The sequence below is a fragment of the Dactylosporangium sp. CA-233914 genome, from assembly GCF_050942935.1.
Lineage (GTDB): Bacteria > Actinomycetota > Actinomycetes > Mycobacteriales > Micromonosporaceae > Dactylosporangium.
The window spans coordinates 7053227-7110165 of sequence record NZ_CP192030.1 but is presented as its reverse complement, the minus strand read 5'-3'; the positions used below and the strand labels follow the sequence as shown (position 1 = coordinate 7110165).

Genomic DNA, 56939 nt, shown 5'->3' with positions numbered 1-56939 from the left:
CAGTCGCGCGCCGCCACCGCCGGCTACAACACCGGGTACCTCAGTGCGTTCCCGGAGAGCTTCATCGACCGGGTCGAGGCGCGGCAGTCCGTCTGGGCGCCGTACTACACCCTGCACAAGATCATGGCCGGCCTGCTCGACATGCACCTGCTGGCCGGCAACGCGCAGGCGCTGACCGTGCTCACCGGCATGGCCGCGTGGGTCAAGTTCCGCAACGACCGCCTGAGCCAGACCCAGCGCCAGAACATGCTCGACACCGAGTTCGGTGGCATGAACGAGGTGCTCACGAACCTGTACCAGGTCACCGGCGACGCCAACCACCTCGCCGCCGCGCAGCAGTTCGACCACGCCGAGATCTTCGACCCCCTGGCCGGCAACACCGACGCGCTGAACAACTACCACGCCAACACCCAGATCCCGAAGGTCATCGGGGCGATCCGCGAGTACCACGCCACCGGCACCACCCGCTACCGCGACATCGCCGTGAACTTCTGGGACATCGTCACCAAGCACCACACGTACGCGATCGGCGGCAACTCCAACGGCGAGTACTTCAAGGCCCCCGACCGCATCGCCAGCGAACTGTCCGACACGACCGCCGAGTGCTGCAACACGTACAACATGCTCAAGCTCACCCGGCAGCTGTTCCTGACCAACCCGGCCCGCGCCGACTACATGGACTACTACGAGAAGGCGCTGTACAACCACACGCTCGCCTCCCAGGACCCCAGCAGCTCGCACGGGTTCCAGTGCTACTACGTGCCGCTGCGGGCGGGCGGGATCAAGACGTACAGCAACGACTACAACAGCTTCGTGTGCTGCCACGGCACCGGGATGGAGAGCAACACCAAGTACGGCGACTCCATCTACTTCCACGACGGCGCCAGCACCCTCTACGTCAACCTCTTCATCCCGTCGGTGCTGACCTGGTCGGCCCGCGGCGTCACCGTCCGCCAGGACACCACGTTCCCGGATGCCGGCGCCACGAAGCTCACCGTCACCGGCTCCGGCGCCTTCACCATGAAGATCCGCATCCCGGCCTGGGCCACCGGCGCCCAGCTGGCGCTCAACGGCACCGCGCAGGCCGCCCCGGCGCCGGGCGCCTACGCGACCATCAGCCGCACCTGGGCCTCCGGCGACGTCGTCGACGTGACACTGCCGATGGCCCTGACCCGGGAACCCACCAACGACAACAGCACCGTGCAGGCGGTCAAGGTCGGCCCGATCGTCCTCGGTGGACTCTTCGGCACCAGCAACCTCACCGCCCTGCCGACCCTCAACCCGTCCTCGCTCACGGCGACGAGCACGCCGCTGCAGTACACCGCGAACGGCGTCACCCTCGCGCCGTTCTACAAGGTGCACGGCCAGCGGTACTCCGTCTACTGGTCCGTCACCGGCGGCCAGACGCTGCCGGCGTTCGTCGCCCACTACCCGTTCGACAACAGCGCCGCCGACGCGACCGGCAACGGCAAGACGGCGACGCTGTCCAACGCCGGATACACCACCGGCCGCACCGGCTCCGCCGTGAGCCTCAACGGCAGCAACGGATACGTGTCGCTGCCGGCCGGGATCCTGGGCGGCGCGACGAACTTCTCCATCGCGCTGTGGGTCCGCATCGACAGTGCCACCGCCTGGACCCGGGTCTTCGACTTCGGCACGGGCACCGGCGTCAACATGTTCCTGACGCCGCGCTCCGGCACCGGTACCGCGCGCTTCGCCATCACCACCGGCGGAGCCGGCGGCGAGCAGCGCATCGACGCCCCGTCCGCCCTGCCGACCGGCGCGTGGACGCACGTCGCGGTGACCCGCAGCGGCAACCTCGGCATCCTGTACGTCAACGGCGCCGAGGCCGCCCGCAACAGCTCCATGACGCTGAGCCCGTCGAGCCTGGGCAACACCACGCAGAACTGGCTCGGCCGCTCCCAGTACGCCGACCCGTACCTCACCGGCGCCCTGGACAGCGTCCGGCTCTACAGCCGCGCCCTCACCGCCACCGAGGTCGCGGGCTTCTACTCGGCCGGTAATTAGCCGGTAGGTTGGGCGGCCTCGCGGCCGCCCAACCGCTCAGTGCGCCACGTCCAGGACCACCCGGGTCGGGTTGTCCAGCAGCATCAGGCGGAACCCGTCGCGCGACGCGGTGGTGACGTCGGCGTACATGATGCCGGCCCCGACCACCGTGAAGTGGACCTCTTGCAGCTGGGGCAGGCCGAAGTCCACTGTGGCCGGTCCGGAGTGCGACGCGTGCGGCGACTGCGTCGGCGAGCCCGAGCCCGTGAACGTGACCCGGATCGTCGCGGTCTGGTTCTGGTAGCGCACGTCGAGCGTCGGCTGCCGGTCGCCGATCATGTCGAAGACCAAGCGGTCGTACCCCGGATGCCGGCCCGAACGGACCCGCTCCACCAGGGCGTCCGGCGCGTCTCCGGCGTGCACCACAGGCGCGGCCGTGAACGGCTGGGCCGGCTGGTGCGCCACGTCGACGGCGATACGGTCCGGGCCGTGCAGCACCAGCACCCGGAACCCGGCCCGGTCCTCGACGCCGAGGCCGAAGCCGGCCACGCCCTCGAAGTAGCCGCCGGATCTGATCTGCCTGAGCGTCGGGAATCCGGGGTTGTAGACGGTGCCGAGGTCGACCGCCGGGGCGGCGGTGTCGGTGAACACGACGACCAGGGTCGCCGCGCCCGCGACCGGCACGGTGTCGCCGCGGCCCTGCTCGACGAGGGTGCCGTACTGCACCCGGTAGCCGGGCGTGCCGCCGCTGAAGTCGAAGACGGTCCGGTCGTACGCGTCGTGGCGCCCGACCCGCACGCCCGTCAGCACCGGCCGACCGGTGCTCTGCGCGGCGCCGGCGACCGGCGCGGTGCCCGTCGGGGCGGGCAGGTCGTCCGCGGCCCGGGCGGTGGCCGGCAGCGCCAGCACCAGCCCGGCACACACCGCCGCGGCGAGCAATTTACGGCGCATGGCTGTGCTCCCTCCTGTGTCTGGAGTGCCTCGGGGATGAGGCGCACAGGAGACGCGGGATCACGCGGCCCGGTTTACATCCTTCGCAGAACCGCCACGACCTTGCCGAGGATGGTGGCGTCATCGCCGGGAATCACCTGATACGCCGGGTTGCGCGGGACGAGCTCGACGTGCCCGTCGCGGGCGTAGTAGGCCTTCACGGTCGCCTCGCCGTCGAGCATCGCCGCGACGATGTCACCGTTCTCGGCCACCGACTGCTGGCGCACCACCACGATGTCGCCGTCGCAGATCGCGGCCTCGACCATCGAGTCACCCTTGACATTGAGCGCGAAGAGCGTGCCGTGCCCGACCAGCGTCGTGGGCAGCGTCAGCTCGTCGTCGGGGATCTGCTCGGCCAGGATCGGCCCACCGGCGGCGATGGTGCCCACGAGCGGCACCGCCACGCCGGGATCGGCACCGCGCGCGGCCACGCCGTCATAGGGCCCGCGGATGTCGACGGCGCGCGGCCCGTGCGCGTCGCGGCGCAGCAGCCCCTGCTTCTCCATCGCCTTGAGATGATGGGCGACCGAGGACGGCGACCCGAGCCCGATCGCGGCCCCGATCTCCCGCACCGTCGGCGGGTAACCCCGCTTGTCGATGGACTCGCGGATGACCGCCAGGATGCTCTGCTGTCGCGGGCTCGTCATGGCCATACGATACCGGATATCTTCGATCAGGCGTACGAATCTTCCCTTCCGTCATTCTTGTGGAGGGAATGCGGCGGCCCGGCGGTTTGTCGTACCGGGCATGAGTTCGCGGATCGTCTCCTGCGTCCAGTGCGGCCAGCGCAACCGGGTCCCGGCGGCGGCCACCGGCCGCCCGGTGTGCGGCAAGTGCCACGCGGCGGTCCCGTGGATCGCCGACGCCGACGACGCCTCCTTCGCCGAGGTGGCCGAGCGCTCGCCGACCCCGGTCCTGGTCGACCTGTGGGCCCCGTGGTGCGGCCCGTGCCGGATGGTGAGCCCGGCCCTGGAGCAGGTCGCCGGCGAGCTGGCCGGGACCGTCAAACTCGTCAAGGTCAACGTCGACGAGGCCCCGGCGACCCAACGCCGCTTCGACGTCCGCGCCGTGCCAACCCTGATGATCGTCCGCGACGGCCACGTGGTGGCCCGCCAGGCGGGCGCCGCCTCGGCCGCGGCCCTGCGCAGCTGGGTCGAACAGAGCCTGTCGTGACACAGGGTCAGGGAGTATTGCGGAGCGTCGTGATCAACAAGGAGATTTTTGGGCGGATGTTAAGCTGAGCAGGCAGGAAAGATCGACGCGGGGCGCGCGACCGATTCCTTCTTGTGTGTTCGGCTCGTCAGTCCTTGTTGCTTGTTTGTTGGGCTCGTCAGTCCTTGTCGCTGGACGCGGTGCCGGCATCCGCGTCGAGCTGTGCGATGCGGGCCATCGCGGCGCGGTATGCCGCCGGGGCGAGGTCCCCGCGCAGCAGCCGCGCGGCCGCCCGCACCTCGGCCCGCCCGAGCCGGTCACCCCACGCGGGCCGCTCCGCCCGCATGGACCGCCTCACGCGCCGGCGCTGGTCGCGTGCCGACCAGGGACCCGGACCGTCGGCCGGTGCGCGCCGGCCGCTGGTGGGCGTGCGCGGGCCGGCGGGTTGTGTGTGCGGGCCGGCGGGTTGTACGTGCGGTTCGCCGGGTTGTACGTGCGGGTCGCTGGTTGGTTGCGCGCCCGGGCTGCCGACCGCCCACGGCTCGCGATTCGGCTGCGGGTCCGGCCCGGCGGCCGGCCGTGAGCCCGGGCGTGGGTGCGGGCGTGGGCTTGGGCTTCGACCGTTCGTCGCCGCTCGGCCGCGCATCGATCCTGAGCCCGAGCCTTGGCCGTCCGCCTGCCATCGGTCGTCGGCCGGCCATGGGCTGCCGGCCGGCCATCGGCTCTGCGCGGGCGACGGGTTGTGCGTTGGGTGGCGGCGGCGTGTCGGTCGCGGGGCCGGGGCGCCGGGCGCGGGGTGGCCGGGCTCGCGGTGTGGGGGATCGGGGTCGCCGGGCTCGGGCAGGGGGCCGAACTGGCGGGCCAGCCACAGCCCGGCCCGTGGCTCGTACGCGCCGCGGATTCGGCGTCGACGGATGGTGGTTGCGTGGGCGGCGATCAGCCCGCAGTAGGCGAGCGCGATGAGGAGGGCCACGACCAGCGGAGCGGGCACGCCCAAGTTTCCCATGCGTAGCCTGGCGGTCGTGGAAGACCTCCAGGTGTACCGCGCTCGGCCGTCCGACCTCGCCGCGATCCTGCCCCTCGTGCGCGAGTTCTGCGCGGTCGACGGTCACGAGTACGACGAAGCCCGCGTCGCCCGCGCGCTCGCGCCGCTGCTGGCCGGCGACGTACACGGGCAGGTCTGGCTGGTCGGCGTGCCCGGGGTGGCGGACGTCGGCGCGGCGGCCGGACCCGCCGTGTCCGGGGCCGAGGCCGGGGTGGGGGTCGCGGCGCGGGGGGCGGTGGGTGTGGCCGTGTGCGGGTACGCGGTCCTGACCTGGGGTTGGAGTCTCGAGTCCGGCGGTCGGGAGGCGCTCCTCGACGAGATCTACGTCCGTGAGCGCGGTCGCGGGGCCGGCTCACTGCTGCTCCAGCAGGTCATCGCCGCGGCCGGCCGGGCGGGGGCGTTCATGATCTTCCTTGAGACCGAGGCGCACAACGAGCGGGTCCGGGGCTTCTACGCGCGGCACGGATTCGCGGTCGAGAATTCCGTGTGGATGAGGCGGGCGGTGAACTGACGGCCAAAGTAACCGTACAGTGGCACGTGCGGGAGCGTCCGTGGCCGGCACCGTCGCGGGCGCTCCCACCCGTTCACGATAGGGCCCGGCCCAGTCGCTCCAGGATCGTGGCGAGGACCTCGGGGCTGGTCGCGAAGCCGGACCAAGGCCGCGAATCCGAACTGCACGCAGCGCGGCGACCAGGCCGACACGTTCACGCTGCGGGTCACCTCGACGGCTCAGCAGCCCTTGAGGGTGGCGGCGCAGCGCTTGGCCGCGGCCGGGGCCAGGGTCTGGGCGATGCCGGCCGAGTCGGTGCCGATGTTCGTGTCGTTGAGCCAGATCACGTAGTCGCCGCGGCGGATCGCGACGATGTCGGCGGTCACCGCGATGCCGATGTCGGTGCCGCCGGTCATGCGCAGGCCCACGGTCTCCTCGCCGAGGCCGGCCGGGGGCTGGGTCGCGGTCAGCGTGAACGTCACCGACACGCCGGCCAGCTGCTGGGCGAAGGACTTGCAGCCCTCGACGGTACCGCGCAGCTGCTGGACGGCCTCGGTGGCCTGGCCGGCCGGGAAGCGCACGACGGCGTGGGTGAGGTACGGGCCCATGGCGCCGCGCGCGTACGTGACCGCGGCCGACACCGTCTCGTCGGTCGTCATCGGCTCCAGCGCCGGGCAGCCGGGGAAGCTGCCGCCGCCGATGCTCACCTTGCCGTTGTGGCTGCTGGCGACGTTGATGGTGGTGAAGCCGCCCGGCACGTCCCCGGCGCCGAGCAGCGCCTGGCGCAGGTCGTCGGAGACGCCCGCGGACGTCGGCGCGACGATGACGGGCGCCGCCGACTGTGAGGCGGCGGCCAGGCGGGCCACCCCGGTCAGGCGCAGCCCGGTCTCGGCGTCGGCGCGCGTGGAGCAGCCGGCCAGTGAGGACACTGCCAGGGTTCCGGCGAGCAGCAGAGCCGCCCCGTTCCTGCGATTCACCGTACGTTCCCCTCTCGAAAGGCTCCCGGCCGACGCTATGGGAATCGCGAACCGAATGTGTCCGAAATTTCGGATTTGTGCCACGATTGAGCGATCTTCGACGCAGTACGCTCACAGCGTGAGCGTGCGGACCTTCATCGAGGCGGCCCAGCGGCGGATCGACGCGCTGCACAGCATGGTGCTGCTGCGCGGCGGCGAAACCGTCGCGGCGGGCGCCTGGCACCCGTATTCGCTGGACCGCCCGCACCGCCTCTTCTCGCTGAGCAAGAGCTTCACGTCCACGGCCGTCGGGTTCGCGGTCGCCGAGGGGCTGCTCGACGTCGACGACCCGGTGGCCAAGCACTGCGACGGCCGGGGCGACCCGCGCATGCTCGTGCGGCACCTGCTCACCATGACGACCGGGCACGTCGAGGACACCATCCCGATCATCTCCCAGCCCCAGCACACCGACTGGCTCGAGGCGTTCCTGGCGCTGCCGGTGCGCAAGGAGCCGGGGACGCACTTCCTGTACAACACCGGCGCCACCTACGCGATCGGCGCCATCGTGCAGAAGCTCACGGGGCAGCGCCTGGTCGACTACCTGCGGCCGCGCCTGTTCGACCCGCTGGACTTCGGGCCGGTCACGTGGGAGCAGTGCCCGCTGGGCCGGGACGTGGCAGGCTGGGGCATGACCGCGCGGACGCCCGAGATCGCCCGGTTCGGCCACCTGTACCTGCACGACGAGCGCGGCATCCTGCCCGCCGGCTGGGCGCAGCAGGCGACGGGCAAGCAGGTCGAGAACGCCTACGCCGGCGAGAACCCCGACTGGCGGGAGGGGTACGGCTTCCAGTTCTGGCGCGGCCGGCACGGCTCGTTCCGCGGCGACGGCGCGTTCGGCCAGTACTGCCTGGTGATGCCCGACCGTGGCGAGGTCCTCGCCATCACCGCCGGCTTCACCGAGATGCACCTGATCCTCGACCTCGTCTGGGAGCACCTGCGCGACGACGAGACCGAGCCCGGCCCATTGCCGCGGCTGGAGCTGCCCGCGCTCCACGGTGGACCGTCCACGGTGGAGGGCACCTTCACCGTCGCCGCCCCACGCCGGACGCGGCCGGAGGACTGGCGCCCCAGCCATGAGCGGCCGCCGACGATCCGCAGCATCACGTTCGCTGCGGGCCGGGTCGTGCTCGAGGACGAGACCGGCACCCACGAGCATCCCTACGCCGACGGCACGTGGACCGTCACCGGCGACACCGCCGCGACCGGGGCCTGGGACGGGGACACCTTCACGCTGCGGATGGCCTATGTGGACGGACCGTTCATCCGGACGTACCGCTGCCGCTTCGACGGCGACGAACTCGTCATCGCCACGAACGACAACGTGTCCTTCGGCCCGACCGGCTACCCGCCGACCCGGGCGGTCCGTCAGCGGCTGTAGCGGTGCTTGACCCCGAGCGGGAACCACAGTGGGGCGGCCGGTGCCGCGGAGAACTCCCGAGCCGCTCGAGGGGTCGCGCCGCACGTTCACGCATGCGCTGGACCGTATCGAACCCCGGCTACGATGTCGCAATATGGCGAGGATTCTGGTCACCGGTTCGACGGACGGCATCGGGCTGGAGACCGCCCGCTACTTCAAGCGCCGCCAGGACCTCAAGCCCAACCCGTCGGCGCGGGACGTGCGCTACCAGGACGGGCTGCTGCGCGCCGGCGCGGCGCTGTCCGGCGTGACGCTGTGAGGCACGCGATCGGCCTGCCGACGGTCGGGCAGTTCGGCTCCGCGCGGACGCTGGTCGATCTCGCCGTGGCGGCGGAGCGGCACGGCTGGGACGGCGTGCACCTGTGGGACCATCTGCTGTACGACGAGCCGGACTGGCCGGTCACCAGCCCGACGGTGGCCGCCGCGGCGATCGCGGCCGCGACGAGCCGGGTCCGGATCATCCTGACCGTGACGGTGCCCCGCCGCCAGGTGCAGGAGGTCGCCCAGGACACCGCGGCGCTCGCCGAGCTCTCGGGCGGGCGGCTCACGCTGGTCGCCACGCTCGGCTCGATCGACGAGGAGTACACCGCCTTCGGTCTCGACCCGGACCTGCGCGCCCGCGGCCGAGCCCTGGACGAGCGCCTGGCCCGCCTGCAGTCCCTGTGGCGCGAGTGGGGCAAGGATCCGGTGCCGATCTGGTGCGCGGCCCGCTGGCCCCGGACGGTGGGCCTGCGCCGGGCGTCCCGGTTCGCCGGTGCCATGCCGATCTTCGACGACCAGCGTTCGGTGCCGGTCCCGGTCGCGGACGTCTCCGGCGCGGCGGCCCTCGTGCCGGGCAAGGACCTGGCGCTGGAGGGCTTCACGGACGGCCCCGCGGACGCGGAACGCCTGCGCGCCTACGCGGACGCGGGCGTGACGTGGTGGATCGAGGCCCTGGGCTGGTGGCGCGGCGACCTGGCTGCCGCCCGCGCCCGCATCGCCGCCGGACCGCCGGGACCAGCGGGGCACTGATCGGGCACCGCCGTCGCGGCTGTGCGTGCGGCGACCTGGCTGCCGCCCGCGCCCGCATTGCCGCCGGACCGCCGGGACCAGCGGGGCGCTGATCGGGCACCGCCGTCGCGGCCGTGCGTGCGGCGGCCTGGCCGGCTGCGAGCGATCCACAAGGCGCAGGTGGACGGCTGAGGGGTGAGGCCGGCGGGGGAGCGGCGCGGCCACCGGCGGTCGCCGTCCCGGCCGTTACCCGCCGGGCCGGGCGGGTAAGTGGGCTGTGCGATCGTCACCGTCCGATTCGGTACCCGAAGGAAGCGCCATGACCACGATCACCTCTGACGAGACCGGCCTGGACACTGTGGCGCAGCTCGCCGCCCAGCTGCGGGTCGACTCGATCCGCTCGTCCACCGGCGCCGGCTCCGGGCACCCCACGTCCAGCATGTCCGCCGCCGACCTGCTCGCCGTGCTCGTGGCCCGGCACCTGCGCTACGACTGGGACAACCCGGGCGCGGAGGGCAACGACCACCTGGTCTTCTCCAAGGGGCACGCCTCGCCGCTGCTGTACGCGGTGTTCAAGGCCGCCGGCGTCGTCTCCGACGGGGAGCTCATGACCGGCTACCGCCGCTTCGGGCAGCGCCTGCAGGGCCACCCCACCCCGGTGCTGCCGTGGGTCGACGTGGCCACCGGCTCCCTCGGCCAGGGCCTGCCCGACGGTGTCGGCGTCGCCCTGGCCGGCAAGTACCTCGACCGGCAGCCGTACCGGGTCTGGGTGCTCTGCGGCGACAGCGAGATGTCGGAGGGCTCGATCTGGGAGGCCCTGGACAAGGCGTCGTACTACCGGCTGGGCAACCTGATCGTCATCGTGGACGTCAACCGGCTCGGCCAGCGCGGCGAAACCGAGCTGGGCTGGAACCTCGACGCCTACGCCACCCGCGTCGAGGCCTTCGGTGCTCGCGTCATGACCGTCGACGGCCACGACCTCAACGCTATCGACGCGGCGTTCACCGCCGCCGCGGACGGCGACGACCGGCCGACCGTGATCCTCGCCCGGACGGTCAAGGGCAAGGGCTTCTCCGAGGTCGAGGACCGCCCCGGCTGGCACGGCAAGCCCCTGCCCGCCGACCTGGCCGAGCGCGCCGTCGCCGAGCTCGGCGGCGAGCGCCACCTCACCGTCCGCGGGCTGCGGCCCGAGGCCGCCCGGGCCGGCGACGGCCGCGTCCCGTCGGCCGGCGCCACCCGGCCGGGCACCACGCAGCCCCGCGAAGCGCCGGCTCCGGTCCGGTACGAGCTCGGCGCGAAGGTCGCCACCCGCAAGGCCTACGGCGACGCCCTGGTCGCGCTCGGCGCCCGCGACCCGCGCGTCGTCGCCCTCGACGGCGAGGTCAGCAACTCCACCTACGCGTTCGAGTTCGCCGACGCCTACCCCGACCGGTACTTCGAGATGTTCATCGCCGAACAGCAGATGATCGCCGCCGCCACCGGCCTGGCCGCGCGCGGCTACCGGCCCTTCGCCTCGACCTTCGCCGCCTTCCTGACCCGCGCCTACGACTTCATCCGCATGGGCTCCATCAGCGGCGTCGACCTGCGCCTGGTCGGCTCGCACGCCGGGGTCGAGATCGGCGCCGACGGGCCGTCCCAGATGGGCCTGGAGGACCTCGCCATGTTCCGCGCGGTGCACGGCTCCACCGTGCTCTACCCCGCCGACGCCACCAGCACCGTCGCCCTCACCGAGGCCATGGCCGCCACCCCGGGCGTCAGCTACCTGCGCACCACCCGCGGCGGCTACCCGGTCCTGTACCCCGACGGCGAAACCTTCCCCGTCGGCGGCTCCAAGACCCTCCGGGCCGGCGACCACGACCGGGTCACCCTCGTCGGCGCCGGCGTCACCCTGCACGCCTGCCTCGCCGCCGCCGACACCCTCGCCGCCGAGGGTATCGCCGCCCGCGTCATCGACGCCTACTCCGTCAAACCCATCGACGCCGCCACCCTCGCCGACGCGGCGGCCGCCACCGGCGGGCGCATCGTCGTCGCCGAGGACCACCACCCCGAGGGCGGCCTCGGCTCCGCCGTCATCGACAGCCTCGTCACCGGCGGCCGCACCCGCCTGCACGTCACCCACCTCGCCGTGCGCGGCATGCCCGGGTCCGGCACCGGCGCCGAACTGCTCGCCTGGGCCGGCATCGACGCCGATCACATCGCCGAGGCGGCCCGGCGCCTGGTGGGCCTCTCCGGGTCCGGATCGGCGTTGTGAGCGGACCGGGCAGGGGCCGGTAACAAGCGGGCGACGGGGCGGCAACACCGCGTGGCGAGCATGGCAGGAGCCGCCTGACGAAAGGTTCCCGCCGTGCGCAGCACTCCACGCTTCCTGCAAGGTGTCTACAGCTTCGAGGGCAAGGGTCTCGACGCGCCGTTCCTGCTCGACGCGGCGCTGACCTACATCGTGCCGGACGGCGCCACGACCCAGCCGGTGTACTTCCGCGGGGGCAACGCCGCCGAGGAGCTCGTGTGCGTGGTGCTGATGCGCGACGGGCAGGCGATGCGGTACTTCCCGATCGGCGCGAGGTCCGACACCCACGTGGCCCTGCGCGTCGTCGAGGACCTCGAGCCCGGCACCGGCGTCGAGCTGCACGCGGCCGCCCCCGCCGGCGTCTTCTCCACCGTCGTCGTCGACTTCGGGCTGATGGAGATCGAATGACCCGCCAGCGGCTGGTGGTCGTCGGCAACGGCATGGCCGGGGCGCGCACCATCGAGGAGATTCTCCGGCGCGGAGGCGCGCAGCGCTTCGACATCACGGTGTTCGGCGACGAGCCCTACGGCAACTACAACCGCATCCTGCTGTCCAACGTGCTCAGCGGGGCCGAGGACGAGGCCGGGATCTTCCTCAACGACCTGGACTGGTATCGCGGCAACGGCATCGAGCTGCGCGCCGGCGTCCGGGTCACCCGCATCGACCGCTTCGCGAAGGTGGTGCTGGCCGAGGACGGGACGCAGCGGGCGTACGACAAACTCGTCATCGCCACCGGCAGCAGCGCGCGGGTCCCCGACATCCCCGGCATCCGCGCTGCCCACCGCGGGTATCACCAGGGCGTCTTCGCCTTCCGCACCCTCGAGGACACCCGCGCGATGATCCGCTACGCGCGCGAGCACGAGCGGGCCGTCGTCATCGGCGGCGGGCTGCTCGGCCTCGAGGCGGCCCGCGGCCTGCAGGCGCACCTGCCGCACGTGACGCTCGTGCACTCCGGCGGGCACCTCATGCACGCCCAGCTCGACGCCCAGGGCGGGGCGATCCTGCGCCGCAGCGTCGAGGCGCTCGGCATCGAGGTCGTCACGAACGCGCGTACCACCGAGATCCTGGGCCGCAACGCGGTGGCCGGCGTGCGGCTGCGCGACGGGCGGGACATCCCGTGCGACGTCGTGGTCGTCGCGGCCGGCATCCGGCCCAACGCCGGCCTCGCCGCCGCCAGCGGGTTGGTCGTAGAGCGCGGGATCGTCGTCGACGACCAGCTGCGGGCGCTGGACGAGCCGGACATCTACGCGGTCGGGGAGTGCGTGCAGCACCGCGGCGAGACGTACGGGCTGGTCGCCCCGCTGTGGGAGCAGGCACGCGTGCTCGCCGACCACGTCACCGGGGCGAACCCGGCCGCGCGGTACCACGGCACCCGCACCGCCACCAAGCTCAAGGTCGCCGGCGTCGACGTGGCCGCGATGGGGCTGCGCGAGGGCGAGCGCGACGACGACGAGACCCTGGTCTTCGCCGAGCCGCGCCGCGGGGTCTACAAGAGCGTCGTGATCCGCGACGGCCGCCTCGTGGGTGCGACCCTGGTCGGCGACGTGCGCCGGGTCGCCTTCCTGACGCAGGCGTACCACGAGGGCCTGCCCCTGCCCCAGGAGCGCGCCGAGCTGCTGTTCGACCTCGGGGCGCCCGGCGACGCGGCCGCGGTCGCCGAGCTCGCCGACACCGTGCAGGTCTGCAACTGCAACGGCGTCACCAAGCGCGCGCTCGCCGACGCGGTCGAGGCCGGGGCCCGCACGGTCTCCGCCGCGATGGAGCGGACCCGGGCCGGGAGGGGCTGCGGCTCCTGCACGTCGCTCGTGGCGCAGATCGTCGAGTGGGCCGCGGGTGGGGCGGTGGCCGAGGACCCGTCGGCGAGCTGGTACGTGCCGGGAGTACCGCTGGACAAGGCTTCGCTGATGGCGGCGATCCGGGCGCAGGGGCTGCGGTCGGTCTCCGCGGTGTTCGCCGCGCTCGCACCCGGCGGGGCCGAGGACGCCAAGAGCAAGATGGGGCTCGCCTCGCTGCTGCGGATGATGTGGAGCGAGCAGTACGTCGACGAGCGCGACGCCCGCTTCATCAACGACCGCGTGCACGCCAACATCCAGCGCGACGGCACGTTCTCCGTCGTGCCGCAGATGAAGGGCGGCGTCACCACACCCGCGCAGCTGCGCCGCATCGCCGAGGTCGCCGAGAAGTACGAGGTGCCGATGGTGAAGCTCACCGGCGGGCAGCGCATCGACCTGCTCGGCGTGCGCAAGGAGGACCTGCCGGCGATCTGGGAGGACCTCGGGATGCCGTCGGGGTGGGCGTACGGCAAATCCTTCCGGACCGTGAAAACCTGCGTGGGTGCCGAGTTCTGCCGCTTCGGGCTCGCCGATTCCACGGCGCTGGGGATCGCGATCGAGCAGCGGTACCAGGGCATCGAGGGCCCGGGCAAGATGAAGCTCGCGGTGACGGGCTGCCCGCGCAACTGCGCCGAGGCGTACGTGAAGGACCTCGGGGTCGTCGCCATCGAGGGCGGTCGCTGGGAGATCTACGTGGGCGGCGCGGCCGGGGCCCACGTGCGCAAGGGCGACCTGCTCGCCACCGTCGCCACCGCCGCGGAGGTGCTCACGCTGACCGGGCGGTTCCTGCAGTACTACCGGGAGAGCGCGAACTGGCTGGAGCGCACCTACGCCTGGGTCCCGCGCCTGGGCATCGAGCACATCCGCGCCGTCGTCGTCGAGGACGCTCTCGGGTGGGCCGAGCGTCTGGACGCCGCCATCGCCGAGTCCGTGGCCGCGTATCGCGACCCGTGGCTCGAACGCCGCGAGGCGGCGACCCCGGGCCAGTTCCGCACCGCCCTGCCCCTGATCCCGCTGCCCCAGGTCCCCGCGAGGCGCCCATGATCGTGCAGACCCGCCTCGGCCCGCTGAGCGAAATCCCGGTGGGGGAGGCCCGCGCCTACGCCGTCGACGGCGACATGATCGCCGTGTTCCGCCTGCGCGACGGCTCCCTCCGCGCGGTCTCCGCGCTGTGCCCCCACGCGGGCGGCCCGATCGCGGACGGCCTGGCGGACCTGCGCCAGGTGGTGTGCCCGCTGCACCAGCACGCCTTCGACCTGGCGACGGGCCGCTCGACGACGGGCCAGCCGAGCCTGACCGTCTATCCGGTGACGGTCGACGACAACGGTCAGGTGATCGTGGGCACACCGGTGTGATCCCGGCTCCGGGCCGCCTCGGGACATGGCTCACGGTCGCGCGGCGGTCGGCGCGAACCGGCCTGGTACCGTGGCCCAATGCTGGCGAGCCTGCTGCCCGGCCTGCGCACCGTCAGAGCACCACTGGCCGCCGGATATGTGGCAGTCTTCGCATCGTGGCTCGCCGTCGCCAACCGCCTCCCCACGAAGGCGAGCGCCACAGGTGTCGTGGCGGACCTGTACGGGCTCGCTGAGAAGGTCGGCACCGGCCCGACGCTCGCGGCGGTGACATTCACCGCCTACGTCGCCGGCGTCATCCTCATCGAGGTCGCCCAGTTCGCGTCGAGCCTGCTGTTCGACCTCGCAAACGTCGTGTACCGCTTGGTGCCCAAATGGTTGCGACCGGCCGCGAACCAGGCGGCGGAGCGGTTGGCGCTCATCAGCCCGGGCGGCGCCTCGCGACGATCGCGACTCGAGGCGCTCGATACGGTGGTCCTGCGGCAGTTGTCGCTGCGCTTCGACACCGACGAAGTCTTCCGCGCCGAACTCACCGACCACCTCAGAGCACTGCAGCAGCAGGCCGAACAGCACCATGCGCAGCTGCCGTCCGTGTTGGCCGGCGCGCCGGCGGCCGAGCTGATCGCGGATGCGGCCGAGCGCACGTACCACCGCATCCGGCTGTTGAGACGGCTCGTCGACTACCGCTGGCACGCCGAGGAACTGCTCTGGGAATCCCGGTTGACCGGCGGCAGCGCGGCGTCGGTGTCGTCGGTCAGCGAGGAGCGCGACCGGGGCAACGCGGAGGCGGAGTTCCGGATCGGCCTGGTGCTACCGGTGATGTGGCTGGTCGTCGTGCTCGCCTACCGGGTCGACCCGTGGTGGCTCGCCGGCGCCGTCGTCCCGGCCGGCCTGCTGTACCTGGGCAGTGTTGCCAAGGCCAAAGCCGACGGCGCGGTCCTGCGCGCGGTAGCGGAGGGGGTGATCTCCTGGCCCGCCGTGGAGCGGCTGGCCACAGCCCAGATCCGCCTGCGCCCGCCGGACGAGTTCCTGCCGACAACCGCGTCGCCACCGGCGACCGCCGACACTACATCGACGGCTGAGGATCCCGCCACGGCAACATGAGCGGACAGTCGTCCGAGTCAGCGGCAGACCGTTGCCAGTTGGAGGAAGAGGCAGCACGAGCTCGACAGTGACAACGCGAGAGCGGACGCCGCCCGGACCGCGACGTCGAAGCGATTGCGTTGGCGCCAGGTCACCGGGAGTGCCTGTTCCACGAGGACGAGGAGCACCCAGCCGATCATCACCAGCGGCAGGTAGAAGTCCCAGTCGGAGTTCGCGAACGCGCTCGCGTTCCCGTTCGCCCCGGCGTTCGGGCAGTCCCCCTGGCGGAGGATCGGGTCGAGGAACAGCAGCAACGACGCGATCACGGCACCGCCCACAAGGCAGGCCCAACAACCGCTCAGACGTGACGGACGCGGAGTGTCGTCGATCATCGGCTCAGGCTAAGGTCTGTATCAAACTCGGGTTTGGTGTCCGGGTTGTGGAACAGTCCGGGTTGTGCGTCTCGTCGTTCCGGTGTGGTCCCGCTTTGGGGTGCGGGTCTGGTCCGGGGTTGTCGAGGGCGTCGTTCCGGGAGTTCGCCGAGCACGCCGGCACCGGCCGTCTGGGGTGGCTGGTGCTGCGCTGCGGCCGCCGCGGCCGGGCACCGGTTGAGTGCCGGCCGGGGCGGTGGTGTCCGATTGACTCGAGCAGGGCTCCTTGCAGCCCCTCATTGATGACGTTGGTGCCGTGGGTGGCGAGAGTGGTCTGCGCGGCGACCCAATCCACCCGGGCGGTGCCGGGCACGGCCGGGTCGCTCAGCACGGTGTGCGCCCCGATGAGAGCGGCGACGAGGTCCCGGTCGCCGGTCAGGCCGCAGTGTGGGCAGGTGTGACGGCGGTGGTGGAGGTGTTTGGGGACGCGGGCGGTGCAGAGGCAGTGCTGGGTCCAGGCGGTGTGCCGGGTCCCGGCCCGGACCAACCCACCACCACCAGCCAGGGCGGCAACCTTGGCGGCTTCCCGATCGACGGCGGCGACGAGGATGCCGGGGGTGAACGCGTGGATGCTACGGCCCCACCGCCGCGCCCACGCCCGCAGGTCACCGGCCTCGACAACCAAGTTCCGGCCATGGGTGGCCACGATGCCGGCGGCGACGATCCGGGCGCGGGTACGCCCAGCCTGGGTACGGGCTGTGCCGTCGGCGGCGGCCTGGGCGCGTAGCCGCTGGTAGCTGGCGGAGAGTTGGTCGCGGCGGTAGGCCTGCACCGGAATACCCGCCGTGTTGGCGATGCGGGCGCCGCCCGGCACGGCGACCTGTGCCGGGGGTAGGCCGGCGGTTCGGCGACGGTCGGCTCGCCGCTGCTGCCGGGCGGAGAGCCGGTATTGGCTGGGGTTGGTGACGCGGCGGGAGCGTTGCAGGGCGCGGTCACGCCGCCGCTGCCGCAACCGTTCCGCCGCGAGCCGGTCGGCATCGGCGCCGGTCTTGATGATCTGCGTGGCCCGCACCCCGTCACCACCACCGTCGATCGGGACGGAGACGACGGCCAGGTTGGACACGTTGACGTCCACGCCGCCGCGCCGGTGCAGGACCGCAGCCGTCTGCCGGCGGGCCACGACCGTCGGGGAGGCGTAGCCGGGGCCGAGGACCATCACATGCGCCTCGTACCGCCACCCACCCGGCGCCCCCGGGTCGCGATACCGGACCAGGTCGATCTTGTGCCAGCGGCGCGGGTCGGCGAGATAGTGCTCCAGCACCGGCTCACGGCCGGGTCCCTGCGGCAGGCGGACCGGCAGGACCAGGTCCCGGGCGCCGGTGCCAGTCAACACCACGGCGAGAGGGCCGTCATGGTCCCACCAGGACCGCACCGGCCGGCCGCCGGCGGTGGGGGTGACGGCGGGCATCCGCCGCGGCTGCCACAACCGCCCGGCCCGGCCGAACACCGCCCGATGCCCCACCAGGGTCCCGGCCAGACGGAACGTCTCCCACTTCCGTGCCCTGGTATGCGACCGCGCCCGCCCCGGGATACGGCTGAACGTCCACCAGCCGCCGACCTTCGGCCGGCCGTGGCGGCGTCCGGTCGCGTCGGGGAACAGGTGCCGATCGGCAGCCTGCCACACGCTGTCGGCGACGTGCATCGCCACCGCTTTCGTGCAGTACCGGCGCAGGTGCGGGGCACGATCCACATGCCGGTACGCGGCATACTCCAACCCGGCCCTGGTCAACCCCAGCCGGTCCCGGACCACAGCCGGACCTGCGACGGTACGCGCGTGATGTGCGGCCCAGTACGCGTCGACCCGTGCGCGGGCGTCACGCTGCACCGCCTGCCGCACCGCGAACACCACCGCGAACACCCGCTCCACATGCCGCCGCACCCCCGGGTCATGCACGTCCAACGGCAGCCGCAACACCGACACCGGACCGTCGTACCGCCACGGCACCGCCTGGTTCGGTCCACGCCGCCGTATCGAGCCTGCTGCCGCCACACCGACCAATATAGGGCCACACGGCCCCCGGTGCCATCGCTGTGCCGGAACTTTGCGACACGGCGTAGTGTCCTGAGTCATTGAAAGCTTTATTGATTCGAGTGCGGTAGTTGGCGAGGTTGTCGAGGATCTCGTCGGCGGTTTTGGTCCACACAAAGGGTTTCGGGTCTTCGTTCCACGCCGCGATCCAGGCGTTGACGTCGTCTTCGAGTTCTTTGACGCTGCGGTGGGTGCTGCGGCGCAGCTTGCGGTTGGTCAGCTCGGCGAACCAGCGTTCGACCAGGTTGAGCCAGCTCCCGGAGGTGGGCGTGAAGTGCAGGTGGAAGCGGGGATGCGCGGCCAGCCAGGTCTTGATCGCGGGGGTCTTGTGCGTGGCGTAGTTGTCACAGATCAAGTGCAGGTCCAGATCACTGGGCGTGTTCTTGTCGATGGTCTTGAGGAAGCGCAGGAACTCCTGGTGGCGGTGCCGACGCTGATGCTGGCCGATCACCTTGCCGGTAGCGATGTCCAGGGCGGCGAACAGGCTGGTCGTTCCGTGGCGCACGTAGTCGTGCGTGCGACGTCCCGGTACGCCGGGCATCATCGGCAGCATCGGCGCGGTGCGGTCGAGGGCCTGTATCTGCGATTTCTCGTCGACCGCGAGAACGACCGCCTTGTCCGGCGGGTCGAGGTACAAGCCGACCACGTCGCGGACCTTGTCAATGAACAGCGGGTCAGTCGACAACTTCCAGGTGTCAACCAGGTGGGGCTTGAGACCGAACGCCCGCCAGATCCGCGAGATCGCGCTTTGCGACATGCCGGTGGCCCTCGCCATCGACCGAGTCGACCAATGACTGTCCTGATTGGACGGTGCTTCCTCAAGCGTCTTCACGATCACCGCCTCAACCTGCTCGTCGGTGACGGTGCGCGGCGCCCCCGGCCGCGGCTCGTCACCCAGGCCGTCCAGCCGATCGGTAACGAACCGGGCCCGCCACTTACCCACCGTCGGCAATGACACACCCAGCTGCCTGGACACCTCGCTGTTGGACAGCCCTCGGGCGCACGCCAGCACGATCCGAGCGCGGACCGCCAACGCCTGCGCGGTCTTGCCTCGCCGCGCCCACGCCTGCAGCACGTCCTGCTCGGCCTGGGTCAGCTCCAGCACCGCCAACTTCGGACCACGACCATCACCCATAGCCATAATCTACCAACGAATTAACGACTCAGGACACTAGGAGCGTTACCGGTGCAAGCCGCGGAGTCCGTGTGCCGCTCCTGTGAAGATTCTCGGACAAGCACCTACGATGTGCGGTCGTGGTCTACGTCGGGCGTGATGGCGCGTTCTCGGTCAACGGCCTCGGCCTCGGCAGTGCGCCGTTCCCGCTGAGCTTCAGTGTCAACGAGGTCTCCGGCTGCTGGGTGGTCGACGCGACGGCGGCGCAGGCCTCGCAACTCGCGGACATGTTGGCCGGCGCCGCGAAGGACACCGTGGTCGTGGTGGACCTCGCGACCAACAGTTTCCTGGACGACGAGTACGTGCAGTGGACACCGTCGCAGATCGCGGCCGGGCAAGGTATCGGCTGCTCGGTGCACAGCCTAGGTTGGCTGGCGGCCGGCGTTGTCGGTCTCAGCGACGAGGCCCTGGTGATGCGGCGGGATGATGTGCCCGGGTTCCTCGCCGGCTGGTCACCGTATCAGTTGGCGCTCGTCGGTCTTCCGGCCCGGCCGGACACGGAGCAGTTGGACGAGATCGCGCTTGCCATCGGGACCGCCGAACACGGCCGGCCGATTCTGCCGACCCTTCCGGGCTGTTGTCTGTGGTACTCCGGACACGACGACTGCTACGTCTGGGTCGAATCGACCGATCCCCAGCTTGCCCCGGCCATCCTGAGCCGCCTGCTGGCCCTGCTGGCCGGCTCGGCCCTGGTCACGGCTGAGCCCGTGGAGGCGGCGGAGCCACCGGGCTGCCTCGTCGAAGCCCTGATCGGCGAGCGCCGTGACTGGGTCGGGATGCTCGGCGCCACGTCTCCCAGCGCGGTAAGCGTGAACCTGACCGCCACGTCCGAGCCTTGGCGGCTTTCCCATCCGCTCCCGCAGCGGGTCGACCGGATCGCGGTCTACGACGTCGCCGAAGCGACGTGGCACCTGACCCAACCATGACGACACGGCACCAACCACCCCACATCGTGGTGGGCGGCGATCTGGACGTTCGGAGTCTGACGCGTCAGCGAACGACATGCTGCCGCTGAGGCGATTCAAGCCACACAAGACGCGGAATGGCAGCTCCAACGACCCGACCTCGGTGCGGCGGCTTGCGGCCGACCATGCGTTCGACTGTGGCGATGTGGTCATCGGCCACGAAGGCGCAGTAGGCCGTGCGGCCGCGCTCCGGGCGACGGGGCGCTTCCGACTGGCGCTGGAGAACGACGTCGTGGCCTTGTGGCGCGGGGCGCTCGCCGGGCAGGTGACTGCCGCCTGCTGCGACGAGATGATTGCCGAATTCGACCGGCACGGCATGCGCCTCAGCAGCGCACGGCGTTCGCGGCGAAGGCGTCGTGCTGCCGGCCCGACCCGGACACCCTCGCCGTGATGTCAGCGGTCGCGGACCAGGTGACGGCCGGCGATCACGGATATCGGGGCTGGCGAGAGGGCGTTGAGCCAGTGGCAGCGAACGACGGTGCGTTGGCTCAGCCGCGATGATCGCCGCCTCTACACTCGGCGGCAGGGTCGTGGGCAGCGACCGGCGTGAGAGGGGGCGGGTGGTGCGGCCGCTGCATCCTTCCGCGGTGCCGGCGTGGATGATCGAGCGGGCCACGCAACGGCGGCTGGCGGGTGACTGGCTCGGGGCGTGCGCCGTGGCGGGCGTCGACGTCGACGTGGACCTGCGCGCGATCCGGCGTGTGCACGGCGCCGAGGTCGCCGCCGAGGTCGAGGGCGACCTGCGTCACCTCGTGCCCGATCTGCTGCGCTGGCACCTGCCCCGCAACCATGCCGACGGGCTGCTGCGCGGCGGCGCGTGGTTCCCGCTGTCGCTGTTTCCAGACGGGCACGCGCTCGTCGCCCGCCCGCCCGTCTGGCACGACCGCCCACAGCGGATCAGGGTGCGTTTCCACCGGCTGGGCGCCGACGAGCGGAGCGGGGCGCGGGACGACACGCTGATGCTGCTGCGCGACCGATGGGACGCCAGGTGTACCGCCGAGCTGCTGGCCCGCTCCGGTGGCGTTACCCGGCTGCCGTTCTTCACCCCGGACGGGCAGCGCCTCGCGGAGGACGAGGTGGCCGGCGACGGGCCGGAGGGGAGTGTCGAGTTCGCCGTCGAGGTGGACGAGGAGGGCCGGCCCGCCGACGCCTGGGGGGCGGCGGGCTTCGACCTCGAGGTGCTGCTCTTCCAGCCGGTGTGGGGCCGCGACCGGGTCGACCCGGCCGCGTTCGACCGGGCGCGGGTCGATGCCCGCGACACCGTGGTCAACCGGGCGCTGGCCGGGCTGCGGCCGGTCCACGCCTGGCTCGTCGAGGCGGCGCGCCGGACCCTGGCCCGCGTCCCGATGCTGCGGCTGGTCGAGCCGTGGCCGAGCGAGCCGCCGCGCGTGCTGCCGTGGCCGACCGACGTCGACGAGCGCCGCGGGCTCGTGCGGATCGACCTGCGGGGCCGTTGCCTGGTCCTCGACCGCCTCGACGACCGGCGCCCGCGGGCCCGGCTGGTGTCCCGGCTACCGCACGACGAGACCGACGAGGACCGGGAGCGCGCCGAGGTCGCCGCGTTCGGTGTGGAGCTGGCCCGCATTCCGCGGATGCCGTTCGTGCTGGCCCGGCGCCCCGCCGAGCTGACGGCGCTGCTGCGCGGGGACCTGCGCCCCGACGACCTGCACCCGCTCGTGCGCGCCGCGCTGTTCCCCGAGCGGCCGCCCCCGCCGCCGGCGGTGACCCGCGCGCTGCCCGACACCGTCCCCGTCCGCTGCGGCGGCGCCACGCACGAGGTGGTGATCCGCGACGGCACGTTCAGCCTCCCGCACCCGCAGGCCGGGATCGACCGGGAGCGGATGGTCAAGGCGCTCGGCGGTCAAGTGCAGGGCTGTGTCGCCGCCCGGGACGGCTGGCGCGACCACACCGTGCGGATGCCCCGCCCGATGCGCCGCCTGCGCGGCGAGCTGCTCGCCCGCGTGTGGCACGGCGACGGCCCGGCCGTGGTCGCGGCCCTCGACGGCGGCGCCGACCCGCACGTCCGCGACGAGCGCGGCCGGACCCTGCTGCACCTGCTGCCGTGGCTGCCCGGCGTGGACCTGCTACCGCGGCTGCTGGCCGCCGGCCTCGATGCCAACGCGCGAGACGTGGACGGTGATACCGCGCTGCACGCCGCCGTCGAGCACGGCTCACCGGACCTGGTCCGCGCCCTGCTCGCCGCCGGTGCCGACCCCAAGGCGACCGGCCGGCGCGGCCGTGTCCCCGTCTGGACGGACCGCCCGGACCTGGAGTTCCTCCGCCGACTGCGGCGCTGACGGTACACTCGCCGCGGCTGGGCCGTAGCGCAGAGGTTGTCGCATCGTCCTGCAACGACGGAGGACGCCGGTTCGAATCCGGCCGGCCCCGCCCCGGTCTTCGGCATATCCCAAATTCCGCGCGCGTCACGCTGCGCACCTGGACTCGGTCGTTGCCCCGGCCGGGCCCGTCGGGCATATCGCGGTGCCGACGCTCGTCGTGTGCGGCGCCGGACGATGAGCGCGCCGCCTCGACCGACGAGCCGGCCGCGCCCTGCGGCACGCGACCCGCGCCGTGGTCCCCGGCGACCACGGCACGGCCGCCGGAGCCCCGCAGCTCGCCGCGGCGATCGGCGACTTCCTCGCGGGGTGACGAGCGGCTGGGGCGTAGTGTCGGCGCATGCGGGTACGGCTGCTCGGCCCGGTCGACGTCGCCGTGGCCGCAGAGGTGCGGGAGCTGGCGGGGTTGCGCCGCAAGGCGGTGCTGGCCGTGCTCGGCCTGCACCGCGGCGCCGTCGTCGGCGTCGACCGGATTCTCGACCTGGTCTGGGCGGACACGGACGCCACGGTCCTGCCCAACACCGTCCAGCGCCACGTGTCCGACCTGCGCGACGTGCTCGGCGACCGGCAGGCCATCGAGGCGCGGCCGCCCGGCTATCGGCTGCGGGCTCCCACGGATCTCGCCCTGGTCGACGAGCACCTTCAGGCCGGGCGCAGTGCCGGGTCCGCCGTGGCCGCGGCCGGGCACTTCCGGGCCGCCCTCGCGCTGTGGCGGGGGCCCTCGCTGGACGGCCTGGCCGATCTGGACTGGCTGCGCGGCCAGGGGGAGCGGCTGGATCAGCTGCGGCGCGAGGTACAGCTGGATCTTATCGATGCCCGGCTGCGTCTGGGCGAGCACGAGCGGCTGGTGCCGCAGCTGGAGCCGCTCGCCGCGGCGGCGCCGTTCGACGAGCGTGTGCAGGCGCTGCTGGTGAACGCGCTGCGCGGGGCCGGGCGGCGGGGCGAGGCGGTGGCGGTGTACGAGCGGCTGTGCGACGCGCTGGATCGCGAGCTCGGCCTTCGGCCCGGGCCGGAGCTGCGCGCGCTGGGGGAGGCGCTGCGGCGCGGGGGCACGGCCGCGGCCCCGCCGCCTGTCCGCCCGGCGCAGCTGCCCGCCGCCGTGCCGGGCTTCGCCGGGCGCGCCGCGGAGCTCGAGCGGCTCGACGCGCTGCTGGGGCCGGGGGCGGCGGTCGCCGTCGTGTCGGGCACGGCCGGGGTCGGCAAGACCGCGCTCACGCTGCACTGGGCCCACCGCGCGGCGCCGGGCTTCCCCGACGGTCAGCTCTACGTCAACCTGCGCGGCTTCGATCCCGCCGGCGCCGCCGTCCGCCCCGAGCCCGCCCTCGGCGTCCTGCTCGAGGCGCTCGGCGTGCCGGCCCAGCGCGTCCCGGCCGGGGTGCGGGAGCGCATCGAGTTGTACCGCGAAAGCCTCGACGGCCGCCGTCTGCTCGTCGTGCTCGACAATGCCCGCGACGCCGAGCAGGTGCGGCCGCTGCTGCCGGGGCCGGGCGCGACCCGGGTGGTCGTCACCAGCCGCGACCGGCTCGCCGAGCTTCGGGACGCCCGGCCGGTCGCCCTGGACGTCATGAGCCCGGCCGAGGCCCGCGACCTGCTGCGGCGGCGCCTCGGCGAGTCGCGGCTGGCCGCCGAGCCGGACGCGACCGACGACATCATCGCCCGCTGCGCGCGCCTGCCCCTGGCGATGAGCGTCGTCGCGGCCCACGCGGCCGCCCGCCCCCGGACCGGCCTCGGCCGGCTCGCCGCCGAGCTGCGCGACGCGGCCCGCCGCTGGGAGGTGCTCGACGGCGGCGACCCGGTTTCGGACGTGCGGGCGGTGCTGTCCTGGTCGTACCTTGCCCTGCCCCCGGACGCGGCCCGGCTGTTCCGGCTCCTCGGCGCCCACCCCGGCCCCGCCCTCGACACCGCGGCCGCGGCGAGCCTCGCGGGCGTCGCGCCCGGCCACGCCGCGCGGCTGCTCGGTGAGCTGTGCCGGGCGAGCCTGCTGGGCGAGCCGGAGCCGGGCCGGTACACCCATCATGACCTGCTGCGCGGATACGCCCGCGAGCTGGTCGCGGAAGGCGGCGACGACGGCGCCCGCCGCCGCGTGCTCGACCACTACCTGAGCACGGCGGTGGCCGCGGCCGCCGCGATCAACCCGTCCTGGCCGCCGGTGACCCCGCCGCCGGCCGCCCCGGGCGCCGTCGCGGCTGCGGTCGACGGCGCCGCGGCCGCCCAGCGGTGGCTGACCGCCGAGTTGCCGGCGCTGCTCGGGGCCGTCGACGCCGCCGCCGAGCACGGCCTGGACGTCCACGCGTGGCAGCTGGCGTGGGCGCTGACCGACCTGCTCGAGCGCCAGGGCCGCTGGGACGACTGGCAGGCCGCCCACGAGGCCGGGCTACGGGCCGCCGAGCGCCTCGGCGACGAAGCGGCGATGGCGCACCTGCACCGGGGGCTCGGGCGGCTGCGGATGTGGCAGCAGCGGTACCCGGAGTCCGCCGCCCACCTCGCCGAGGCGCTGCGCCGCTTCGCCGGCCTGGGCGACCGGCACGGGCAGTCGCGCGCCGAGCACAACCTCTGCCAGCTCGCCGAGCGCGACGGCCGCCTGCCCGACGCGGTGACGCACGCGCGGCGCTCGCTGGAGCTGTGCCGGGCGCTGGGGGACCGGCCCGGCATCGCGAAGGAGCTCAACGCGCTCGGCTGGTGCCACGCGGAGCTGGGCGAGTTCGAGCCGGCCCGGGCCGCGTGCGAGGAGGCGGCGGCGATCTACCGCGAGTTCGACGAACCCGCCCAGGAGGGTCCGGTACAGCACAGCCTCGGCGAGATCCACCGCAAGCTCGGCGACCTGGACGCGGCCGTGTCCTGCTACGAGCGCGCCCTGACCCTGTCGGCGGCGGCGGGCGACCGCTTCGGCGAGGCCTCGGCGCTGGACGGCCTCGGCGACGCGCGATCCGCTCTCGGCGAGGCCTCGGCGGCCCGTCTCTGCTGGACGCGGGCCCTGCGCATCCTCACGCAACTGCGGCATCCGTTCGCCGACACGGTGCGCGCGAAGCTGTGATCTTCACGCCGACCGAGGATTAGGGTAGCCTCACCTTACCTAAAGGGGGCGGTGTGGAAGAGTTGTTCTCGGCGGCGGTGCGCCGCACCACGCAGGGGCGTCATCGCGACGCCGAGCGGGCGACATTTCTCGGGGATCTGGTGCGCGGGGCGCTGCCCCTCGCCGGGTACGCCGGCATGGTGGCCCAGCACCACCACATCTACTCGGTGCTGGAGGAGGCCGCCGCCGTCATGCGCGACGACCCCGTGGCCGGGGCGTTCGTCCACGATGGACTGACCCGGGGGCCGGCCCTCGAGGCCGACCTGCGGCTCCTGCTCGGCGACGGCTGGCTGGAGCGATCCGCGCCGAGCGCGGCGACGCTTCGCTACACGCAGCGGCTGCGCGAGGTCTGCTTCACCTGGCCGGGCGGGTTCGTCGCGCACCACTACACCCGCTACCTGGGCGACCTCTCCGGCGGGCAGCACATCGCCGCCGCCGTGCGCCGGCACTACGCGACCGCCGCGACCGGCTTCTACGTCTTCGACGCGATCGGCAGCCCGGCGGCGTTCAAGGCCCGCTACCGCGAGGCGCTCGACTCGGCGGCGTGGTCGGACGAGGAGCGCCGGCGGGTCCTCGACGAGGTGCTGGTCGCCTACCAGCTCAACATCGACGTGCTTGACGACCTCGGCCGCGAGTACGCGGACGGGCAGGCCGCGTGAACCTCGGGCGGCGGCCCCGGACGCCGGGGTCGCGGGCCACGGGCGAGGTGGCGCTGCGCGGGGCCGGCCTCGGCGTGCGGCTCGGCGCGCGGCCCGTCCTCGACGGCGTCGACGTGCGGCTGTGCGCCGGCGAGGTGCTGGCCCTGGTCGGGCCGAACGGCGCGGGCAAGTCCACGCTGCTGTCGGTGCTCGCCGGCGACCTGACCCCCGAACGCGGCGAGGTGGGCCTCGACGGGCGGCCGCTGCGCGAGTGGACGGCGATCGAGCTCGGCCTGCGCCGGGCCGTGCTGCCGCAGCACCACCTGCTGTCGTTCCCGTTCCCGGTCGCCGACGTGGTCGCGATGGGCCGCGCGCCGTGGTCCGGCATCGAGCCCGACGGCGACATCGTGGCGGCGTCGATGGCCGCGACGGGCGTGGCGCACCTGGCCGCGCGCTCGTTCCTGTCGCTGTCCGGCGGCGAGCGCGCCCGCGTCGCGCTGGCCCGCGTGCTCGCCCAGCGCACGGGCGTCCTGCTGCTCGACGAGCCGACCGCGGCATTGGATCTGCACCACCAGGAGCTGGTCCTGCGCATCGCGAAGGAGCGCGCCGCCGAGGGCGATGCCATTCTGGTCGTACTGCATGATCTCGGCCTGGCCGCCGCGCACGCCGACCGCGTGATGGTGCTCGCGGACGGGCGCGCGGTCGCGGCGGGCCCGCCGGCCGAGGTGTTCACGCCGCAGCTGCTCAGCGACGTGTACCGGCACGAGATCGAGGTCCTGCCGCACCCGCGCACGGGCGCGCCACTCGTCCTGCCGGTCCGCTGAGATTCGAGGAGAACCCATGGGACAGCCCTTCACCGCCGAGGTCATCGTCGCCGTGAGCCGGCACATGAACGCCGACCACCCCGCCGACAGCCTGCTGATCTGCCGGGCCCTGGGCGGCCGGCCGGACGCGACGGCCGCGACGATGACCGGCATGGACGGCGACGGCATCGACTTCGCCGCGGTCGTGGACGGCCGGGAGGTGCCGGTGCGGGTTCCGTTCAGCCGCCCGCTGACCGAGCGCGCCGAGGTCCGCCCCGAGGTCGTGCGCATGTACCGCGAGTCCTGCGCCGCCCTCGGCGTCCCGGCCCGCCCCTGACGCGTCCAGCCCGTTCCTCACGCGGTTCCGGACCGTTCCTGACGCGGTTCCGGCCCGCTTCTCGCGCGTCCAGCCCATTTCTGACGCGTCCCGGCCCGTTCCTCACGCGGTTCCGGACCGTTGCTGATGCGGTTCCGGCTCGCTTCTCGTGCGGTTCCGGCCCGTTGCTGACGCCTCAGGGGCCGCCCGCCGCGGCGGCCCCTGAGTGAAATCCTCACCGCCAGCCGCCCGCCCGTGAGCGGGTGCGGCGCAGCAGCCAGAAGAAGCACGGCCCGCCGACCAGCGCGGTGAGCACGCCCAGCGGCAGCTCCTGATACTCCACGATGGTACGCGCCGCCAGGTCGCCGGCGACGAGCACGATCGCGCCGCCCAGGGCGCTGGCTGGCAGCACGGCCCGGTGGCCGGGGCCGGTGACCATCCGCACCAGGTGCGGCACCACCAGCCCGATGAAGCTGATGATCCCCGTGAACGCGACCCCGCCCGCGGTCAGCAGGGCCGTCACGGCGATCAGCGTGAGCCGGAACCGCTCGACGGGCACGCCGAGGTGCCGGGCCGGGCCGTCGCCGAGCGCGAGCAGGTCGAGCCGGCGCGCCCCGGCCGCGGACGCGGCCAGCCCGGCGGCCACGCACGGCGCGACGACGGCCACCGCCGCCCAGCTGGCCTGGGCGAGGCTGCCGAGGTTCCAGAACGCGATCGCCCGCACGCCGTCGTCGTCGGTGAGGAACATCAGCAGGCCGAGGACCGCCCCGGCCGCCGCGTTGACGGCGATCCCGGTGAGCACCAGGGTGACGACCTCGGCCCGGCCGCCGGCCTGCGCCAGGGCGTACACCAGCAGCGCCGTGAGCAGCCCGCCCGCGAACGCGCACGCGGCGACGGTCCAGTTGCCGAACAGGCTGAGCCCGGTGACGATCGCCGCCGCGGCCCCGACCGCCGCCCCGGACGAGACGCCGATGATGGCCGGCTCCGCGAGGGGATTGCCGGACAGGCCCTGCATGAGCGCGCCCGCGCACCCCAGCGCCATGCCGACGAGCACCCCGAGCGCGACCCGCGGGAACCGTACGAACCACAGGGCGTTGTCACCCTGTACGACGCTGGGGCGCGGCCCGACGGGGATGCCGAGGTGGTGCAGCAGCGATCCGACGACCTCGTCCGGCGGCACCCGCACCTGCCCCGTCCCGGCCGCGACGAGACACAGCACGACGAGCGCGACGCCGAGCCCGCCGATGAAGACCGGGTTCTTCTTCACGGGGCTCACCCGCACGAGGTGGTGACGGCGCGGGCGAGGGCGCGGACCGCCTCGCCGACTCGGGGGCCGAAGCTCAGCAGCACGCCGTCGGCCATGTCGACGACGCGGCGGGCGGCTCCGGCCGGGGTCTGGGCCACGCCCGGCAGGCGCAGCAGGCCCTCGACGCCGCCGACCGAACTCAGGCCCTCGGTCATCACCAGGATGACGTCCGGCGCCGCGTTGATGAGGCCCTCGCTGGTCAGCGGGCGGAACCCGGTCAGCCCGATCGCGGTTCCGGCGTCCTGGGCGCCGATCGCCTCGATCATCGCGTCGGAGCCGGCGCCCTTGCCGCCCATGAGGTACACGCCGGCGGCGCCGCGCACGTAGAGGAACGCGACGCGCAGCGGGGTCCCGCCGGTCCGGGTCACGCGGGCGGCGGCGATGTCGGCCTCGACCCGGCGTACGAGCTGCTCGCCCGCGTCCGGCACGCCCAGGGCGGCGGCGACCGACCGGATGTGGCCGGAGACCCCGGGCAGCGTCTGCTGGTCGTCGACGAAGACGACCGGGATGCCGGAGCGGCGCAGCTGCGCGATGACCTCGGCCGGGCCGATGCTCTTGTCGGTGATGACGACGGTCGGGTTCAGTTTGAGCACGCCCTCGGCGGACAGGTCGTGGCCGCTGGGCGTGACCAGCGGCAGGTGCGCGGCCGACGGGAACGTGGTGGACGTGTCGCGGCCGACGACCCGGTCACCGAGGCCGAGGCTGAACACGATCTCGGCGATCGACCCGTAGAGGTTGACCGGCAGGATCCGGCTCGCGTCCGTCACCGTGACCCGCTGGCCGTCGGCGGACTCGACGGTGACCGGCAGCGCGGGCCTGGGCTTGCCGGGCAGCGGCGTGATGTCCTCGCCGTCCACGCGGGCCGTCGCCGGCCCGCAGCCCGCGGTGCCGCCGGCCTTCGGCGCGTCGACGGTCGTCGTCTGACCGGAGCAGGCGGCCAGTCCACTCAGGACGGTCAGGACGGCCAGCGCCGCGGCGGCGAGGCGGTTCGGGCGGGTCATGCTGCGGCCTTTCGGGTGCGGCGGCGGCGCACGGCCGCGCGGATGACGAGAACCAGCAGGCCGAGCCCGGTGGCGGCGGTCAGGGCCGTCCACCAGTGGTTGGCCGACTGGCTGGCGCTGGTGCGGGTCAGGGTCAGGTCCGCCGGTCCGGCGGGGGCCGGTGCGCCGGACGGGGGCAGCGCGCCGGACTCGACGGCCGGTGGAGCGGACGCGGACCCGGTGGCCGGCGCCTGGGCCGATCCGGTCGCGGCCCTCGTCGTCGCCCGGGCGGCCGGGGCCGTGGTGGCCGGTGGTGGCGGGCCGGTGGTGGCGAAGGTGGCCGGCACGCGGGCGTCCTGGGTGCGGTCGCTCGTGCGGGTGTGGTCGGCCCGGGTCGCCACGGCGCAGCGGGTCGTGCGGCAGTCGACGCCGTCGGCCAGGGCGGCGCTCAGTCGCAGGGTCACCCGGAAGGTGCCGCCGGTGCCGTAGGGGACGGCGAGGCCCTCGCCGTAGGCCGGCGGGTTCGACGAGATCCAGTGGGAGGCGCCCGATCCGCCGGTCGTGTCGATGCCGCCGCCGCACGGGCTGGGCAGCTGGCCCGCGCCCTTGTCGACGCAGAAGGCGACGTAGATGCCCTTGGTGACGTCGTAGCCGGAGCCCGAGACGGTGACGGTCTCGCCGGCCGGGTCGAGGCCGGTCGTCTTCGACACCGTGAGCCACTGGCCGTTGGCGCCGGTGCCGGTGGTGTCCGCGGCCGCGGGCGAGGCCATGCCGAGGACGGCGGCCAGGCCGGCGATCGCCGCGAGGAACGATCCTGAGCGCATAGTTTGGTGAGGCTAACCTAACTGAAGCGCTTTCGGCATCAGTGAGATGGGTCGCAAGATTGCGGCGGCCGATGGATATCCGGCCGTAGTTAGGTAAGGCTAACCTAACACGATCATGGACGGGCGTACCGCCCTCGCGGTGCCTCGCGGCCTGGACAGCCGGCGCCGCGGGGCGGCACGCCCTGCCACCCATCTCCTGAGAGGTAACGGATGACGAAGACCAGACTACGCGCCGGCACGGGCCGGCATCGGGCGCTGCGCTGGGGCTCCGCGCTGGTGCTGGGCACGGCGGCGGCGTTCGCCACCGCCGCGCCCGCCGCCGCGGCGACCGATGTGGACAGTGGCTACCTCGACTGGGGCTTCAAGGCGTCGTTCCGCGCCTACGTCTCCACCGGCAACGGCACGCCACCGATCGGGGCCGGCAACGGCGCGACGATCAACGGCAACGGCACGTTCCGGTTCCCGGTCACCGGCGGCAGCCACGACGCGGCGACGGGGGCGACGAGCGTCAACTACGGCGGCACGGTCACGTTCTCGTACCCGGCGCACTTCTTCAGCATCACCATGGCCAACCCCACGGTGCAGCTCGACGGCGCGACCCGGGTCCTCAAGGCCGACGTCGACCTCACCACGACCGGCGGCGGGTTCGAGCCCGTCCACGTCGTGCAGGCCGTCGTGGCCACCATCGGCGCCGGCGACCCGGTCGTCGACGGCACCAGCGTGACGTGGACGAACCTGTCCGCCACGATGACGGAGACGGGCGCGTCGGCGTTCGCCGGCTTCTACACCGCCGGCTCCGCCCTCGACCCGCTGTCGAGCTCGCTCACGCTGGCCGGCGGCGGCGACCCGGGCAACCCCGGGAACCCGGGCGGCGGCACGGCCAGCCAGGAACTCGCGGTCGAGGTCCCGGGCGGCCCGCTGACCCTGTCGTCGGCGGGCGGCACAGTGGCCCTGACGGGCGCCAGCATCGGCGGCACCGCCACCGGTGCCCTCAACCCCAGCACGGTGAGCGACCTGCGCGGCACCAACGCCGGCTGGAACCTCGTCGGCCAGGTCGAGGACTTCACGGGCGACGCCGGTACCATCGGCGCCGACCAGCTCGGCTGGGCCCCGACCGCGACGGCCGCGCCCGGCGCGGGCACCGTCGCCGCGGGCGGCGCCGCCACCGGCCTGAACACCGGCCGGACGCTGTGCAGGTCCGACCCGGGCGCGAGCTCGGGCGTGTTCACGTGCGGCGCCGGCCTCACGCTGAACATCCCGGCCACGACCAAGCCGGGCGGCTACACCGCGACCCTCACCCTCACGCTGTCCTGACCGCGTGAGGATGCCGGCCCGGCCCGGTGCCGGGCCGGCATCCAACGCCGAATCTCACAACGCCGAATCCCCCGAAGGCCGAGAATGTTCACACGCGCCATCGCGGTGGCCGCCGTCGCCGCCGCCCTCCTCGCCGGGCTGCCCGGCCCCGCGTTCGCCGACGAGCAGGGCTGGTCGGTGCAGCCCGCCGGCTCCTCGGCCAACCGCAGCTACTTCGTCTACGACGCGGCCCCGGGCCAGCAGATCGACGACGTCGTGCGGATCACCAACCGGGCATCGGTGCCGCAGACCTTCGCGGTGTACGGCACCGACGCCTACACCACCGTGGACGGTGCCTTCGACCTGCTCCCGGCCAGCCGCCGGCCCACCGACACCGGCGCCTGGATCACCCTCGGCCAGCGCGCCTACACCGTCGCCGCCGGTGCGTCCCTCGACATTCCGTTCCGGCTGAGCGTGCCGGCCAACGCCGGCCCCGGCGACCACGCCGGCGGCGTCATCGCCTCGGTCGTGAGCCAGCAGAGCACCGGTGACGGGGCCCGCGTCAACGTCGACCGCCGCGTGGCCGCCCGCGTCTACCTGCGCGTCGCCGGCCAGGCGAGGCCGGCCGTGCGGGTCGAGACGGTGACGGTGTCGTACGACAACCCGCCCCACCCGTTCGCCGGCAGCACGATGACGGTGACGTACCGGCTGCACAACACCGGCAACCTGCGGCTGTCCGGGGCCGCCCGGCTCAGCGTCACCGGACCGTTCGGGCTCGGCCTGGGCCGCACGCCCGACATCGCCGTGCCCGAGCTGCTGCCCGGCGCGAGCATCACCGTGACGGAGCGCATCGCCGGGATCGCTCCGGCCGGGCCGCTGACCGCGCGGGTGGTCCTCGACCCGGCGACGGCGGACGGCCCGCTGGCGTCGGTCGAGCGGTCATCGACGCTCTGGGCGGTGCCGTGGACGGCCCTCATCGCCGTCGCGCTCGTCGTGCCGGCCGTCCTCTGGCTGCGCCGGCGCCGCCGCCGCGCCGCCGCGGCGCAGTGAGCCGCGTGCCCCGCGCCGCCGTCGTCGCCGCCCTGGTGCTGGCCTCGACCGGCGGCGCCGCGCCCGCGTGGGCCCGGGAGCCTTCGACGACGGTACGCGTCCAGCCGGCCGCCGGCTCCGACCCGCCGCGGCTCACGGTCCGGCTCGAGGGCTGGCCGCCGGCAACGGTCACCATCGCCGTGTGCACCGACCGGCCGGACGGTGGATGCGCGTTTCCGACCGCGGTGCAGGCCGGCATCGGGGCCGACGGGAGCGCCTCGGCCACCCTGCCCGCCGTCGCGCCGCCGACCGGCTGCCCGTGCGTCGTGCGGGTCCGGGCGCTGTCCGGGGTACCGACGCAGACCGCCGCGGTGGCGCTGACCGCGACCCCCGCCGCGGCCCGGCCCGCCGCGGACGCCCCGCGGCCCCTCGCCATCACCCGCGTCACCGTCCACGGTGGATGGCAGTGGGCCGCCCTCTTCGGCGGCCCGGCCCGCCGTGAGGCCGCCGTCACCGTCCGCAACACCGCGCCGGTCGCCGTCACCGGTTCGACCGTCACCGTCACCGCCGGCCGCGGCGAGCACCCGACCGGGATGGTGGCGCCACCGGAGCTCGGGACGCTGGCGCCCGGCGAGGAGCGGACCCTGCGGGTGCCGGTCACGCTCCCCGCGCCCGCCGCCGGCACCTACACGGTGCACGGGGAGATCGACCCGTACGGCCCGCTCGGCCCCGCCGGCGCGACGGTCGTCTTCCACGCCGAGACCACCGCCCAGCCCTGGGGCCTGACCGCAGTGCCGGCCGCGGCGCTGATGGTGGTTGCCCTGCGCCAGATACGGAAGCGTCCGGGATCGGGCTCTGTCTCGTTACCGACCGTGGCGGCGCCGTAACGTTCATACCGTGGACCGGCATCGACCCCGTCGACTCTCGCGGAGTACACCGTGTCCGATAAAGATTACCGCCACGCCGTCGTCCTCGGCGCCAGCATCGCCGGCCTCACCGCCGCCCGGGTGCTGCTCGACTCGTTTGACCGCGTCACCGTCTTCGACCGCGACACCCTGCCCGGCGGCCCCGCCAACCGCCGCGGGGTGCCGCAGGGCGAGCACGCCCACGGCCTGCTCGCGCGCGGCCGGGCGGTGCTGGAGGAGCTGTTCCCCGGCATCGTCGCCGACCTCGCCGCGCAGGGTGCCGTACCACTGGACATCCAGCGCGACGTCGTGTGGGTCTTCGGCGACCGGCCCGCGCCCCGCACCGAGTCCGGCCTCGCCGGCCTGTGCGTCAGCCGCGCGACCCTGGAGGCGGCCCTGCGCCGCCGCGTCGCCGCGCTGCCCGGCGTCACCGTCCTCGACGGCCACGAGGCGTCCGGGCTGACCTTCGACGGCACCCAGGTCACCGGCGCGACCGTGCGCCCCGTCGCCGGCGGCGTCGAGCACGAGGTCCACGGCGACCTCGTCATCGACGCGACCGGGCGCGGCAACCGCGGCATCGCCTGGCTCGCCGAGCTGGGCTTCGCGCCGCCGGAGCAGGAGCGCATCGACGCCGGCACCGTGTACGTCTCGCAGGACTACCGGCGCGTCCCCGGCCGCGAGGACTTCGCCGCGATCCTCAACGCGCCCGGCGGCCCGCAGCGCCCGTACGGCGGCATCGCCATCGGAGTCGACGGGGACCGCTGGATGGTCACCCTGCTCGGCGTCGGCCCCGGCCAGGCCCCGCCCACGGACCCGGACGACTACACCGCCTTCGCCGCCAAGCTGCCCGACCCGCGCCTGCACCGGCTGCTGCTCGAGGCCGAGCCGCTCGGCGACCCGATGCGGCTGCGGCTGCCGGGCAGCGTGCGGCGCCGCTACGAGCGGCTGACCCGGCTGCCGGAGCGGTTCGTCTCGCTCGGAGACGCGCTGTGCAGCTTCAACCCGGCGTACGGCCAGGGAATGACGGTCGCGGTCGCCCAGGCGCGCGAGCTGGGGCGGGCGCTGCGGCACGGGGCGGACGGCCTGCCGCGCCGCTTCTACGCGCGGGCGGCGAAGGTCATCGACGTGCCGTGGGACATGTCGGCCGGCGGCGACCTGGCGTATCCGCACGTCGAGGGCCCGCGCACCCGCCGCACGGAACTGATCAACGGCTACGTCGCCAAGGTCCAGGCCGCGACCGGACACGACGCGGCGGTCGCCCGGCGGTTCCTGGAGGTCACCAACCTCATGCGCCCGCCGCAGTCGCTGATGACCCCGCCGATGCTGGCCCGCGTCCTGCGCCGCCGCCCGGTGCCGGCCCCGGCCGCCGACCTGCCGAGGGAGGTCGCGGTGGGCTGAGCGGTCCCGGCCTGTATATCGTGCGGGGCGTGATTCGGGTGCTGCTCGCGGACGACCATCAGCTCGTCCGCACCGGGTTTCGGGTCATCCTCGAGACGGAGGACGACCTCACCGTGGTCGGGGAGGCCGCCGACGGGCGGCAGGCCGTCGAGCTCGCCCGTACCACGCCCGCCGATGTGCTGCTCATGGACGTCGAGATGCCCGGGCTGGACGGGCTGGCGGCGACCCGGGAGATCACGGCCGCCGGGGCGGCACCCGCGGTACTGATCCTCACGACCTTCGACCGCGACGACTATCTCTTCGCGGCGCTGGAGGCCGGGGCCAGCGGGTTCCTGCTGAAGAACGGCACGCCCGAGGCGCTCGTCGACGCGGTGCGGGTCCTCGCGCGCGGGGACGCGCTGCTGGCCCCGGAGCTGACGCGGCGGGTCATCGCGGCCTTCGCACGGCCCGGGCGGCGCGCGGCCGGCGGCGGTGAGCAACTGCTCGCCGAGCTCACGCCGCGGGAGCGGGAGGTGCTGGTGGAGCTGGCCGGCGGGGCGACCAACGCGGAGATCGCCGCCCGGCTGCACCTGGGCGAGGCGACCGTGAAGACGCACGTCAGCCGGGTCCTGACGAAACTGCGGCTGCGGGACCGGACCGCCGCCGTGGTGTTCGCCTACGAGCACGGCGTGGTGACGCCGGGTCCGTCGCGCGACGGACCCCGCGGGTAAATCGTCAGCCGGATTCGCCCGGGCGCCCGAGCGCCTACCGTGATCATCATGAGCGACGCACTGCGGGTGGAGGAGGTCAACCGGCGCTTCGGCGACCGGCCGGTGCTCTCGGACGTCACGTTCGACGTGCGGGCCGGGCGCATGACCGGGTTCGTCGGGGCCAACGGCGCCGGGAAGACCACGACGATGCGGATCATCATCGGGGTGCTGGCCGCCGACTCGGGATCGGTCACCTGGCGGGGCGCCCCGCTGGACAAGCAGGAGCGGCGCCAGATCGGCTACATGCCGGAGGAGCGCGGGCTGTACCCGAAGATGAGCGTCCGCGAGCAGCTGGTCTACCTCGGCCGGCTGCACGGGCTGTCGCCGGAGCGGGCGAAGGGCAACACCGCGGACCTGCTGGAGCGGCTCGGGCTCGGCGAGCGCGCCGACGACCCGCTGCAGCAGCTGTCGCTGGGCAACCAGCAGCGCGCGCAGATCGCTGCGGCACTCATCCACGACCCGGTGCTGCTCGTGCTCGACGAGCCGTTCTCCGGGCTGGACCCGCTCGCCGTCGACGTCGTGGTCGGCGTGCTGCGGGAGCGCACGTCGGCCGGGGTGCCGGTGCTCTTCTCCAGCCACCAGCTCGACGTCGTCGAACGGCTCTGCGACGACCTGGTCATCATCGCCGGCGGGCGGATCCGCGCCACCGGCACCCGTGACGAGCTACGCACCCGCTACGCCGAGCCGCGCTACCAGCTGCGCGTCGACGGCGACGCCGGCTGGCTGCGCGACCAGGCCGGGGTCACCGTCGTCGACCTCGACGGCGACCGGGCCGTGTTCGACCTCGCCGAGACCGCGGACGACCAGGTCGTCCTGCGCGAGGCGCTGGCCCGCGGCCCCGTTCGCTCGTTCGGCCCCGTCGTTCCCTCGCTCGCCGAGATCTTCCGAGAGGTGACCCAATGAACCTGGTGGAGGCGGTTCGCCTTGTCGCCGCGCGCGAGCTCAAGGTGAAGTTGCGCGACAAGACGTTCCTGTTCAGCACCCTGTTCTTCCTGGTCCTCGCGCTCGGCTCGATGGTGCTGCCGGCCATGTTCGCGGGCGGGCCGTCGTCGGTGGCGGTGGTGCAGGCCTCGCCGTACGAGCCGGCGCTGCGCGCGGCCGGGCTCGAGGTCAAGGTCGCCGCCGACCCCGAGAAGGTCGTGCGCGACGGGGACGCCGACGCCGCGGTCGTGGACCGGGGCGGCAAGCCCGAGGTGCTGGCGATGAAGTCCGCGCCCGGTGACATCGTCCGGGCACTGTCGGTCGCGCCCGACGTACGACTGCTGGATCCCGATGCCGTCGACGAGGTGGCCGCGTTCCTCATCCCGTTCGTATTCGCGATGGTCTTCTTCTTCACGTCGCTGACCTTCGGCCTGCAGATCGCGCAGAGCGTGACCGAGGAGAAGCAGACCCGGATGGTCGAGATCCTCGTCGCGGCCGTGCCGGTGCGGGCCCTGCTCATCGGCAAGGTCCTCGCCGGCGGCGCCCTCGCGCTGGCCCAGGTCGCGCTGATCGCGGCGGTGAGCGTGGCCGGCGCGCAGTTCACCGACGGCGGGGACGCGCTGCTGCCGCTGCTGGGCCCGGCGATGAGCTGGTTCATCCCGTTCTTCGTGCTGGGCTTCGTGATGCTCGCCTCGCTGTGGGCCGCCGTGGGCGCGCTGGTGAACCGGCAGGAGGACATCGGCGGTGCGGGCATGCCCGTCCAGCTCGCGGTGATGCTGCCGTTCTTCCTGGTCATCTTCCTGCAGGACAACCCGCTGGTGATGCGGATCCTGTCGTACGTGCCGCTCTCCGCGCCCACCGCGATGCCCGTGCGCCTCTTCGACGGCTCCGCGGCCGGCTGGGAGCCGTTCGTGTCCCTGGTGGTCCTCGCCGCCGCGACGGCCGGGGCGTTGCTGGCCGGGGCCCGCCTCTACGAGGGCTCGCTGCTGCGGACCAACGGCCGCACGTCCTGGGCCGCCGCGTGGCGCGACCGGGAGCTGCGCAGCGTCTGAGCGGCCGGGGTCGCCCCGTAGAATCCGGCGCCATGGGCGGGCTGGTGTTCACGGGCGGGCCGATCTGGACGGGCGACGGGGCGCGCCCCGAGGCCCTCGCGGCCGACGGGGGCCGGATCGTCGCGGTGGGCCGCCGCGCCGAGGTCGTCGCGGCGCTGGACGGCCGCCCGTACGACCTCGTCGACCTGGGCGGCCGCCTGCTCGTGCCCGGGCTGCACGACGCCCACGTGCACCCGGTCAGCGGCGCCCTCGAGCGGCTGCGCTGCGACCTGTCGGACCTGCACGACCGCGCGGCGTACGCGAGCGCCGTCGGCGCCTACGCGGCCGCCAACCCCGGCCGCGACTGGGTGACCGGCGGCGGCTGGTCGATGTCGGCCTTCCCCGGCGGCCTCCCGCGCCGCGAGGACCTCGACGCCGCCGCCCCCGGCCGCCCGGTCTTCCTGCCCAACCGCGACCACCACTCCGCGTGGGTCAGCTCCGCCGCCCTGGCCCGCGCGGGCATCGACGCGTCGACGCCGGATCCGCGCAACGGCCGCATCGAGCGCGACGACGACGGCTCTCCTTCAGGTGTACTGCATGAGGCCGCGATGGACCTCGTGGCCCCGCTGCTGCCGCAGGATACCGACGCCGACTACGACCGGGCGCTCGAGGAGGCCCAGCGGTACCTGTTCTCCCTGGGCGTCACCGGCTGGCAGGACGCGATCGTCGGCGCCTATGCCGGCGCCCGCGACCAGTTCGGCACCTATCTGCGCGCCGAGCGCGAGGGCCGGCTGCGCGCGCGGGTCGCCGGTGCCCTGTGGTGGGAGCGCGATCGCGGCGCCGAGCAGATCGAGCGCTTCGTCCAGCGCCGCGCCGAGGCCGGCCGGGGCCGCTTCCGCACCGGCATCGTGAAGATCATGCAGGACGGGGTGGCCGAGAACTTCACCGCCGCCATGCTGCAGCCCTACGTCGGCAAGGGCTTCTGCGGCACGTCCAACGTGGAACCCGCCGCCCTGAAGGGATTCGTCGCCGAGCTGGACCGCGCCGGCTTCGCGGTGCACTTCCACGCGATCGGCGACCGCGCGGTCCGCGAGTGCCTCGACGCGGTGGAGGCCAGCGGCGGCACCCGGCGCCATCACATCGCGCACCTGCACGTTGTGCACCCCGACGACGTCCCCCGCTTCGCCGCCCTCGGCGTCACCGCGAACATCCAGGCCCTGTGGGCCACCCACCACGAGCAGAACGACACCCTGTGCGTGCCGTTCTTCGGCGCCGAACGGGTCCCGCACCAGTACCCGTTCGGCGCCATCGCCCGCTCCGGTGGCCGCCTGGCGGCCGGCAGCGACTGGCCGGTGTCGACTCCCGACCCGTGGCCGGCCATCCACGTCGCCGTCCACCGCACCGAGCCGCCCGGCTCCGCCGAGTCCGCGTGGCCGGCCGCGCAGACCCCGATGCTGCCGGAGCAGGCGCTGACGCTGGAGCAGGCGCTGACCGCGTACACGGCCGGCTCCGCCTACGTCAGCCACCTCGACGACGAGACCGGGACCCTGACCCCCGGCAAGGCCGCCGACCTGGTCGTCCTGGACCGCGACCCGTTCCGGCCCGACGCCGAGCTGCACGCCGTTCGGGCCGACCTGGTGTTCGTCGACGGCACCGTGGTCCACGAACGGTGAACCTGCTGCCTCCTTCGCCCGACTCTGCTGGGTGAGGGAGGCGGGAATGACTGACGAACTGCTGGTGGTCCGCTGCCAGCTCGGCGAGCGGGACGCGTCCGCCGCCCTGGTGCGGGCCTGGCACGACCCGGTGTCGGCGTACGCGCGGCGCATGCTGCCGTCCGCCGACACCGGCGACGTGGCGCAGGAGGTGTGGCGGGCGACGGGCGCATCACCGAGACACGGTCGGCGGCGAATTGTCCGGGCGGGCGTGGGCGGCACCCGACGGGGTGAGCGCAGGGGCCGACTCAGCCGATATGTTCGGGCCACGGCGGAGCCGGGGCGGGGCGGTGGATCGGGAAGCGGGCGCGGACGCGGAAGCCGGGGCCGCTCGTGCGGGCGCCGGTCTCCAGGGTGCCGGCGTGGGCGGCCACCCGCTCGCGCATGCCGATCAGGCCCAGGCCGCCCGCCGCCCTGCGGGTCGGGCCGCGGCCGTTGTCGGCGACGTCCAGCTCGAGCTCGTCGGCGTGGTAGCGGATGCGCACGTCCAGCTTCGTGGCGCCGGCGTGCTTCAGGGTGTTGGTCGCGGCCTCCTGGACGATGCGGTAGCCGGCCAGGGACAGCGACTCCGGCAGGTCGACGGCGTCGCCGAAGATGCCCAGGGAGGTCTCCAGGCCGGCGTGGCGGACCGAGTCGAGCAGCTCCGGGACCCGGTGCAGGCCCACCGCGGAGGGGGCGGTGGCCGGGGAGCCGTCGGTAGAGACCGGCAGGTCCGGGGGTGCGGACCGGCCGTGCGCATCCGGCGCGGCCCGGGAGGAGCCGGGCTCGGTGCGGACCGCCGGGGACGACGGTGGCGGGGAGGGCGGCGGGTCGCGCCGGGGGTGGTCGGAGTTGCGCAGGAGGCCCAGCATCCGGTGCAGTTCGTCCACCGCGGTCCGGGCGCTCTGCTCCACCGCTGACAGGGCCTGTTTGGCCTGGGGCGGGTTGCGGTCGAAGACCCTCCGGGCCGCCGAGGCCTGCACGCCCATCACCGAGACGTGGTGGGCCACGACGTCGTGCAGCTCCCGGGCGATGCGCAGCCGCTCGTGCAGGACCGACCGGGCGGCCTCCTCCTCGTGCGCGGCGAGCAGTTGCTTCGACTGGTCCTCGATCTGGCAGCGGCGCCGCTCCGCGGTCCACGCGATCTCGCCGAAGTAATAGGCGAAGCCGAAGACCAGCACGTTGACCAGGACGCCGTTGACCGCGACGGCCAGGATCGGCGAGACCGGGCCGTCGGCGCCGGTGAACTCCGCGGCCGACAGCTGCGGGATGGCGATCAGGTAGGAGATGCCCAGCCAGATGAACATCGCGGCGATGATGCCCGCGCGCAGCCAGGACGAGCGGCGGTGGTCGCGGCCCCAGGCGCCCAGGGTGTAGATCACCGCGAACAGCGAGCCCGCGCTCAGCTGGTGCTCGGGGGAGTGGCGGACCTGGCCGGCGATGTAGGCCGCGGCGACGAAGACCGCCACCGCGTCCGGCGCGCGGCGGCGCCAGCACAGCGGGAGGGTGACCAGGACCGTCCAGAGGAGCTGCTCGGCAAGCGGCGGCGGTGGTCCGAAGGCATAGGTGCCGGTGCTTCTGGTCAGGGTGAGGTTGAGCAGGGCCACGGCGGTGACGATCAGGCCGACGACGACGTCGATGCGCAGGCGGCGGGGGTCCGGGATCGCGCGCTGCCAGGCCTCGCCGACCAGGCTCTCGGTCATCCGTCCACCCCCGTCCCGTGGTTCTGCGGGGAGTCTACGGCGGGGGTGTGACGGTTTTTCGACGTCCGAATTGTCAAGCTATTGGGCGTTAGGAGGCATTTGTCCCGGCGGCGGTGCGTCCCAGGGCGCCTGCGGCGCCTGACCACCCGGCGAAGGAGCGCCGGGCGCCGGGGACCCGGGGGAGGTAGCGCCAGGCGCGGGGAACCCGGGGGAGGTAGCGCCGGACGATGGGAACCCGGGGGAGGTAGCGCCAGGCGCGGGGAATCCGGGCGAGGCAGCGCCGGACGATGGGAACCCGGGGGAGGCGGCGCCGGGTGCGGGGAATCCGGGCGAGGGGGCGCCGGGCGTGGGGAACCCGGACGCGGGGGAGCCCGGCCCGGGAGGGAGCCCGAACCCGGGGCCGGCGGGCGGGAAGCCGGGGCCGGCCGCCACAGCGGCACCGGGCGAGGACGGCTTGCGTACCAGCAACGACACCACGACCAACGCGACCCCGATGGTGATGAGCATGGCATCGGCCACGAGATAGGCATTGCTGACCGTGTTGAACGTGTCGATGTCCAGGTCCCCGCCCGACGTCAGTGACCGCACATGCAGCACCCACGCGATGTTCGCCGCCTGGTCGGCCGCGATCAGCAGGCTCCCGGCCGCCGCCAGGATCCCGGACAGCGCCCCGAGCCGCCGCACGAGCAACAGCGCCATCAGCACCCCGGCCAGCCCGATGAGAATGACAGGCACGCGCAGCCCGACCTGCATCCCGACGGACAACGGCTCGACGCTCGACTCCATACGCCGGTACCCTACCGCCCGCGCCGAATACATCTAAACAACCCCACACCGCGACCGATTAGCAGGCCGGAGGGGGCGCGATGATCGGCTACGGCGTGTGGTCGCTGATGCTGCTCGCCGTGTACGTGACCGTCCCCGCCGCCATGGGCGCGGCCGCGCTGGCCATCACCGCCACCGCCGTCGTCGCGGTGATCCGGGGCGTCCGCGGGCACCGGCCGCGCCGCACGGACCCGTGGGTGCTGTTCGCGCTCAACTTCGTGACGTTCGCGATCGGCTCCGCGCTGGCGCAGGTCGTGGGCGGCTTCCCGTCGCTCGCCGACGCGTGGTACCTCGTCGTCTCCAGCCCGGTCCTCGTGCTCGCTCTGTGGCGTCTGAGCCGTCAGGGCACCGCCGTGCGCGACCGGGCCGGCGCCCTGGACGCGGCGATCCTCACCACCGCCGCGGGGTTCCTCGCCTGGGTGTACCTGATCGACCGCAACCTGCACCACGACGAGTTCGGCGTGGCGGCGAAGGCCGTCTCGATCGCGTACCCCCTGGTGGACCTGCTCGTGCTGGCGCTGCTGGCGCGCCTGGTCCTGGCGGTCCCGCGCAGCTGGTCCGTGGTCCTGCTCCTGGTGTCGATCGGCGGCCTGCTCGCCGGCGACGTGCTCTTCGGACTGCGCCGCCTGGCCGGCGACTGGACCGCCGGCACGTACGCGGACCTGCCGTGGCTCGGGTTCTACCTGGCCGGCGGGGCCGCCGCGCTGCACCCGTCGATGACCCGGCTGACGGAGCCGCGGGTGGGGCGGGCGCCCGTGGAGTACCGCCGAATCGTCCTGGGCGTCGCCTCGCTCATCGCCCCCGTGGTCCTGCTCGTTCAGGCGGTGCGCGGGCCCATCCACGACGGGGCGGTCGTCGCTGTCGCCTCCGGAGTGCTCATCGTCCTCGCGCTCGGGCGCATGTCGATCGCGGTGACCGGGCTGCGGCAAACCATGGCCCGCGAGCGGGAGCTGCGGCGGGCCTGCGAGCAACTGCTCAGCACGACCGACGAGGGGCAGGTGCGCGCGGCCGTGCACCGGGCCGTCGCGCGGCTGCTGGAGCCGGGCGCCGCGCACCGGGTCGTGTTCACGCTCGGCGCACCGGCCGGGCGGGCGGCGGGCCTGGCGTACGTGCGGGACCTGCCGGCCGAGGTCGCCGCCGGGCTGGCGGAGCTGGAGCTGGCGCTGTGCAGCCCGCTGTCGGTCGGCGACCGGGAGCTCGGACAGCTGTACGTCGCCGCCGCCGAGCCCGCCCTGCTCGACCTGCAGGAGGCGGTCCCGGTGCTGGCCGGGCAGGCCGCCAGCATGCTCGACCGGATCGCGCTCAACCGCGAGATCAACCACCTGGAGCGGCTGTACCTCGACCCGCTCACCGGCCTCGGCAACCGCCTGCGCTTCACCGACGCGCTGCAGGAGCGCCCGGACGCGGCCGTGCTCGTGGTCAACGTCGACGACTTCGGCGCGGTCAACGACGCCATGGGGCAGGAGGCCGGCGACCAGCTGCTGTCGGCCGTCGCCGAGCGGCTGCGGGGCGTGGCCGGCGACGAGGTGCTGGCCCGGCTCAACGCGGACGAGTTCGCCGTCACGGTGCCGGAAGGGGAGGGCTTCCCGCAGCGGGTGCTGGCCACGTTCGACGGGCCGTTCGTCGCCGGCGGCAGCGTGCTGCGGGTGACCGCCTGCGCCGGGGTCGGCGCCGACCTGGAGCAGGCCCGGATCGCGATGCAGGCGGCCAAGCGCGAGGGGACCGGGCGGTGGCGGCGCTACGAGGCCGAGCTGCACGCCCAGGTCGCGGCGCGCCGGCAGCTGCGCGCCCAGCTGGAGGGCGCGATCGAGTCGGGGCAGTTCCTGCTGCACTTCCAGCCGATCGTGGAGCTGGCCTCCGGGCGTACCGCCGGCTTCGAGGCCCTCGTGCGCTGGCACCACCCGCAGCGCGGCATGATCCCGCCGATCCAGTTCATCGAGCTGGCCGAGGAGACCGGCGCGATCGTGCGCCTCGGCGCGTGGGTGCTCGACCGCGCCGTGCAGACGGTGGCCGGTTGGCCGGAGGTGTACGTCAGCGTCAACGTCTCCGTCCGCCAGTTCCGCACCACCGGCTTCGTCGACCTGGTGCTCGCCACGCTCTCGCGGCATCGGCTCGCCCCGGACCGGCTCTACCTGGAGATCACCGAGAGCCTCCTGCTCGACGAGCACGACGAGATCACCGCCGACATCTCGCGCCTGCGGGCGGCCGGCATCCGAGTCTCGATCGACGACTTCGGCACCGGGTACTCGTCGCTGTCCTACCTGCACCGCGTCCCGGTCGACACGCTCAAGCTCGACAAGTCCTTCGTCGACACGATCGCGGTGTCGGACAAACAGCTGGCGCTGGTGCGCGGCATCGTGCAGCTCGCCGCGACGCTGCAGATGAGCGTCGTGGCCGAGGGGGTGGAGGCGCCCGCGGACGCCGACCTGCTGCGCGACATGGGCTGCCGGTTCGGGCAGGGGTACTTCTACTCCAGGCCAATGCCCGAGGCCGACGCCGCCGCGTGGCTGCGCCAGGACCGCGACCGCGTCCCCGGTTAGTTGTTGATGCCGGCCCGGGCCTCGCTGGTCAGGCGCTGGGCGCCCGGCGCCGTCGCATGTAATGCTCGATCGCCCCGCCCGGCAGTGAGTCCGCGACCGCCGACTGTACCGCCTCGCGCAGCCAGTTCGGCAGCGACGAGCCCAGGCTCATGCCGTTCTCGACCTGCCAGCCGTCGTCGCCGAGCTCGCCCGAGCAGTGCGACCTTTCCGGGCACGGCCTGCGACCGGATGCTGCCGTCGACGACGACGGCGGCCAGGCCGTACTCGAGCGCCCGCCGCGACCGGTCCGGGTGGTTGCGCAGCTGGCGCTGCTCCTCGGACTGGGTGGAGACGAAATATACGAAGCCGTACTCCCACTTCTCGCTCGCCATTCCGCGAATGGTGCCCCATGGCCTCAGCCGGTCGGGCCGATGTCGGCGCGGACCATCCGTCCCGGGTCCCCCGATTGGATATTCGTAGGTTAACTACGTAGCATGTTTACGTAGGTAATCGACGGAGGTTGGCCCATGGAGGCGGTGACCCCCGCCGCGGCCGCCGCCGCCCGGGACCTGGTTGTGCTGTTCCGCAGGCTGCGCGCCCGCCTGCACCGGCTGCCCTCGGGCGACCTGACCCCGTCCCAGGCGTCGGTCCTGCTCCGCCTGCGCCGCGACGGCGCGTCCTCCACGACCGTGCTCGCGCTGGCCGAGGGGGTCCGCTCCCAGTCGATGACCGCGACCCTCAACGCCCTGGAGGAGCGTGGCCTGATCGAGCGCGCCCCCGACCCCGACGACGGCCGGCGGCACATCATCACGCTCAGCGAGGCCGGGCGGCGGCGCACGGCCGCGGACAAGCACGACCGCGGCGAGTGGCTGGCCCAGGAGATACAGCGGCGCTACAGCGAGGAGCAGCTCACCGTGATCAACGAGGCGCTCGCGCTGCTGGCCGAGCTCGGCGAGCAGTGACCGCGCCCGACCGGGCCGACCGGCGCCGCATCGCCCCGATGATCCTCGGGGCGATCATGAACCCGATCAACTCCTCCATCATCGCCGTCTCGCTGGTGCCGATCGGCCGGCGGCCTGCCGCGCACGTTCGCGTACCTCGGCGCCTTCTCCGGCGACACCGCCGAGACGTCCGGCTGCTCACCATCGCCGACCGGTCCCCGTCCCGCGCGGGACGGCCGGAGCCGGCCGCCGCCCAGGAAAGGAACACCGCATGCCCGTCCTGCTCGCCATGGACTTCCAGCAAGGCATCGCCGGTCGCCCGGAGTTCGCCCCCACGCTGGCCAACGCGGTCCGCGCGGTCGACGCCGCCCGCGCCGCCGGCATCCCGGTCATGTTCGCCCGCGTCGCGTTCCGCCCCGGCTACCCGGAGGTGTCCGCCGGCCACCCGATCTTCGGCCGCCTCCGCGACGCCGGCGACACGATGACCCAGGACCAGCCGGCCACCCAGATCCACCCGGACCTGGCGCCCCGCCCGACCGAGCCGGTGATCACCAAGCGCCGGGTGAGCGCGTTCGCCGGCAGCGACCTGGACGTCCTGCTCCGCGCCGCCGCGGCCGACCACCTGATCCTGGCCGGCATCTCCACGAGCGGCGTCGTGTTGTCGACGCTCCGCCAGGCCGCGGACCTGGACTACCGCCTGACGGTCCTGGCGGACGCCTGCGCCGACACCGACGAGGAGGTCCACCGGGTGCTGACGGAGAAGATCTTCCCCCGCCAGGCCGAGGTGACGACCACCGACGCCTGGATCAAGGGTTGACCACGATCGTTCCCTCGGTCCGGCGTCCGCGGGACTGCGGGGGGGCGTGCCGAGGCCGTACCGTGCTCGTCATGCGGGAGACGGACACCGCCGAACTGCCCCGTGCCGGCCGGCTGGATCGGCGTCGTGACCTGGCCTGGTGGCTGCTGACGCCGCTGGTCACGATCGTGGTGGCCCCGGTGTCCGCCGGAGTTCTCGGGCTGGTCGCACTGCTCGGAGACCAGAGCGACCAGCCACCGCCGCTGTGCGCGGCGGACCTGGCCGACAACGGCTGCGAGGAGACCACCCTCGGCGTTCTGGGCTGGCATGTACTGCTCTTCGCCGCGGTCTGGCTGTCGCTGTGGCTGGTCCCGTGGTGGCGCGGTCTACGCAGACTCCGGGTCGTGCTGGCCGTCATCGCAGCTGCCCTGCTCGTGCTCGCACCGATGTGGATGATGAGCTGAGCCCTCGGCGGCGAGGCCGCAGTGTCGGTGAGCCAGCCGCTGCCCAGATGCAGCGCGGTGTCGCTGACGACGTACTCCTCCTCGATTGGCAGCGCCGCCGGATCGTTTCGCAAGATTCTTTTCGGGCGGATGTCGAGACCGGGCGGGTGCCTCCGACCGATGGGTGAAGCGGGACAGGACCCGCACCCGGTTGAGAGGGCTGCCGAGATGAGCAAGGTTGTCGTTGACATGGCCGCGTCGGTGGACGGGTTCGTCGCCGGGCCGAATCAGAGTGCCGAGCAGCCGTTCGGGGAGGGGGTTGGCATGGCGCTGCATCGGTGGATGTTCGATGCGGCGGACGAGAACGCCGCTGAGATCGCCGCCCTCAATGATGCCGGGGCGTTCGTCATGGGGCGCAACATGTTCGGGCCGGGGCGCGGGGAGTGGGACCTGAGCTGGCAGGGGTGGTGGGGCGAGGACCCGCCGTACCACGTGCCGGTCTTCGTGCTGACCCACCACGAGCGCGGGCCGCTGCCGATGGCCGGGGGCACCACATTCCACTTCGTGACCGGCGGGGTCCACGAGGCGCTGAAGCTGGCCCGGGACGCGGCGGGGGAGCGCAACGTCCACGTCGCCGGTGGGGCCGCGACCGCCAACCAGTTCCTGGCCGCCGGGCTCGTCGACGAGGTGCGACTGCACGTCGCGCCGGTGCTGCTCGGCCGGGGCGAGCGGCTGTTCGACGAGGTCGGGCTGACCCGGTTGACGCAGGTCGAGGCGCGCCAGACCGAGCTCGTCACGCACCTGCGCTACGCCGTCAGCCGGGACTGACGGCGTAGCGCGAGGCCAGGGATCAGGCGAACTGCGCGAGCAGCGCCGCGGGGGCGGGCTGCACCTCGGCGGCGGCCGGCTTGGTGATCGTGACCGGCTTGCCGAAGTCGCTGAACGTGGACACGGACGATGTCGCCGGGACCTGGCCGGCGGCAGGCATCGTCATCTTCATCGAGGTGAGGTAACCGTCGGCGCCGACCGACGCCTCGAACGGCACAGACTTCGCGGCGGCGCCCATCTGCTGGATCAGGGCGGCGCTGGAGGCCGGGAGGTTGCGCTTGGTCAGGTCGAGCGTGCCCTTGTACGCGCCCGCGCCGGTCTTCTCGACCGTGACGAGCGCGTCGTTGATGCCCTTGATGTTGGCCGGGTCGTCCGGGTTGAGGCCCAGCTTGCTCAGCGACGTCTTGGAGCCGTCGATGTACATCCACTTCTTCGGGTCGACGCCCGGTAGCGGCAGGCCCATCTTCAGGTACAGGTCGGTGCCTACGACGATGACCTCGGCGTCGATGTTCTGGCTCTGCGCGGTGATGGTCATCTTGCCGCTGTTGGCCTTGTTGGCCGGGTCGCTCGAGCCGGTCAGCTTGGCGGAGGAGACGGTGCCCGTCTCGGTCGTCGCCGTGTAGGCGAGCGGGACGCCGCTGACCTTCTTGAAGGCGTCGGCCAGCTCGGTCTTCGCGTCGGCCGACGGCGACACCTGGACGCTGGTCGATGCGCCGGACGCCGGAGCGGACGATTCGTTGTCCTTCTTGTCGCCGCAGGCCGCGGTGACGGTGAGCGCGCCGGACAGCACGACGGCCAGCAGCGCGGCTCGTGTGGACTTCATGAAAGAACTTCCTCCCAGTGAGCGGCCCCGTGCCGCCCACCGGGAGGATAGCCAAGCCGCGCCACCCCGGCTCGCGCACGGCGCCGGGTCCGGAACGCGGCGACGCCGGTCCCTAATTCGGCTCGGCAGTAGACTGCTGTCGGCGAAACAGTGCGAACAACAGAGCACGAATGGCAATTCGGTGGAGGACTTGTCGGTGTACTTGCATCGCCTGCGCATCCGGGGAGTGCGGGGCTTCCACGGTTCTCGCGCCGTCGACCTCCGTTTCGAGCGGAACACCGACGATGAGCACTCGTCCAACCGCTACCGCGGATTCTGCGTCATTGCCGGTCGAAACGGGTCAGGAAAGACGACGCTGCTTCGCGCCGCCGCGACTGTGCTGGCCGGCCCGGTAGTAGCGAACATTCTGACCGACGGGGACCGCGACTGGGTGAGTCACGGACAGTCGGTGGCGACGGTCAGCACGGACATCATAAAAGGCGAGGAGTCATTCTCGGCCGCATTGCGGTGGGAGCAGACCAAGGGCGCGCGAGCACGACCCCAAGCTGACACACACCGCGAGGCCCGCGACCAGAAGGCCGAGCGATCCTTGTGGTCCCCGGAACCGACCGGCTGGTTCGCCGCAGGCTACGGCCCGTTCCGGCGCATGACCCGCACGAGCGGCGAGGCCGCGCGCCTGATGGCCGGCGACTGGACCACGGCGCGCTTCGCAACGCTCTTTCGCGAGGATGCCACTCTCGCCGAGACTGTGCAGTGGCTTCAGCAGGCCAACTATCGTGCCCGTTCCGGCCGCGCGAGCTATGCCGAGCTGGAGCACCGTGTCATCGGCCTTCTCAACGACGGCCTGTTTCCCGACGGCTACACAGTCGACCGGGTGGACCCGGACGGCCTGTGGATCACCAGGGAATCCGGTTCGGCCATCCGCATCGACGAGATGAGCGACGGATACCGCACCATCACGGCGCTGGTGACCGACATCGTGCGACAGATCAACGAATGCTTCGACGGAAGTATCGAGTGGGTCGACGACGGCCGGCCGATCCTTGCAACGCCGGGAATCGTGCTCATCGACGAGATCGACGTCCACCTTCACGTCTCCTGGCAGAAGCGCATCGGACCCTGGCTGCTGGCACACTTCCCCAACATCCAGTTCATCGTCACAAGCCACAGCCCGTACATCTGCCAAAGCGCGTCGCCGGGCGGTCTGATCCAGCTTCCAGGACCGGGGGACGACTTCCCGCCCCGTGTCGCCGATGAGGCACTGTTCCGTCGCGTCGTGAACGGAAGCGGCGACGACGCCGTCCTCACGGAGCTCTTCGGACTGGACTCGCCGTACTCTGAGCGGGTCGACGAGCTGCGGTCCGCGCTGACCCGGCTGGAACGTCTGGCGATTCGTGGCCAGGCGCGACCCGAGGACCTTGCCGAACTGGCAAGGCTGTCCGAGGCCCTCTCGCCATCGCCCGGCAGCCGGGTGCGCGACGCGCTGGGGGACGACGTTTGATCCCGATCACGCGTCGGGCACTCCCCGCGCAGCTCGCTGCACACCTGGTCGACAGGACCGCGAAGATCGTGGCCAGCGCGACCCCTCAACAGACGGCGCGGACAAGTTGGAGCGATGCGACTGGCGCACGCCGGCAGCTCAAGGCCCAACTTCTCGGGATGTGCGCCCGCCCCTCGTTTTGCATGTACTGCTACGAAAGCCGGGGCACGGACGTCGACCACTTCGTGCCCATCGCCCGCGATCCGGTGCAGACCTTCGAATGGAACAACCACCTGCTTGCCTGCGGCTTCTGCAACCAACAGGCGAAGAAGGAGCGGTTTCCGGTCGATCCGGCGGGGCATCCACTCCTGCTGGACCCTAGCGTGGACGACTCCGCCGACCATATGACGCTCGCCAGCACGGGGCACTTCATCGACCTTACGCCGCAGGGTCGCGAGACCATCGATGTGCTGGGACTCAACGCCCGGAGCGAACTCATCGAGGCGCGGTATCGGTCGTGGCGCGGCGTGATCCGAGTTTTTGCTCAGGCGGCGCGGGAGAAGCACCTGGTCGACACCGATGATCTGGAGGATCTGCGCTTCCTTCCGGTTGTCGACGCATTTCACCATTTCGCGCACGACGTCGTCGCTGACCGGCTCGGGCACAAGGGCGTTGCACCGGAGCTGATTCGCTATGCGCTGCACAATCGTCCGGTGCTGAGGTCGGTGTTTCCCGGCTGTCGCCTGTAGCCGCCGGCGGTTCAGGCCGTGCGGGTGCGGTCGAGGCGGTGCAGGAGGAGGCGTTGCTGGCGGGCGTAGGCGCGTTGGCCCAACTGGCGTAGCTGTTCGCGGCTGCGGGCGCCGCGCAGGTAGACCTCCAGCGGCTCGATCGAGTCGCCGAAGGTCTCCTCGACCGGCGGCAGGGACGCGTGGGCCGCCAGGCGGTAGGCGCCCGCGCGGCCCGGGACCGCCTCGATCGGCAGGCCTGCCGCGGTCAGCAGGTCGATGTCCAGGTAGATCGTGCGGACGTCGACGCCGAAGCGGCAGGACAGGGCCGCGGCCGAGACCCACGGGCGGGAGCGCAGCTGCAACAGGATGCCGACGTGGCGCGCATTGCGGGCGCTCATGCCGCCGCCTCCGCATCGCTGCGGCGACGAGCGGTGCGTGAACCGGAGTGGCCGATCATGATGCCACCAGCAGGGCCTGCAGGGCGCTGGCCTGGGTGCGCCAGTCCGGGGGCGAGGACGGGGGTGCCCAGTGGCTGCCGATGCGGTTCATCGGGTCGCGGCCGGACCACAGGGTGTTGGCCTGGGTGTCGGCGAAGGACTGGAACTGGCCGGCTTCGGCGAGGTACCGCATGAACACGCCCTTGAATTGTTTCTGGTTGTCGTCGCAGGACTGGCCGGGGTCGCAGGACTCGGTGAGGATGCCGCTGTGCACCAGGGAAGAGTTGAGCGCGGCGGTGCCGAGGCGGCGGGCCGCGTCCTGATACGTGGCGGTGCCGGTTGCCCGGTAGAGCTCCATCGCGGCGCCGATGGCCAGGCCCTGGTTGTAGGTCCAGACCGTCTGGCCGTTGTTGCGGCAGTCGCTCGTCAGGCCGTCGTTGACCAGGCCGGAGCCGTTGATCATGCCGCTGTTCTGCAGCCAGTTCCAGCCGGTGACGGCCTTGTCGAGCCAGGCGGTGTCGCCGGCGATCCGGTTGTGCAGGGCGGCGGTCAGGCGCAGGTACAGGCCGATCGTCACGGCGTTCTTGTAGGTGCGCTCGCGGTCCCACCAGACCCCGCCGCCGCAGGTGGAGGTGTCCCAGAAGCCGGCGACGTAATTGGCGATGGCGACCGCCTCGGTGAGGTACACCTGGTCGTGCGTGAGGTCGTAGGCGTCGATCCAGGTCAGCCCCCACCACGCGGTGTCGTCGATGGAGCGGCTGATGAAGTGCCCGTCGACGGGGTCGGAGGAGCGGGCACCGGCCGGGAACGCGACCCGGTTGACGTCGAAGGTGCGCCGGACCAGGGGAGCGTAGGTCTGGTCCCCGGTGCGGCGGGTGTAGCCGATGATCGCGGTGACCGCGACGGCCGAGTTCCACCAGCTGGACGGGAACCAGGCCGGGTAGGGGTCGTAGGAGTACATCAGCGCGTCGGCCGCGGCGCGCAGCCGGTTGCTCGACGGGCGGGCCCAGGCCGTGCACGCCCCGTTCTGGCCCTCGACCGCCCGGCCGCAGGCGCGCACCGCCCCGCCGTACAGCAGCGAGGTGGGGTCGGTCGCGTTGAAGCCGTTCGTGCGCCCGCTCGTGGTACGGCCGAGGGAAGAGCCACCCGGCCAGCTCGCGCCGCCGTCGAAGGAGCGGTCCAGCCAGACCTCGTCGCCGGCCTTGGTGTTCGTGATCGTGCCCCACGCCATCCCGGCGGAGTCGAAGTGCAGCGAGATCGACCGGCCGCTCAGCGTCACCGTGCGCACTGCCTCGGCGTCCGTGCCGGCGCCGGCGTTGTCGCAGGTCGCGTTGCACACCGAGGCGTGCACCCAGGAGGTGCAGGCGACCGCGTGGGCGTCGCCGCAGGCCCGGATCATGCCGCGGCGGTGGTGCGAGGGGTCCGAGAGGTTGTACATCAACGTGCGCGTCCCGGTCCACGTGCCCGGGATGGACGCCTTGCCCAGCAGCCCCTCCCACGTGGCGCCGCCGTCGAACGAGCGGTCCAGCCACACCGACTCGCCCTGCGTGCCGGCATCGATGCTGCCCCATGCCATGCCGTCGAGGTCGGACAGGTGCAGGCGGATCTGCCGGTTGTTGACGAGCAGTGTTCCGGCCGGGAACGTCTCCTGGCGGGCCTGGGACGGGTCGCGGGTGTCGCAGTACTGGGCGCAGAGGCTGCTCGCCGCCTGGGCCGGGCCGGTCGCGACCGCGAGGTTGACGGCCAGGCCGGCGACGAGCAGGAGCAGGACGGCGAGCGTGCGCTGGATGGCGGCCACGGGAAACTTCCTTTACAGAAAGCGCTCTCACAACGTTGTACGTCGATGCTCAGCTCTCGGTCAAGAGGCAGGATCCCCTCAGGCGATTGCTCGGACGGCGACATCCGTCAATGCCCTGGTCCGGACCTTCACCTGGTCGATGCGGCCGGGGAGGTGGTCGGCGTCGGTACCGTTCCACTTGCCCCAGCCGATCGTGAACCAGGTGCAACGGCGGGTTCACGTGACGTAGCAAACATTTTCCGACGCAATGTGTCAACGATCGCGATGGATTTTCATCGGTACCTGTTCGAAGTTGTTGGATCGATGAAAGTTCCGCGATACTTCTGCCAATCATTGACAGATCGAATTCGGACCCAACCCGGCGGGTCACTGGGCGCCTCTACCCTGTGACCGCCTGCCGAAGGGATCGCAAGCGTTGCGACCGGACCTGGAACACGACTACACGCAGTACGTGGCCACCAAGCTGCCACGCCTGCACCGCATCGCCTACCAGCTCGTGGGCGACCGGCACCGCGCCGACGACGCGGTGCAGGACGCGCTCACCACGCTGTACCAGCGCTGGTCGCGCATCCGCGAGGTCGCCAACCTCGACGCCTACGTGCACACGATGGTCGTGCGCGCGGCGCTGTCGGACCGGCGGCGGTTCTGGGCCCGGGTGCATCTGTGGGGTACACCCCCGGAATCACCGCGGGAGGCCGAGTCCCCGGGCGTCGAGCAGCGGGTGGTGCTGCGCCAGGCGCTGCGGGCACTGCCGGAGGGGCAGCGCACGGTCCTGGTGCTGCGCTTCCTGTGCGACCTGCCGGTCGAGGAGGTCGCCGCCGTGCTCGGCCGCGCCGAGGGGACCGTGAAGAGCCAGACCTCGATGGGGCTCAAGTCGCTGCGCCGGCTGCTGAACGTCGAGGACTTCTCCGCGCTGAAGGGCGGTGCCGCATGAGCTCCAACCCGCTGAGCGCCCTGCGTGACGACGACGCGCCCGGCACCCGCCTGAGCGCCGAGGGCCTGGTGCTGGCCGGGCGGCGGCGGGTCCGGCGGCGCCGCAACGCGATTGTCGGCACCGCCTTCGCGCTGGTCCTCGTCCTGACCGCGGGCGTCGCCGCGGTTGCCGGCACCCGCCCCGCCGCTCGCCCGGCAATCCCGGACCCGCCCGTCCCGACGGCGTCCCCGACCGCGGCCTGCACGGTGGACCTGCTGCCGGTGCCCGACGGGCGGGAGCTGCTGGCGCCGGTCGTCGACCCGACCGGGCACTGGGCCGCGGCCCGGCTCAGCGACCGCAACGGCGCGGTGATCTGGCACGACGGGGTGATCGACGCGGTCTACACCGACATCGACATCATCGCCCTGCACGGCATCAGCGCCAAGGGCGCCGCGGTCGCCACCGCCACCGTCGACGGGCGCCTGCGCGCGATCACCCTGCGGCGCGACTACAAGGTCGTCCTCACGCTGCCCCAGGGTGCCTCCGCGCAGTCGGTCACCTACGGGATGGGGATCAACGCCGGCGGCGACGTCGTCGGCTACTACGACCCGGCGGACGGCAACCGCCGGCCGATCCTGTGGCGGTTCAAGGAGCCGTTGGCCCCGGTGCTGCTGGCCACGCCCGGCAACCAGGAGGGCGGCGCCCTGTCGATCGCCGACGACGGCCGCGTGGGCGGGTTCCTCGGCGCCATCGACAACTCGCCCAAGCCGTACCTGTGGGGCGCCGACGGCACCGGCCGGCAGCTGCCGCTGGCCGATCGGCAGGCCGACGGGACGGTCGGCGCGATCGCCGGGTCGTGGGCCGCCGACCTCGGCAACAGCGTCCGGTGGCGGCTGGACGAGCCGGCCATCGCCACCCGGGTCGAGGTGTCTCAGGCCGCGGCGGTCGGCCTGGCCGGCGACGGCACGATGCTCTACGGCGGGGCCCGCAGTGCCGTGCTCTGGGGTGTCGGCTCGCCGCGCCGGCTGGCTTTGCCGCCCGGCTACAGCAGCTACCTGACCGGCACCATCAGCGCCGACGGCCGGGTTGCCGCCGGGGCCGCCCGGCAACCGAAGAACAACGGCGGCGGCGCGCCGTTCCTGTGGCACTGCACCGGCTGACGACGGGTTGACCTGCGTTGTATTGACAAATATTGACCGAATCCGGATCAGGGACTATGAATATGCTTCGAGAGCGCTCTCCCGTCCTCACCGCCACCGAACGGGAGACACCATGTCCCGACCCCGCAAGGTCGACCGGCTGCTCGCCGGCGCGGGAGCCGCCCTGCTGGGCAGCACCCTCGCGGTCGTGCAGTTCGCGGCCCCCGCTCAGGCCGCCGACCTCAACCTGACCCAATACGTGAACCCACTGATCGGCACGGACGACAGCAACTCGCCGAACCCGGTCGGCGGTGGTGCCGGCGGTAGCACCTTCCCGGGTGCGACCGTGCCCTTCGGCATGCTCCAGTTCAGCCCCGACACGCCGACGGCGTCCCCGTCCGGCTACCGGGACAAGGACCGCACCATCGAGGAGTTCAGCCTCACCCACTTCAACGGGGCCGGCTGCCCGAACAACGAGGACATCGGGCTGCTGCCGGTCACCGGCGCGCTCGGCTCCTCGCCCGGCACCGCGTGGACCAGCTACGCCTCGGCCTACACCAAGAGCAACGAGGCCGCCCAGGCCGGCTACTACAAGAACCGGCTGGACAAGTACAGCACCGATGTCGAGCTGACCTCGACCACCCGCACCGGCGTCATGCGGCTGCAGTTCCCCTCCACCAACCAGGCCCGGCTGCTGATCAACACCAGCCGCAGCGCCACGGGCAACCGCAGCGGCAGCATCAGCATCTCCGGCAGCGACGTCACGGGCAACGTGACGGCCGGCGGGTTCTGCGGCTCGTCGAAGACGTACCCGATCTACTTCTCGATCCACTTCGACCGGGCCCCGTCGTCGTTCGGCACCTGGAACGGCTCGACGATCACCAACGGATCGGCGAGCACCAGCGGCTTCGTCACCTGGGACACCACGTCCAACGCGACCGTCAACGCCCAGATCGGCGTGTCGTTCGTCAGCGTCGCCAACGCCACGGCGAACCGCAACGCCGAGACCGCGGCCTTCGACACCGCGCGGACCAACGCCAGCAACGCCTGGAACACCGCGCTCAACCGCGTCCAGGTCACCGGCGGCAGCGCCGCGGAACTGCAGAAGTTCTACACGGCGCTGTACCACGTGATGGTCAACCCGAACATCGCCAGCGACGTCAACGGGCAGTACCGCGGCTTCGACAACGCGATCCACACGGCGACGCACCCGGTGTACCAGAACTACTCCGGCTGGGACATCTACCGCTCGTGGGCCGCGCTCATCGCGTTCATCGCGCCCGACGTCACCAGCGACATCATGAAGTCGATGGTCCTCGACGGCCAGCAGGGCGGCCTGCTGCCCAAGTGGTCGCAGCAGACCAACGAGGACTTCGTCATGACCGGCGACCCGGGCCCGATCATCGTGGACAGCGCCTACCAGTTCGGCGCGCGCGACTTCGACACGGCCGCCGCGCTGCAGCTGATGAAGAACGCCATCGCCGGCCAGGGCGCGCAGGGCTCGCCGATCCGCGGGCGCGAGGCCGAGTACGAGTCGAAGAAGTACATCCCGGGCGCGCCGTCGGACTCGATGGAGTACTCGGCGTCGGACTTCGCCGTGGCCCAGTTCGCCAAGGCCGTCGGCGACACCACCACCTACAACTCGGCGATGACCCGCGCCCAGTACTGGCGCAACACGTTCAACACCGAGTCGAACTTCATCCACCCGCGCAACAGTGACGGCACGTGGCCGTGGCCGCTCAACCCGGCCCAGGAGAGCCCCTTCACCGAGGGTAACGCCGCGCAGTACACCTGGATGGTCACCTACAACTTCGCCGGGCTGATCAACCTCATGGGCGGCCCGCAGACGGCCAAGCAGCGGCTCGACCATCACTTCACCGAGCTCAACGCCGGCCTGTCCCGCCCGTACTTCTACCTCGGCAACGAGCCCGAGCACGGCGTGCCGTGGGCGTACAACTTCGCCCAGTACCCGGCCGGCGCCTCCTCCGCGGTGCGGCGCGTCATGAACGAGAC

51 protein-coding genes, 1 tRNA gene and 1 pseudogene (2 of these 53 running past the window's edge) are annotated in these 56939 nt (G+C 72.9%); 37 read left to right on the top strand and 16 right to left on the bottom strand.

What is annotated here, in order from left to right; all coding sequences use genetic code 11:
• Positions 1–2028, top strand: partial view of a beta-L-arabinofuranosidase domain-containing protein gene (locus tag ACQPY0_RS31920; protein ID WP_432968702.1) — the 3' portion only. 414 nt of this gene lie to the left of the window's left edge; only the last 2028 of its 2442 coding nucleotides appear in the window; its start codon lies beyond the left edge, outside the window; its stop codon occupies positions 2026–2028.
• A gap of 36 nt (positions 2029–2064) precedes the next feature.
• Here the strand turns inward: ACQPY0_RS31920 and ACQPY0_RS31915 are convergent, their stop codons facing one another.
• Together ACQPY0_RS31915 and lexA are read right to left on the bottom strand one after the other, a co-directional pair.
• The gene (locus ACQPY0_RS31915) at positions 2065–2958 is read right to left on the bottom strand and encodes an AMIN-like domain-containing (lipo)protein (RefSeq protein WP_432968699.1); all 894 of its coding nucleotides are present in this window, start codon (positions 2956–2958) and stop codon (positions 2065–2067) included.
• A 74-nt stretch (positions 2959–3032) separates the two neighbouring features.
• On the bottom strand, positions 3033–3650 hold the full coding sequence (lexA, locus tag ACQPY0_RS31910) for a transcriptional repressor LexA (RefSeq protein WP_432968697.1): 618 nt from the start codon (positions 3648–3650) through the stop codon (positions 3033–3035).
• Positions 3651–3744: 94 nt separating this feature from the next.
• On the opposite strand from lexA, the gene trxA reads away from it, so the two are divergent.
• A complete protein-coding gene (gene trxA / locus ACQPY0_RS31905; RefSeq protein WP_432968694.1) occupies positions 3745–4170 on the top strand; it encodes a thioredoxin in 426 nt (141 codons plus the stop codon).
• A gap of 157 nt (positions 4171–4327) precedes the next feature.
• On the opposite strand, the gene ACQPY0_RS31900 is transcribed toward trxA, so the two are convergent.
• Positions 4328–4507, bottom strand: a complete 180-nt coding sequence (locus ACQPY0_RS31900; RefSeq protein ID WP_432968692.1) for a hypothetical protein — start codon at positions 4505–4507, stop codon at positions 4328–4330.
• 664 nt (positions 4508–5171) lie between these two features.
• On the opposite strand from ACQPY0_RS31900, the gene ACQPY0_RS31895 reads away from it, so the two are divergent.
• The gene (locus tag ACQPY0_RS31895) at positions 5172–5705 is read left to right on the top strand and encodes a GNAT family N-acetyltransferase (RefSeq protein WP_432968689.1); all 534 of its coding nucleotides are present in this window, start codon (positions 5172–5174) and stop codon (positions 5703–5705) included.
• 218 nt (positions 5706–5923) lie between these two features.
• On the opposite strand, the gene ACQPY0_RS31890 is transcribed toward ACQPY0_RS31895, so the two are convergent.
• The gene (locus ACQPY0_RS31890) at positions 5924–6661 is read right to left on the bottom strand and encodes a hypothetical protein (protein ID WP_432968686.1); all 738 of its coding nucleotides are present in this window, start codon (positions 6659–6661) and stop codon (positions 5924–5926) included.
• 118 nt (positions 6662–6779) lie between these two features.
• Between ACQPY0_RS31890 and ACQPY0_RS31885 the strand changes: the two genes are divergently transcribed.
• From ACQPY0_RS31885 to ACQPY0_RS31850, 8 genes are all read left to right on the top strand, one after another.
• A complete protein-coding gene (locus tag ACQPY0_RS31885; protein WP_432968683.1) occupies positions 6780–8078 on the top strand; it encodes a serine hydrolase domain-containing protein in 1299 nt (432 codons plus the stop codon).
• A gap of 133 nt (positions 8079–8211) precedes the next feature.
• Complete coding sequence (locus tag ACQPY0_RS31880; RefSeq protein WP_432968680.1) at positions 8212–8376, top strand: hypothetical protein; 165 nt, start codon at positions 8212–8214, stop codon at positions 8374–8376.
• A complete protein-coding gene (locus ACQPY0_RS31875; protein WP_432968678.1) occupies positions 8373–9128 on the top strand; it encodes an LLM class flavin-dependent oxidoreductase in 756 nt (251 codons plus the stop codon). Before ACQPY0_RS31880 ends, ACQPY0_RS31875 begins: the two co-directional genes overlap by 4 nt.
• A 298-nt stretch (positions 9129–9426) precedes the next feature.
• Entirely contained in the window at positions 9427–11358 is a 1932-nt protein-coding gene (locus tag ACQPY0_RS31870) for a transketolase (protein WP_432968675.1), read from the top strand.
• 93 nt (positions 11359–11451) lie between these two features.
• The gene (locus ACQPY0_RS31865; protein WP_432968672.1) at positions 11452–11802 is read left to right on the top strand and encodes a molybdopterin oxidoreductase; all 351 of its coding nucleotides are present in this window, start codon (positions 11452–11454) and stop codon (positions 11800–11802) included.
• Positions 11799–14270 carry a nitrite reductase large subunit NirB gene (nirB, locus tag ACQPY0_RS31860; RefSeq protein WP_432968669.1) on the top strand — a complete coding sequence of 824 codons (2472 nt, stop codon included), beginning with the start codon at positions 11799–11801 and terminating at the stop codon, positions 14268–14270. Before ACQPY0_RS31865 ends, nirB begins: the two co-directional genes overlap by 4 nt.
• On the top strand, positions 14267–14581 hold the full coding sequence (locus ACQPY0_RS31855; protein WP_432968666.1) for a Rieske (2Fe-2S) protein: 315 nt from the start codon (positions 14267–14269) through the stop codon (positions 14579–14581). Before nirB ends, ACQPY0_RS31855 begins: the two co-directional genes overlap by 4 nt.
• A 78-nt stretch (positions 14582–14659) precedes the next feature.
• The gene (locus tag ACQPY0_RS31850; protein WP_432968663.1) at positions 14660–15682 is read left to right on the top strand and encodes a hypothetical protein; all 1023 of its coding nucleotides are present in this window, start codon (positions 14660–14662) and stop codon (positions 15680–15682) included.
• A 17-nt stretch (positions 15683–15699) separates the two neighbouring features.
• On the opposite strand, the gene ACQPY0_RS31845 is transcribed toward ACQPY0_RS31850, so the two are convergent.
• From ACQPY0_RS31845 to ACQPY0_RS31835, 3 genes and pseudogenes are all read right to left on the bottom strand, one after another.
• Positions 15700–16053: a hypothetical protein gene (locus ACQPY0_RS31845; protein WP_432968660.1), complete on the bottom strand. Its 354-nt coding sequence runs from the start codon at positions 16051–16053 to the stop codon at positions 15700–15702.
• Positions 16054–16057: 4 nt separating this feature from the next.
• Positions 16058–18013, bottom strand: coding sequence for a hypothetical protein (locus ACQPY0_RS31840; RefSeq protein ID WP_432968657.1), 1956 nt, complete (start codon positions 18011–18013; stop codon positions 16058–16060).
• A gap of 160 nt (positions 18014–18173) precedes the next feature.
• Positions 18174–19262: pseudogene (locus ACQPY0_RS31835) on the bottom strand (IS630 family transposase); the annotation flags it as partial.
• Positions 19263–19375: 113 nt separating this feature from the next.
• Here ACQPY0_RS31835 and ACQPY0_RS31830 point away from each other — a divergent pair.
• The 8 genes from ACQPY0_RS31830 to ACQPY0_RS31795 all read left to right on the top strand — a co-directional run bounded on the left by ACQPY0_RS31830 (position 19376) and on the right by ACQPY0_RS31795 (position 27447).
• On the top strand, positions 19376–20221 hold the full coding sequence (locus ACQPY0_RS31830) for a hypothetical protein (protein WP_432968654.1): 846 nt from the start codon (positions 19376–19378) through the stop codon (positions 20219–20221).
• A 76-nt stretch (positions 20222–20297) separates the two neighbouring features.
• Positions 20298–20651, top strand: coding sequence for a hypothetical protein (locus ACQPY0_RS31825; protein WP_432968651.1), 354 nt, complete (start codon positions 20298–20300; stop codon positions 20649–20651).
• Between the two features lie 196 nt (positions 20652–20847).
• Positions 20848–22557, top strand: coding sequence for an ankyrin repeat domain-containing protein (locus tag ACQPY0_RS31820; RefSeq protein WP_432968648.1), 1710 nt, complete (start codon positions 20848–20850; stop codon positions 22555–22557).
• Between the two features lie 19 nt (positions 22558–22576).
• Positions 22577–22648, top strand: a tRNA-Cys gene (locus tag ACQPY0_RS31815).
• Positions 22649–22936: 288 nt separating this feature from the next.
• Complete coding sequence (locus ACQPY0_RS31810) at positions 22937–25630, top strand: BTAD domain-containing putative transcriptional regulator (protein ID WP_432968645.1); 2694 nt, start codon at positions 22937–22939, stop codon at positions 25628–25630.
• A 53-nt stretch (positions 25631–25683) separates the two neighbouring features.
• Entirely contained in the window at positions 25684–26328 is a 645-nt protein-coding gene (locus ACQPY0_RS31805) for a heme oxygenase (biliverdin-producing) (protein ID WP_432968642.1), read from the top strand.
• Positions 26325–27131: a heme ABC transporter ATP-binding protein gene (locus ACQPY0_RS31800; RefSeq protein WP_432968639.1), complete on the top strand. Its 807-nt coding sequence runs from the start codon at positions 26325–26327 to the stop codon at positions 27129–27131. The genes ACQPY0_RS31805 and ACQPY0_RS31800 overlap by 4 nt, the downstream gene beginning before the upstream one ends.
• A 16-nt stretch (positions 27132–27147) precedes the next feature.
• Positions 27148–27447, top strand: coding sequence for a DUF2470 domain-containing protein (locus ACQPY0_RS31795; protein ID WP_432968635.1), 300 nt, complete (start codon positions 27148–27150; stop codon positions 27445–27447).
• 214 nt (positions 27448–27661) lie between these two features.
• Here ACQPY0_RS31795 and ACQPY0_RS31790 read toward each other — a convergent pair whose 3' ends face one another.
• Genes ACQPY0_RS31790 through ACQPY0_RS31780 form a run of 3 tightly spaced genes read right to left on the bottom strand, consistent with a single transcriptional unit; the run spans position 27662 to position 30536 of the window.
• The gene (locus tag ACQPY0_RS31790) at positions 27662–28693 is read right to left on the bottom strand and encodes a FecCD family ABC transporter permease (RefSeq protein WP_432968632.1); all 1032 of its coding nucleotides are present in this window, start codon (positions 28691–28693) and stop codon (positions 27662–27664) included.
• 5 nt (positions 28694–28698) lie between these two features.
• Positions 28699–29733: a heme/hemin ABC transporter substrate-binding protein gene (locus ACQPY0_RS31785; protein WP_432968629.1), complete on the bottom strand. Its 1035-nt coding sequence runs from the start codon at positions 29731–29733 to the stop codon at positions 28699–28701.
• Positions 29730–30536 (bottom strand): hypothetical protein, encoded by an 807-nt coding sequence (locus tag ACQPY0_RS31780; protein WP_432968626.1) that lies wholly within the window; start codon positions 30534–30536, stop codon positions 29730–29732. The genes ACQPY0_RS31785 and ACQPY0_RS31780 overlap by 4 nt, the downstream gene beginning before the upstream one ends.
• A gap of 210 nt (positions 30537–30746) precedes the next feature.
• On the opposite strand from ACQPY0_RS31780, the gene ACQPY0_RS31775 reads away from it, so the two are divergent.
• The 8 genes from ACQPY0_RS31775 to ACQPY0_RS31740 all read left to right on the top strand — a co-directional run bounded on the left by ACQPY0_RS31775 (position 30747) and on the right by ACQPY0_RS31740 (position 39535).
• The gene (locus ACQPY0_RS31775) at positions 30747–31850 is read left to right on the top strand and encodes an HtaA domain-containing protein (RefSeq protein ID WP_432968623.1); all 1104 of its coding nucleotides are present in this window, start codon (positions 30747–30749) and stop codon (positions 31848–31850) included.
• An 84-nt stretch (positions 31851–31934) separates the two neighbouring features.
• The gene (locus tag ACQPY0_RS31770; RefSeq protein ID WP_432968621.1) at positions 31935–32879 is read left to right on the top strand and encodes a WxL protein peptidoglycan domain-containing protein; all 945 of its coding nucleotides are present in this window, start codon (positions 31935–31937) and stop codon (positions 32877–32879) included.
• Positions 32880–32884: 5 nt separating this feature from the next.
• Positions 32885–33745, top strand: a complete 861-nt coding sequence (locus ACQPY0_RS31765) for a hypothetical protein (protein ID WP_432968618.1) — start codon at positions 32885–32887, stop codon at positions 33743–33745.
• Positions 33746–33796: 51 nt separating this feature from the next.
• The gene (locus ACQPY0_RS31760; RefSeq protein WP_432968615.1) at positions 33797–35161 is read left to right on the top strand and encodes an NAD(P)/FAD-dependent oxidoreductase; all 1365 of its coding nucleotides are present in this window, start codon (positions 33797–33799) and stop codon (positions 35159–35161) included.
• A 20-nt stretch (positions 35162–35181) separates the two neighbouring features.
• Positions 35182–35871 (top strand): response regulator, encoded by a 690-nt coding sequence (locus tag ACQPY0_RS31755; protein ID WP_432968612.1) that lies wholly within the window; start codon positions 35182–35184, stop codon positions 35869–35871.
• Positions 35872–35919: 48 nt separating this feature from the next.
• Positions 35920–36813, top strand: a complete 894-nt coding sequence (locus ACQPY0_RS31750; RefSeq protein ID WP_432968609.1) for an ABC transporter ATP-binding protein — start codon at positions 35920–35922, stop codon at positions 36811–36813.
• Positions 36810–37883: an ABC transporter permease gene (locus tag ACQPY0_RS31745; protein WP_432968606.1), complete on the top strand. Its 1074-nt coding sequence runs from the start codon at positions 36810–36812 to the stop codon at positions 37881–37883. Before ACQPY0_RS31750 ends, ACQPY0_RS31745 begins: the two co-directional genes overlap by 4 nt.
• 32 nt (positions 37884–37915) lie before the next feature.
• Positions 37916–39535 (top strand): amidohydrolase, encoded by a 1620-nt coding sequence (locus ACQPY0_RS31740; RefSeq protein WP_432968603.1) that lies wholly within the window; start codon positions 37916–37918, stop codon positions 39533–39535.
• Positions 39536–39822: 287 nt separating this feature from the next.
• Here ACQPY0_RS31740 and ACQPY0_RS31735 read toward each other — a convergent pair whose 3' ends face one another.
• On the bottom strand, positions 39823–41256 hold the full coding sequence (locus ACQPY0_RS31735; protein ID WP_432968600.1) for a sensor histidine kinase: 1434 nt from the start codon (positions 41254–41256) through the stop codon (positions 39823–39825).
• Positions 41257–41334: 78 nt separating this feature from the next.
• Positions 41335–42042, bottom strand: coding sequence for a hypothetical protein (locus ACQPY0_RS31730; protein WP_432968597.1), 708 nt, complete (start codon positions 42040–42042; stop codon positions 41335–41337).
• An 80-nt stretch (positions 42043–42122) separates the two neighbouring features.
• Here ACQPY0_RS31730 and ACQPY0_RS31725 point away from each other — a divergent pair, with 80 nt between their 5' ends.
• Positions 42123–44621: a putative bifunctional diguanylate cyclase/phosphodiesterase gene (locus ACQPY0_RS31725; protein ID WP_432968594.1), complete on the top strand. Its 2499-nt coding sequence runs from the start codon at positions 42123–42125 to the stop codon at positions 44619–44621.
• On the opposite strand, the gene ACQPY0_RS31720 is transcribed toward ACQPY0_RS31725, so the two are convergent.
• The gene (locus tag ACQPY0_RS31720) at positions 44618–44992 is read right to left on the bottom strand and encodes a hypothetical protein (protein WP_432968591.1); all 375 of its coding nucleotides are present in this window, start codon (positions 44990–44992) and stop codon (positions 44618–44620) included. The two genes, ACQPY0_RS31725 and ACQPY0_RS31720, sit on opposite strands and share 4 nt — an antisense overlap.
• 135 nt (positions 44993–45127) lie before the next feature.
• Here ACQPY0_RS31720 and ACQPY0_RS31715 point away from each other — a divergent pair, with 135 nt between their 5' ends.
• The 4 genes from ACQPY0_RS31715 (at position 45128) to ACQPY0_RS31700 (ending at position 47608) form a co-directional block, all read left to right on the top strand.
• The gene (locus ACQPY0_RS31715) at positions 45128–45562 is read left to right on the top strand and encodes a MarR family winged helix-turn-helix transcriptional regulator (RefSeq protein ID WP_432968588.1); all 435 of its coding nucleotides are present in this window, start codon (positions 45128–45130) and stop codon (positions 45560–45562) included.
• Between the two features lie 250 nt (positions 45563–45812).
• Positions 45813–46358, top strand: a complete 546-nt coding sequence (locus tag ACQPY0_RS31710) for a cysteine hydrolase family protein (protein WP_432968585.1) — start codon at positions 45813–45815, stop codon at positions 46356–46358.
• 71 nt (positions 46359–46429) lie between these two features.
• Positions 46430–46801, top strand: a complete 372-nt coding sequence (locus tag ACQPY0_RS31705) for a hypothetical protein (protein ID WP_432968582.1) — start codon at positions 46430–46432, stop codon at positions 46799–46801.
• 207 nt (positions 46802–47008) lie between these two features.
• The gene (locus tag ACQPY0_RS31700; protein WP_432968579.1) at positions 47009–47608 is read left to right on the top strand and encodes a dihydrofolate reductase family protein; all 600 of its coding nucleotides are present in this window, start codon (positions 47009–47011) and stop codon (positions 47606–47608) included.
• Positions 47609–47630: 22 nt separating this feature from the next.
• Here ACQPY0_RS31700 and ACQPY0_RS31695 read toward each other — a convergent pair whose 3' ends face one another.
• The gene (locus ACQPY0_RS31695; protein WP_432968576.1) at positions 47631–48431 is read right to left on the bottom strand and encodes a hypothetical protein; all 801 of its coding nucleotides are present in this window, start codon (positions 48429–48431) and stop codon (positions 47631–47633) included.
• 181 nt (positions 48432–48612) lie between these two features.
• On the opposite strand from ACQPY0_RS31695, the gene ACQPY0_RS31690 reads away from it, so the two are divergent.
• Both ACQPY0_RS31690 and ACQPY0_RS31685 read left to right on the top strand, forming a co-directional pair.
• Positions 48613–49932 carry an AAA family ATPase gene (locus ACQPY0_RS31690; protein ID WP_432968573.1) on the top strand — a complete coding sequence of 440 codons (1320 nt, stop codon included), beginning with the start codon at positions 48613–48615 and terminating at the stop codon, positions 49930–49932.
• The gene (locus ACQPY0_RS31685) at positions 49929–50660 is read left to right on the top strand and encodes a hypothetical protein (protein ID WP_432968570.1); all 732 of its coding nucleotides are present in this window, start codon (positions 49929–49931) and stop codon (positions 50658–50660) included. The genes ACQPY0_RS31690 and ACQPY0_RS31685 overlap by 4 nt, the downstream gene beginning before the upstream one ends.
• An 11-nt stretch (positions 50661–50671) precedes the next feature.
• On the opposite strand, the gene ACQPY0_RS31680 is transcribed toward ACQPY0_RS31685, so the two are convergent.
• Positions 50672–51037, bottom strand: a complete 366-nt coding sequence (locus ACQPY0_RS31680) for a helix-turn-helix transcriptional regulator (protein WP_432968568.1) — start codon at positions 51035–51037, stop codon at positions 50672–50674.
• Between the two features lie 55 nt (positions 51038–51092).
• The gene (locus ACQPY0_RS31675) at positions 51093–52874 is read right to left on the bottom strand and encodes a glycoside hydrolase family 76 protein (RefSeq protein WP_432968565.1); all 1782 of its coding nucleotides are present in this window, start codon (positions 52872–52874) and stop codon (positions 51093–51095) included.
• 415 nt (positions 52875–53289) lie between these two features.
• On the opposite strand from ACQPY0_RS31675, the gene ACQPY0_RS31670 reads away from it, so the two are divergent.
• The 3 genes from ACQPY0_RS31670 to ACQPY0_RS31660 form a co-directional block, all read left to right on the top strand.
• A complete protein-coding gene (locus ACQPY0_RS31670; protein ID WP_432968562.1) occupies positions 53290–53808 on the top strand; it encodes a SigE family RNA polymerase sigma factor in 519 nt (172 codons plus the stop codon).
• The gene (locus tag ACQPY0_RS31665) at positions 53805–54947 is read left to right on the top strand and encodes a hypothetical protein (protein ID WP_432968559.1); all 1143 of its coding nucleotides are present in this window, start codon (positions 53805–53807) and stop codon (positions 54945–54947) included. The genes ACQPY0_RS31670 and ACQPY0_RS31665 overlap by 4 nt, the downstream gene beginning before the upstream one ends.
• Before the next feature lie 112 nt (positions 54948–55059).
• Positions 55060–56939, top strand: the 5' portion of a protein-coding gene (locus tag ACQPY0_RS31660; RefSeq protein ID WP_432968556.1) for a GH92 family glycosyl hydrolase. It continues 1234 nt past the right edge of the window; only the first 1880 of its 3114 coding nucleotides appear in the window; its start codon is at positions 55060–55062; its stop codon lies beyond the right edge, outside the window.

What these genes read in the sequence shown, in the direction of transcription:
- ACQPY0_RS31705 (WP_432968582.1), top strand. Translation starts at nt 46,430, where the DNA reads ATGCGGGAGACGGACACCGCCGAACTGCCCCGTGCCGGCCGGCTGGAT.
- ACQPY0_RS31770 (WP_432968621.1), top strand. Translation starts at nt 31,935, where the DNA reads ATGTTCACACGCGCCATCGCGGTGGCCGCCGTCGCCGCCGCCCTCCTC.
- ACQPY0_RS31665 (WP_432968559.1), top strand. Translation starts at nt 53,805, where the DNA reads ATGAGCTCCAACCCGCTGAGCGCCCTGCGTGACGACGACGCGCCCGGC.
- lexA (WP_432968697.1), bottom strand. Translation starts at nt 3,650, where the DNA reads ATGGCCATGACGAGCCCGCGACAGCAGAGCATCCTGGCGGTCATCCGC.
- ACQPY0_RS31825 (WP_432968651.1), top strand. Translation starts at nt 20,298, where the DNA reads ATGCTGCCGCTGAGGCGATTCAAGCCACACAAGACGCGGAATGGCAGC.
- ACQPY0_RS31680 (WP_432968568.1), bottom strand. Translation starts at nt 51,037, where the DNA reads ATGAGCGCCCGCAATGCGCGCCACGTCGGCATCCTGTTGCAGCTGCGC.
- nirB (WP_432968669.1), top strand. Translation starts at nt 11,799, where the DNA reads ATGACCCGCCAGCGGCTGGTGGTCGTCGGCAACGGCATGGCCGGGGCG.
- trxA (WP_432968694.1), top strand. Translation starts at nt 3,745, where the DNA reads ATGAGTTCGCGGATCGTCTCCTGCGTCCAGTGCGGCCAGCGCAACCGG.
- ACQPY0_RS31740 (WP_432968603.1), top strand. Translation starts at nt 37,916, where the DNA reads ATGGGCGGGCTGGTGTTCACGGGCGGGCCGATCTGGACGGGCGACGGG.
- ACQPY0_RS31775 (WP_432968623.1), top strand. Translation starts at nt 30,747, where the DNA reads ATGACGAAGACCAGACTACGCGCCGGCACGGGCCGGCATCGGGCGCTG.
- ACQPY0_RS31785 (WP_432968629.1), bottom strand. Translation starts at nt 29,733, where the DNA reads ATGACCCGCCCGAACCGCCTCGCCGCCGCGGCGCTGGCCGTCCTGACC.
- ACQPY0_RS31855 (WP_432968666.1), top strand. Translation starts at nt 14,267, where the DNA reads ATGATCGTGCAGACCCGCCTCGGCCCGCTGAGCGAAATCCCGGTGGGG.
- ACQPY0_RS31880 (WP_432968680.1), top strand. Translation starts at nt 8,212, where the DNA reads ATGGCGAGGATTCTGGTCACCGGTTCGACGGACGGCATCGGGCTGGAG.
- ACQPY0_RS31735 (WP_432968600.1), bottom strand. Translation starts at nt 41,256, where the DNA reads ATGACCGAGAGCCTGGTCGGCGAGGCCTGGCAGCGCGCGATCCCGGAC.
- ACQPY0_RS31810 (WP_432968645.1), top strand. Translation starts at nt 22,937, where the DNA reads ATGCGGGTACGGCTGCTCGGCCCGGTCGACGTCGCCGTGGCCGCAGAG.
- ACQPY0_RS31795 (WP_432968635.1), top strand. Translation starts at nt 27,148, where the DNA reads ATGGGACAGCCCTTCACCGCCGAGGTCATCGTCGCCGTGAGCCGGCAC.
- ACQPY0_RS31750 (WP_432968609.1), top strand. Translation starts at nt 35,920, where the DNA reads ATGAGCGACGCACTGCGGGTGGAGGAGGTCAACCGGCGCTTCGGCGAC.
- ACQPY0_RS31700 (WP_432968579.1), top strand. Translation starts at nt 47,009, where the DNA reads ATGAGCAAGGTTGTCGTTGACATGGCCGCGTCGGTGGACGGGTTCGTC.
- ACQPY0_RS31695 (WP_432968576.1), bottom strand. Translation starts at nt 48,431, where the DNA reads ATGAAGTCCACACGAGCCGCGCTGCTGGCCGTCGTGCTGTCCGGCGCG.
- ACQPY0_RS31710 (WP_432968585.1), top strand. Translation starts at nt 45,813, where the DNA reads ATGCCCGTCCTGCTCGCCATGGACTTCCAGCAAGGCATCGCCGGTCGC.
- ACQPY0_RS31745 (WP_432968606.1), top strand. Translation starts at nt 36,810, where the DNA reads ATGAACCTGGTGGAGGCGGTTCGCCTTGTCGCCGCGCGCGAGCTCAAG.
- ACQPY0_RS31870 (WP_432968675.1), top strand. Translation starts at nt 9,427, where the DNA reads ATGACCACGATCACCTCTGACGAGACCGGCCTGGACACTGTGGCGCAG.
- ACQPY0_RS31730 (WP_432968597.1), bottom strand. Translation starts at nt 42,042, where the DNA reads ATGGAGTCGAGCGTCGAGCCGTTGTCCGTCGGGATGCAGGTCGGGCTG.
- ACQPY0_RS31725 (WP_432968594.1), top strand. Translation starts at nt 42,123, where the DNA reads ATGATCGGCTACGGCGTGTGGTCGCTGATGCTGCTCGCCGTGTACGTG.
- ACQPY0_RS31780 (WP_432968626.1), bottom strand. Translation starts at nt 30,536, where the DNA reads ATGCGCTCAGGATCGTTCCTCGCGGCGATCGCCGGCCTGGCCGCCGTC.
- ACQPY0_RS31915 (WP_432968699.1), bottom strand. Translation starts at nt 2,958, where the DNA reads ATGCGCCGTAAATTGCTCGCCGCGGCGGTGTGTGCCGGGCTGGTGCTG.
- ACQPY0_RS31850 (WP_432968663.1), top strand. Translation starts at nt 14,660, where the DNA reads ATGCTGGCGAGCCTGCTGCCCGGCCTGCGCACCGTCAGAGCACCACTG.
- ACQPY0_RS31720 (WP_432968591.1), bottom strand. Translation starts at nt 44,992, where the DNA reads ATGGCGAGCGAGAAGTGGGAGTACGGCTTCGTATATTTCGTCTCCACC.
- ACQPY0_RS31845 (WP_432968660.1), bottom strand. Translation starts at nt 16,053, where the DNA reads ATGATCGACGACACTCCGCGTCCGTCACGTCTGAGCGGTTGTTGGGCC.
- ACQPY0_RS31715 (WP_432968588.1), top strand. Translation starts at nt 45,128, where the DNA reads ATGGAGGCGGTGACCCCCGCCGCGGCCGCCGCCGCCCGGGACCTGGTT.